Source organism: Phyllobacterium pellucidum (genome assembly GCF_013327855.1).
GTDB classification, from domain to species: domain Bacteria; phylum Pseudomonadota; class Alphaproteobacteria; order Rhizobiales; family Rhizobiaceae; genus Phyllobacterium; species Phyllobacterium pellucidum.
Map to the genome: position 1 here is coordinate 454,176 of NZ_JABUMX010000001.1, position 54,010 is coordinate 508,185.

63 protein-coding genes and 1 tRNA gene (2 of these 64 only partly in view) are annotated in these 54,010 nt (G+C 59.0%); 33 read left to right on the plus strand and 31 right to left on the minus strand.

From position 1 onward, the window contains the following. From HQ945_RS02205 to HQ945_RS02235, 7 genes are all read left to right on the plus strand, one after another. Positions 1-391: the 3' portion of an NUDIX hydrolase gene (locus tag HQ945_RS02205; RefSeq protein ID WP_113281954.1), read on the plus strand. The gene continues 41 nt to the left of window position 1, outside the view; 391 of the gene's 432 nt are visible here — the last part of the coding sequence; the start codon falls outside the window, past its left edge; it ends in the stop codon at positions 389-391. Positions 392-471: 80 nt separating this feature from the next. After that, a complete protein-coding gene (locus HQ945_RS02210) occupies positions 472-840 on the plus strand; it encodes a TIGR02301 family protein (RefSeq protein WP_081815825.1) in 369 nt (122 codons plus the stop codon). Between the two features lie 102 nt (positions 841-942). Then, complete coding sequence (locus tag HQ945_RS02215) at positions 943-1,200, plus strand: hypothetical protein (RefSeq protein ID WP_027229828.1); 258 nt, start codon at positions 943-945, stop codon at positions 1,198-1,200. 17 nt (positions 1,201-1,217) lie between these two features. Then, complete coding sequence (locus HQ945_RS02220; RefSeq protein ID WP_113281955.1) at positions 1,218-2,012, plus strand: hypothetical protein; 795 nt, start codon at positions 1,218-1,220, stop codon at positions 2,010-2,012. A 59-nt stretch (positions 2,013-2,071) separates the two neighbouring features. Next, positions 2,072-3,127, plus strand: a complete 1,056-nt coding sequence (locus HQ945_RS02225) for a D-alanine--D-alanine ligase family protein (RefSeq protein ID WP_113281956.1) — start codon at positions 2,072-2,074, stop codon at positions 3,125-3,127. Between the two features lie 316 nt (positions 3,128-3,443). Then, positions 3,444-3,902, plus strand: coding sequence for a carboxymuconolactone decarboxylase family protein (locus HQ945_RS02230; protein WP_027229831.1), 459 nt, complete (start codon positions 3,444-3,446; stop codon positions 3,900-3,902). Then, positions 3,886-4,779 (plus strand): sigma-70 family RNA polymerase sigma factor, encoded by an 894-nt coding sequence (locus HQ945_RS02235; protein ID WP_425500617.1) that lies wholly within the window; start codon positions 3,886-3,888, stop codon positions 4,777-4,779. The genes HQ945_RS02230 and HQ945_RS02235 overlap by 17 nt, the downstream gene beginning before the upstream one ends. A gap of 150 nt (positions 4,780-4,929) precedes the next feature. Here HQ945_RS02235 and HQ945_RS02240 read toward each other — a convergent pair whose 3' ends face one another. Next, complete coding sequence (locus tag HQ945_RS02240) at positions 4,930-6,261, minus strand: dihydroorotase (protein WP_174207617.1); 1,332 nt, start codon at positions 6,259-6,261, stop codon at positions 4,930-4,932. 76 nt (positions 6,262-6,337) lie between these two features. Here HQ945_RS02240 and ygfZ point away from each other — a divergent pair, with 76 nt between their 5' ends. From ygfZ to HQ945_RS02275, 7 genes are read left to right on the plus strand one after another with little or no spacing between them, the layout of a single operon-like run. Next, complete coding sequence (ygfZ, locus tag HQ945_RS02245) at positions 6,338-7,189, plus strand: CAF17-like 4Fe-4S cluster assembly/insertion protein YgfZ (RefSeq protein WP_113281958.1); 852 nt, start codon at positions 6,338-6,340, stop codon at positions 7,187-7,189. A gap of 13 nt (positions 7,190-7,202) precedes the next feature. After that, complete coding sequence (locus HQ945_RS02250; RefSeq protein ID WP_113281959.1) at positions 7,203-7,835, plus strand: YfbR-like 5'-deoxynucleotidase; 633 nt, start codon at positions 7,203-7,205, stop codon at positions 7,833-7,835. 4 nt (positions 7,836-7,839) lie between these two features. Continuing rightward, positions 7,840-8,361, plus strand: a complete 522-nt coding sequence (locus HQ945_RS02255; RefSeq protein ID WP_027229836.1) for a tyrosine phosphatase family protein — start codon at positions 7,840-7,842, stop codon at positions 8,359-8,361. After that, positions 8,358-9,317: an NUDIX hydrolase gene (locus HQ945_RS02260; protein WP_091919103.1), complete on the plus strand. Its 960-nt coding sequence runs from the start codon at positions 8,358-8,360 to the stop codon at positions 9,315-9,317. Before HQ945_RS02255 ends, HQ945_RS02260 begins: the two co-directional genes overlap by 4 nt. A gap of 10 nt (positions 9,318-9,327) precedes the next feature. Then, positions 9,328-9,840 (plus strand): cupin domain-containing protein, encoded by a 513-nt coding sequence (locus HQ945_RS02265; protein ID WP_113281960.1) that lies wholly within the window; start codon positions 9,328-9,330, stop codon positions 9,838-9,840. Between the two features lie 60 nt (positions 9,841-9,900). Beyond that, positions 9,901-10,176 (plus strand): type II toxin-antitoxin system RelE/ParE family toxin, encoded by a 276-nt coding sequence (locus HQ945_RS02270; protein WP_113281961.1) that lies wholly within the window; start codon positions 9,901-9,903, stop codon positions 10,174-10,176. A gap of 8 nt (positions 10,177-10,184) precedes the next feature. Next, a complete protein-coding gene (locus tag HQ945_RS02275; RefSeq protein WP_113281962.1) occupies positions 10,185-10,487 on the plus strand; it encodes a HigA family addiction module antitoxin in 303 nt (100 codons plus the stop codon). Here HQ945_RS02275 and panB read toward each other — a convergent pair whose 3' ends face one another. From panB to HQ945_RS02305, 6 genes are all read right to left on the minus strand, one after another. Beyond that, positions 10,488-11,303 (minus strand): 3-methyl-2-oxobutanoate hydroxymethyltransferase, encoded by an 816-nt coding sequence (gene panB, locus HQ945_RS02280; protein ID WP_113281963.1) that lies wholly within the window; start codon positions 11,301-11,303, stop codon positions 10,488-10,490. Positions 11,304-11,325: 22 nt separating this feature from the next. After that, positions 11,326-12,171, minus strand: a complete 846-nt coding sequence (panC, locus tag HQ945_RS02285) for a pantoate--beta-alanine ligase (RefSeq protein WP_113281964.1) — start codon at positions 12,169-12,171, stop codon at positions 11,326-11,328. Continuing rightward, positions 12,168-13,046: a carboxylating nicotinate-nucleotide diphosphorylase gene (nadC, locus tag HQ945_RS02290; protein ID WP_113281965.1), complete on the minus strand. Its 879-nt coding sequence runs from the start codon at positions 13,044-13,046 to the stop codon at positions 12,168-12,170. Before nadC ends, panC begins: the two co-directional genes overlap by 4 nt. Beyond that, positions 13,046-14,605: an L-aspartate oxidase gene (locus HQ945_RS02295; protein ID WP_113281966.1), complete on the minus strand. Its 1,560-nt coding sequence runs from the start codon at positions 14,603-14,605 to the stop codon at positions 13,046-13,048. The genes nadC and HQ945_RS02295 overlap by 1 nt, the downstream gene beginning before the upstream one ends. Positions 14,606-14,620: 15 nt before the next feature. Then, positions 14,621-15,694, minus strand: coding sequence for a quinolinate synthase NadA (nadA, locus tag HQ945_RS02300; protein ID WP_027229845.1), 1,074 nt, complete (start codon positions 15,692-15,694; stop codon positions 14,621-14,623). 162 nt (positions 15,695-15,856) lie between these two features. Next, positions 15,857-16,069: a hypothetical protein gene (locus HQ945_RS02305; RefSeq protein WP_091948875.1), complete on the minus strand. Its 213-nt coding sequence runs from the start codon at positions 16,067-16,069 to the stop codon at positions 15,857-15,859. Between the two features lie 141 nt (positions 16,070-16,210). On the opposite strand from HQ945_RS02305, the gene HQ945_RS02310 reads away from it, so the two are divergent. The 3 genes from HQ945_RS02310 (at position 16,211) to HQ945_RS02320 (ending at position 18,138) form a co-directional block, all read left to right on the plus strand. After that, complete coding sequence (locus HQ945_RS02310) at positions 16,211-17,449, plus strand: MFS transporter (RefSeq protein WP_091921344.1); 1,239 nt, start codon at positions 16,211-16,213, stop codon at positions 17,447-17,449. Positions 17,450-17,539: 90 nt separating this feature from the next. After that, a complete protein-coding gene (locus HQ945_RS02315) occupies positions 17,540-17,722 on the plus strand; it encodes a type II toxin-antitoxin system HicA family toxin (protein WP_113281967.1) in 183 nt (60 codons plus the stop codon). A gap of 23 nt (positions 17,723-17,745) precedes the next feature. Continuing rightward, positions 17,746-18,138 carry a type II toxin-antitoxin system HicB family antitoxin gene (locus HQ945_RS02320; protein ID WP_113281968.1) on the plus strand — a complete coding sequence of 131 codons (393 nt, stop codon included), beginning with the start codon at positions 17,746-17,748 and terminating at the stop codon, positions 18,136-18,138. 34 nt (positions 18,139-18,172) lie between these two features. Here HQ945_RS02320 and HQ945_RS02325 read toward each other — a convergent pair whose 3' ends face one another. The 13 genes from HQ945_RS02325 to rpoZ all read right to left on the minus strand — a co-directional run bounded on the left by HQ945_RS02325 (position 18,173) and on the right by rpoZ (position 28,828). Next, positions 18,173-18,460, minus strand: coding sequence for a PTS sugar transporter subunit IIB (locus HQ945_RS02325; protein ID WP_027229850.1), 288 nt, complete (start codon positions 18,458-18,460; stop codon positions 18,173-18,175). A 30-nt stretch (positions 18,461-18,490) separates the two neighbouring features. Continuing rightward, on the minus strand, positions 18,491-18,952 hold the full coding sequence (locus tag HQ945_RS02330) for a PTS sugar transporter subunit IIA (protein ID WP_027229851.1): 462 nt from the start codon (positions 18,950-18,952) through the stop codon (positions 18,491-18,493). Between the two features lie 18 nt (positions 18,953-18,970). Further along, entirely contained in the window at positions 18,971-20,374 is a 1,404-nt protein-coding gene (locus tag HQ945_RS02335; protein WP_027229852.1) for a PTS galactitol transporter subunit IIC, read from the minus strand. Between the two features lie 231 nt (positions 20,375-20,605). After that, positions 20,606-21,124 carry a PaaI family thioesterase gene (locus tag HQ945_RS02340; protein WP_091919117.1) on the minus strand — a complete coding sequence of 173 codons (519 nt, stop codon included), beginning with the start codon at positions 21,122-21,124 and terminating at the stop codon, positions 20,606-20,608. Then, positions 21,121-21,897, minus strand: a complete 777-nt coding sequence (recO, locus tag HQ945_RS02345) for a DNA repair protein RecO (protein WP_027229854.1) — start codon at positions 21,895-21,897, stop codon at positions 21,121-21,123. Before recO ends, HQ945_RS02340 begins: the two co-directional genes overlap by 4 nt. An 18-nt stretch (positions 21,898-21,915) precedes the next feature. Continuing rightward, entirely contained in the window at positions 21,916-22,836 is a 921-nt protein-coding gene (gene era / locus HQ945_RS02350; RefSeq protein WP_113281969.1) for a GTPase Era, read from the minus strand. Further along, positions 22,833-23,546: a ribonuclease III gene (gene rnc / locus HQ945_RS02355; RefSeq protein WP_027229856.1), complete on the minus strand. Its 714-nt coding sequence runs from the start codon at positions 23,544-23,546 to the stop codon at positions 22,833-22,835. Before rnc ends, era begins: the two co-directional genes overlap by 4 nt. Before the next feature lie 7 nt (positions 23,547-23,553). Then, entirely contained in the window at positions 23,554-24,327 is a 774-nt protein-coding gene (gene lepB / locus HQ945_RS02360; RefSeq protein ID WP_027229857.1) for a signal peptidase I, read from the minus strand. 87 nt (positions 24,328-24,414) lie between these two features. Continuing rightward, entirely contained in the window at positions 24,415-24,819 is a 405-nt protein-coding gene (gene acpS, locus HQ945_RS02365) for a holo-ACP synthase (RefSeq protein ID WP_091948858.1), read from the minus strand. After that, positions 24,816-25,379 (minus strand): DUF2062 domain-containing protein, encoded by a 564-nt coding sequence (locus HQ945_RS02370; RefSeq protein ID WP_113281970.1) that lies wholly within the window; start codon positions 25,377-25,379, stop codon positions 24,816-24,818. Before HQ945_RS02370 ends, acpS begins: the two co-directional genes overlap by 4 nt. A 70-nt stretch (positions 25,380-25,449) precedes the next feature. Further along, entirely contained in the window at positions 25,450-26,028 is a 579-nt protein-coding gene (gene pyrE / locus HQ945_RS02375; protein ID WP_113281971.1) for an orotate phosphoribosyltransferase, read from the minus strand. Positions 26,029-26,049: 21 nt separating this feature from the next. After that, on the minus strand, positions 26,050-28,266 hold the full coding sequence (locus tag HQ945_RS02380) for a RelA/SpoT family protein (RefSeq protein WP_091948855.1): 2,217 nt from the start codon (positions 28,264-28,266) through the stop codon (positions 26,050-26,052). Between the two features lie 157 nt (positions 28,267-28,423). Further along, a complete protein-coding gene (rpoZ, locus tag HQ945_RS02385; protein WP_027229862.1) occupies positions 28,424-28,828 on the minus strand; it encodes a DNA-directed RNA polymerase subunit omega in 405 nt (134 codons plus the stop codon). A gap of 299 nt (positions 28,829-29,127) precedes the next feature. Between rpoZ and HQ945_RS02390 the strand changes: the two genes are divergently transcribed. Together HQ945_RS02390 and HQ945_RS02395 are read left to right on the plus strand one after the other, a co-directional pair. Beyond that, on the plus strand, positions 29,128-29,700 hold the full coding sequence (locus HQ945_RS02390) for a LabA-like NYN domain-containing protein (RefSeq protein ID WP_027229863.1): 573 nt from the start codon (positions 29,128-29,130) through the stop codon (positions 29,698-29,700). Continuing rightward, a complete protein-coding gene (locus tag HQ945_RS02395) occupies positions 29,700-30,365 on the plus strand; it encodes a uracil-DNA glycosylase family protein (protein ID WP_113282073.1) in 666 nt (221 codons plus the stop codon). The genes HQ945_RS02390 and HQ945_RS02395 overlap by 1 nt, the downstream gene beginning before the upstream one ends. 13 nt (positions 30,366-30,378) lie before the next feature. Here HQ945_RS02395 and HQ945_RS02400 read toward each other — a convergent pair whose 3' ends face one another. Both HQ945_RS02400 and HQ945_RS02405 read right to left on the minus strand, forming a co-directional pair. Then, on the minus strand, positions 30,379-30,705 hold the full coding sequence (locus HQ945_RS02400; RefSeq protein WP_027229865.1) for a DUF1330 domain-containing protein: 327 nt from the start codon (positions 30,703-30,705) through the stop codon (positions 30,379-30,381). Between the two features lie 57 nt (positions 30,706-30,762). Beyond that, a complete protein-coding gene (locus HQ945_RS02405) occupies positions 30,763-31,530 on the minus strand; it encodes an SDR family NAD(P)-dependent oxidoreductase (RefSeq protein ID WP_027229866.1) in 768 nt (255 codons plus the stop codon). A 184-nt stretch (positions 31,531-31,714) separates the two neighbouring features. Here HQ945_RS02405 and purL point away from each other — a divergent pair, with 184 nt between their 5' ends. Both purL and HQ945_RS02415 read left to right on the plus strand, forming a co-directional pair. Further along, positions 31,715-33,946 (plus strand): phosphoribosylformylglycinamidine synthase subunit PurL, encoded by a 2,232-nt coding sequence (gene purL / locus HQ945_RS02410; RefSeq protein WP_113281972.1) that lies wholly within the window; start codon positions 31,715-31,717, stop codon positions 33,944-33,946. A gap of 12 nt (positions 33,947-33,958) precedes the next feature. Next, entirely contained in the window at positions 33,959-34,192 is a 234-nt protein-coding gene (locus HQ945_RS02415; RefSeq protein WP_027229868.1) for a BolA/IbaG family iron-sulfur metabolism protein, read from the plus strand. On the opposite strand, the gene HQ945_RS02420 is transcribed toward HQ945_RS02415, so the two are convergent. Continuing rightward, entirely contained in the window at positions 34,189-34,899 is a 711-nt protein-coding gene (locus tag HQ945_RS02420; RefSeq protein ID WP_174207618.1) for a phosphodiester glycosidase family protein, read from the minus strand. The genes HQ945_RS02415 and HQ945_RS02420 overlap by 4 nt on opposite strands. Before the next feature lie 218 nt (positions 34,900-35,117). On the opposite strand from HQ945_RS02420, the gene grxD reads away from it, so the two are divergent. Beyond that, a complete protein-coding gene (gene grxD, locus HQ945_RS02425; protein ID WP_027229870.1) occupies positions 35,118-35,450 on the plus strand; it encodes a Grx4 family monothiol glutaredoxin in 333 nt (110 codons plus the stop codon). Positions 35,451-35,596: 146 nt separating this feature from the next. Next, complete coding sequence (locus HQ945_RS02430; protein ID WP_091919137.1) at positions 35,597-36,802, plus strand: multidrug effflux MFS transporter; 1,206 nt, start codon at positions 35,597-35,599, stop codon at positions 36,800-36,802. Positions 36,803-37,134: 332 nt separating this feature from the next. Here HQ945_RS02430 and smpB read toward each other — a convergent pair whose 3' ends face one another. Both smpB and dapA read right to left on the minus strand, forming a co-directional pair. Further along, positions 37,135-37,623, minus strand: a complete 489-nt coding sequence (gene smpB, locus HQ945_RS02435; RefSeq protein WP_113281975.1) for an SsrA-binding protein SmpB — start codon at positions 37,621-37,623, stop codon at positions 37,135-37,137. A 31-nt stretch (positions 37,624-37,654) separates the two neighbouring features. Beyond that, positions 37,655-38,536 carry a 4-hydroxy-tetrahydrodipicolinate synthase gene (gene dapA / locus HQ945_RS02440; RefSeq protein WP_174207619.1) on the minus strand — a complete coding sequence of 294 codons (882 nt, stop codon included), beginning with the start codon at positions 38,534-38,536 and terminating at the stop codon, positions 37,655-37,657. A 278-nt stretch (positions 38,537-38,814) separates the two neighbouring features. Here dapA and HQ945_RS02445 point away from each other — a divergent pair, with 278 nt between their 5' ends. Beyond that, positions 38,815-40,923, plus strand: a complete 2,109-nt coding sequence (locus HQ945_RS02445) for a lytic transglycosylase domain-containing protein (RefSeq protein ID WP_113281976.1) — start codon at positions 38,815-38,817, stop codon at positions 40,921-40,923. Positions 40,924-40,925: 2 nt separating this feature from the next. Continuing rightward, positions 40,926-41,822, plus strand: a complete 897-nt coding sequence (locus tag HQ945_RS02450) for an alpha/beta fold hydrolase (RefSeq protein ID WP_081815737.1) — start codon at positions 40,926-40,928, stop codon at positions 41,820-41,822. A 5-nt stretch (positions 41,823-41,827) separates the two neighbouring features. Here the strand turns inward: HQ945_RS02450 and HQ945_RS02455 are convergent, their stop codons facing one another. From HQ945_RS02455 to HQ945_RS02465, 3 genes are all read right to left on the minus strand, one after another. Next, the gene (locus HQ945_RS02455) at positions 41,828-42,475 is read right to left on the minus strand and encodes a hypothetical protein (protein ID WP_174207620.1); all 648 of its coding nucleotides are present in this window, start codon (positions 42,473-42,475) and stop codon (positions 41,828-41,830) included. A gap of 120 nt (positions 42,476-42,595) precedes the next feature. Further along, the gene (locus HQ945_RS02460; RefSeq protein WP_027229876.1) at positions 42,596-43,261 is read right to left on the minus strand and encodes a BON domain-containing protein; all 666 of its coding nucleotides are present in this window, start codon (positions 43,259-43,261) and stop codon (positions 42,596-42,598) included. Between the two features lie 147 nt (positions 43,262-43,408). Continuing rightward, a complete protein-coding gene (locus HQ945_RS02465) occupies positions 43,409-44,527 on the minus strand; it encodes a porin (protein ID WP_027229877.1) in 1,119 nt (372 codons plus the stop codon). On the opposite strand from HQ945_RS02465, the gene HQ945_RS02470 reads away from it, so the two are divergent. From HQ945_RS02470 to HQ945_RS02485, 4 genes are all read left to right on the plus strand, one after another. Beyond that, positions 44,520-44,936, plus strand: a complete 417-nt coding sequence (locus tag HQ945_RS02470) for a hypothetical protein (protein WP_113281978.1) — start codon at positions 44,520-44,522, stop codon at positions 44,934-44,936. The two genes, HQ945_RS02465 and HQ945_RS02470, sit on opposite strands and share 8 nt — an antisense overlap. Continuing rightward, on the plus strand, positions 44,933-45,262 hold the full coding sequence (locus HQ945_RS02475; RefSeq protein WP_113281979.1) for a DMT family transporter: 330 nt from the start codon (positions 44,933-44,935) through the stop codon (positions 45,260-45,262). The genes HQ945_RS02470 and HQ945_RS02475 overlap by 4 nt, the downstream gene beginning before the upstream one ends. A 47-nt stretch (positions 45,263-45,309) precedes the next feature. Further along, positions 45,310-46,416 carry a porin gene (locus tag HQ945_RS02480; protein WP_113281980.1) on the plus strand — a complete coding sequence of 369 codons (1,107 nt, stop codon included), beginning with the start codon at positions 45,310-45,312 and terminating at the stop codon, positions 46,414-46,416. Positions 46,417-46,753: 337 nt separating this feature from the next. Further along, the gene (locus HQ945_RS02485; RefSeq protein WP_113282074.1) at positions 46,754-47,677 is read left to right on the plus strand and encodes a tyrosine-type recombinase/integrase; all 924 of its coding nucleotides are present in this window, start codon (positions 46,754-46,756) and stop codon (positions 47,675-47,677) included. A 237-nt stretch (positions 47,678-47,914) separates the two neighbouring features. Here the strand turns inward: HQ945_RS02485 and HQ945_RS02490 are convergent, their stop codons facing one another. After that, positions 47,915-49,093: a GAF domain-containing sensor histidine kinase gene (locus HQ945_RS02490; RefSeq protein WP_174207621.1), complete on the minus strand. Its 1,179-nt coding sequence runs from the start codon at positions 49,091-49,093 to the stop codon at positions 47,915-47,917. A 220-nt stretch (positions 49,094-49,313) separates the two neighbouring features. Here HQ945_RS02490 and HQ945_RS23010 point away from each other — a divergent pair, with 220 nt between their 5' ends. Continuing rightward, positions 49,314-49,436 carry a hypothetical protein gene (locus tag HQ945_RS23010; RefSeq protein ID WP_280140128.1) on the plus strand — a complete coding sequence of 41 codons (123 nt, stop codon included), beginning with the start codon at positions 49,314-49,316 and terminating at the stop codon, positions 49,434-49,436. A 644-nt stretch (positions 49,437-50,080) separates the two neighbouring features. Beyond that, positions 50,081-50,800 carry a class I SAM-dependent methyltransferase gene (locus HQ945_RS02495; RefSeq protein WP_027229883.1) on the plus strand — a complete coding sequence of 240 codons (720 nt, stop codon included), beginning with the start codon at positions 50,081-50,083 and terminating at the stop codon, positions 50,798-50,800. Between the two features lie 150 nt (positions 50,801-50,950). Here the strand turns inward: HQ945_RS02495 and HQ945_RS02500 are convergent, their stop codons facing one another. Further along, positions 50,951-52,486: a hypothetical protein gene (locus HQ945_RS02500; protein ID WP_207719698.1), complete on the minus strand. Its 1,536-nt coding sequence runs from the start codon at positions 52,484-52,486 to the stop codon at positions 50,951-50,953. 574 nt (positions 52,487-53,060) lie between these two features. Next, positions 53,061-53,151, minus strand: a tRNA-Ser gene (locus tag HQ945_RS02505). Positions 53,152-53,449: 298 nt separating this feature from the next. On the opposite strand from HQ945_RS02505, the gene HQ945_RS02510 reads away from it, so the two are divergent. Continuing rightward, the gene (locus HQ945_RS02510) at positions 53,450-53,839 is read left to right on the plus strand and encodes a DUF930 domain-containing protein (protein ID WP_174207623.1); all 390 of its coding nucleotides are present in this window, start codon (positions 53,450-53,452) and stop codon (positions 53,837-53,839) included. Positions 53,840-53,926: 87 nt separating this feature from the next. Next, on the plus strand, positions 53,927-54,010 hold the beginning of the coding sequence (locus HQ945_RS02515) for a hypothetical protein (RefSeq protein WP_174207624.1). The gene runs 261 nt beyond the window's last position; 84 of the gene's 345 nt are visible here — the first part of the coding sequence; its start codon is at positions 53,927-53,929; the stop codon falls past the right edge of the window.

A 54,010-nucleotide genomic window follows, 5' to 3' on the forward strand; every position in this document is an offset into this window, starting at 1 on the left:
CGCGGTCTGTATCCGCGACAACGCATTCCTGCTCGTCGAGCGCGGCCGCGAGCCCTCGAAAGGCTGGCTCGCCTTTCCGGGTGGACGGCGTGAGGACGGCGAGACGCCGCAGGAAGCTGCAATGCGCGAGCTCTTCGAAGAGACCGGCATCATCGCGCACGAGGTCACTTATCTGACCACCTATACCTTCGATTATTCGACACCTGAGTTTCCGTCGCCCAAGGCGTTCCGCCTCGCTGTATTCCTCGCGCATGACGCAACGGGAGACGCCGTCGCCGCCGACGATGCCGCGGCCGTGCATTGGCTGCGCGCCGACGAAATGGCCGCATTTGACGTGACCGAAAGCGTGCTCGAGGTCGTGCACTTCCTGGCGCGTTCCTTCGAAAGTTGAGGGTATCGCCGATCAACGCCTTGAAGGCGCCTTGCTTTCGGGCAACATGTCGCGAAGGGCGAACAGGCTTGGGGAATTTCGTGCGGCGAGCAGCATTGATCACAGCGTTTCTTGCGACACTCGCCAGCGCTGTCCCGGCATATGCTGTCGATCCGCTCTACGAGGCCAAGCTGCTGCGCCTCGCCGAGGTAATGGGATCGATCCATTCGCTGCGCAATCTGTGTGGCGAGAAGAGCAGCCAGTGGCGCGATCGCATGGATACGCTGCTTCTGGCGGAAAACCCCGACCCCGCACGGCGGGCGCGTCTCATCGCCAGCTTCAACCGCGGCTACCGCACTTTCAACGAGACTTACTCCACCTGCACCAGCCAGGCGATTGCGGCGATTGACCGCTACCAGGCCGAAGGAATGAGGCTTTCATCCGAGATCGTATCGGGCTATGGAAATTAACTGTGCTTTAACTGTTGAAGCCAATGGGCCGCATTTTAAACAAAACATATGATAGAGTTTAGCGGTAGTTTAAGAATTGGCTTCGGCCAAGGACGGTATGACATGAACATGACATCGACGGACCTCGATAGGTTGGTTGCAGAAGAAAAAAAACTGGTTGCGATCGAATATCAGAATGAAGTCTGGGCAGATGGCACGCTCGAGGGTATCGAACCTGAAATTATGGCCGAGGCAGCATTCGCAACCGCGCTGATCGAACTGATCCGCGACAATGGCGAAGCCTCCGCTCTTGCGTTGCTTGAAGTGTTGCGTGAACGTATTTCCGCAGGTGAATTTTCAACGAATCGCGTTCTCCAGTAACGCCCGGGTGATCCAGCATGCTTGAGAAGCACTTTTCCGCGCCCGCGATTGCCCGCGCAATTGTCATCGTGGCCGCGTCCTGTGCGTTCAGCCTTCCTGCTGCGGCCGCCAGCGGCAAACCGGTCCAGCTTGCCTTGAGCGAACTTAAGAAGGAAGAGCTTCCCAAGCCTGCAGAGCCTGCCAAGCCCGACGCAATGCAGAAGCCGGCAGGCGAGACGCCGCCCGCTGCGACCGAGCAACCGGCGGCCCCGAGCGACGGGGATGCGGACACGCCCGCCGCCAATGACGGCGCGGTCGTCCCCGACAGCAGCATTGCCATGCCGAACGCCAAGGAAGGCGCGGCGGCCGCGCAGGTCGAATACGATCTCAGCAAGCTGCCGTTTCCGGTGCGCAAGATGCACGAACTTATCCTGACGGCCGCCAAGTCCGGCAATATCGAGGCGCTGCGTCCTCTGATCGGCTCCGGCGACGATGTCACCATGCTCTCGCTCACCGAGATCGAGGGCGATCCCCTCGCCTATCTGAAGTCGTTGGCGGGCGATCCTGAAGGCATGGAAATTCTTGCAATCCTCGTCGATGTGCTTGAATCCGGTTACGTCCACCTCGATGCCGGCACACCAGACGAGCTTTATGTCTGGCCCTATTTCTTCGCTTATCCGCTCGACAAGCTCGACGCCAAGCAGAAGGTTGAACTCTTTCAGATCGTCACCGCCGGCGATTATGACGAGATGAAGCAATTCGGCACTTACGTCTTCTACCGCCTTGGCATCACGCCGAAGGGACGCTGGCGCTTCTTCGTCACGGGCGACTGAGCCGGCGCCAGGCGATCCATCTTGAATCCCCATCGCCGATCTTTCGGGAGAACTCCACCATGTCCAGAACGCGCGTCGCAATTCTCTTTGGTGGCAGATCTTCCGAACACGATGTCTCCGTCATGTCCGCGAGAAATGTCTTCGAGGCGATTGACCCGGAGGTTTACGAAACAGTTCTCGTTGCGGTGACCCGGCAGGGCGAGTGGCTGCTCGTCGACGGCGGCTTTCCGCAATCCGTACCGGGCGATGGTACGAAAATTACCTTGCTTCCGGGTGGCCGGGGCCGCGCGCTTGCTCTTCCCATATCCGGCCCGGCCTATGAGATCACGCCTATAGACGTGCTGCTGCCGGTTCTTCACGGACCCTTTGGCGAAGACGGCTCCGTGCAGGGTCTAGCGGAAGTCGCCAACATTCCCTATGTCGGAAGCGGTATTTTCGGATCCGCCGCCGCCATGGACAAGTATCAGGCGAAGTGCCTGCTGGCCCATGACGGCCTGCCCGTTGCGTCGGGCATCATGGTAAAACGCACCTCGGACATTGATCTCGACACCGTTGCGCGCTCCCTTTCGTGGCCCGTCTTCGTCAAGCCGGCACGACAGGGTTCATCGGTCGGCGTCAGCAAGGCGAGGACAGCCGAGGAATTACATCTGGCGGTTGAATCGGCATTGCAGTTCGACGACCATGTCCTCATCGAAGAGTTCATTGAAGGCCGGGAGATCGAACTCGGCGTGCTCGAAGCGGCGGATGGCACCGTGATTGTTTCGGTGCCCGGTGAAATCGCTCCGTCCAACACGCACGACTTCTATACCTACGAAGCAAAATACCTCGATGCGGATGGAGCGGACCTTACCGTGCCTGCCCGCATCAGCCCCGACGAGACCCAGGCTCTACAGGATATGGCAGAACAAGCTTTTCGTGCGCTTGGATGCGAGGGCATGGCGCGCGTTGATTTCTTCCTTCGCGCCGATGGCAGCGCCGTGATCAACGAAGTCAATACGATACCGGGATTCACCAATATCAGCATGTATCCCAAGGTACTTGGCGCGACCGGAATACCCTATCCGGAACTGATCCACCGGTTGATCCAGCACGGATTGAAGCGCGCCGTACGCTGATTCGCGGGCGCTTGACGGCCACCTCGGTCCTCCACCTTATACATCTCACCGGTTGCAACAATGACAATGACCTGATCGCCAGCGTCGGCGCGCTACGTTGACGTTATCATAGGCGGGCGATGCCCCTCCGACCATTGAGCCGACGCGCCCTACAGCAGCAGATTGAGGTTAGTCCGACCCAATGCGGGGCGTCAAGAATGGATCTCCGCTCAACAAACGCAGCCTGTCCCAAAAATAATCTTGGAGCGATGTCACATTAGAAAATGCTGTCTCGTCTTGTTTTCAGGCAACGCAATGCCGCACAAGGAGATCAATGATGAAACCGAGACTGAACCCCTACAACCACGACGCAATAAAGCCCATGATCGAGATGGAGAAGAGCGCCGTTTCCAGCGGGCTCGAGATGAGCCTTATCGAACTCGTCAAGATGCGCGCCTCGCAGATCAATGGCTGCGCCTTCTGCCTCGACATGCATTCGAAGGATGCGCGCAAGCGCGGCGAGACCGAACAGCGCCTCTATCTGCTCGACGCCTGGCGCGAGTCGCCGCTTTATAGCGAGCGCGAACGCGCAGCCCTCGCCTGGACTGAAGCATTGACGCTGATTGCCAAGACGCACGCACCGGATAATGTCTATGAGGAATTGAAGACGCAGTTCAGCGAAGAGGAGATCGTCAAACTGAGCATGCTCATTGTTACCATCAACGGTTGGAACCGGCTCGCCATCGGATTCCGGTCGGTGCATCCGGTGTCGAAAGATAGTGCCGCAGCAGCCTGAAGCCACGTCGAGTATATTCAATCGCCTCAGACCGCGACTGATCCGCATCGCCTATCGCATGCTCGGATCGGTCGCGGAGGCGGAGGATATTGTCCAGGAAGGTTTCATTCGCTGGCATCAGGCCGATCGTTCGGAGGTACGCAGCGAGGAAGCCTTCCTGGTTCGCATCGTCACGAGGCTCTGCCTCGACCACCTCAAATCCGCACGTGTTCGACGGGAGACCTATGTGGGAAGCTGGCTGCCTGAACCGATATTCGATCCGAGCGAAGAGGAGACGGATGCCGATATCACGCTGACGCTGATGATGGCGCTGGAGCGGCTGTCGCCGCTGGAACGGGCGGCGTTCCTGCTGCACGATGTTTTCGGCCAGGATTTCAATGAGGTGGCGCAGGCGATAGGCCGCGATCCGGCAAGCTGCCGCCAGCTGGCGAGCCGGGCCCGAACCCATGTCCAGCAAGCAAAGCCGCGCTTTCCCGTTTCCGACGAACAGGGCAGGAATATTGCGCAGGCCTTCTACAATGCGTCGCGCAGCGGCGACATGCAGGCACTGCAGGCGCTTCTCGCCGATGACGTCGTCATGTATGCCGATGGCGGCGGCAACCGCACATCCACGATCAATCCAATCTATTCGCGGGCAAAGGTCGGACGCTTCTTCGACGGCATAGGGCGGACCGCCGGCTATCGGTTCTCGCCGCTATTATATGAGGGCCTGGTCGACGGCCTTCCCGGCTTTGTGACCACCGAATTCGACGGACTGCCGCAAACGACTGCGCTCGAGATCGAGGACGGCAAGATCAAGGCGATCTATATTGTCCGCAATCCGGAGAAACTGCGCCACCTGCAGTTTGCGCAGGCAATTCCGGGCGGAAGTGCTTGAAGGCTGGACGAGGCGGTGCGTATTTTCCGCCTCCCCTCACTGCCGTCCTCCTCGGGTGCTTAGTCCCAGTGGCGTGGCAAAGAATGGATCCTCGGCTCGGGGCCCGAGGATGACGGAGAAGAATGGAGCCTCAGCACAATGCAACGCGCGTTACCGAGGCAGCGCCTCACCAAAAAGCACAGGTTCGCCCGTGGATGGCGTGACGATCTCGCCCTCCCACATCACCCTTTGGCCGCGAACGATTGTGCCTACCGGCCAGCCGGTGACGATCTTGCCATCATAGGGCGTCCAGCCCGCCTTGGAGCCGACGCCGGCATTGGTGATCGTCTCGCGCCGCTTCATGTCAACGATCGTCAGGTCTGCGTCATACCCGACCGCGATGCGGCCTTTACGCGCCATGCCGAACAACCGGTTCGGACCATGCGACGTCAGGTCGACGAAGCGCTCGATCGACATGCGGCCCTCGTTCACATGGTCGAGCATGATAGGTACGAGTGTCTGAACGCCCGTCATGCCCGACGGGGACGCCGGATAGGGCTTCGACTTTTCCTCAAGCGTGTGCGGCGCATGGTCGGAGCCGAGAACATCGACGATACCCTGCGTGATGCCTGACCAAACGCCATCGCGGTGCCGGGTATCGCGGACCGGCGGATTCATCTGCAGCAACGTGCCGAGCGTCGCGTACTGGCTTGCCTCAAGCGTCAAATGGTGCGGCGTCGCTTCGCAGCTTGCCACATCCTTGTGATCCTTGAGGAATTCGATCTCCTCGGCGGTCGATATATGCAGGACATGGATGCGCGCCCGGGTTTCCCTGGCAATGCGCACCAGCCGTTCGGTGCATTTGAGCGCTGCGATTTCGTCACGCCAAACGGGATGGGACGCTGGATCGCCGGCAATGCGCAGGCCCTCGCGTTCCCGCAGCCGAAACTCGTCCTCCGAATGGAAGGCGGCGCGGCGGCGGGTGTTCCTGAGGATCGACCGGACGCCTTCGTCATCCTCGACCAGAAGGTCGCCGGTGGACGAGCCCATGAAAACCTTGATGCCCGCAGCACCGGGAAGACGCTCCAGTTCGGTCACCTGATCGGCATTGTCGCGCGTGCCCCCCACCCAGAAGGCGAAGTCGCAATGCATGCGGTGGCGGCCGCGCCTGATCTTGTCTTCAAGCGTTTCGGCCGACGTCGTCAGGGGCTTGGTGTTCGGCATTTCGAAGACGGCGGTGACGCCGCCAAGGACAGCGGAGCGCGAACCGCTTTCCAGATCCTCCTTGTGCTCAAGGCCTGGTTCGCGGAAGTGCACCTGGCTGTCGACGACGCCGGGCAGGATATGCAGCCCGGTCGCATCGACGAGCTCGCCTGCCGAGGCGTGGCCGAGATTACCGATCGCGGCGATACGGCCATTGCTGACGCCGATATCGCGCAGGCCGACCCCATCCTGATTGACGACAAAACCGCTGCGGTAAATCGTGTCGAACGTCTGCACCATTTGCTTTCCCATCCAGCCTTGCGAACCTGCCTAGAGCGAATTAGGTAACAGGGACGATAAAGGCAAGGACAATGCTATGCCATCGGCAAGTTTAAGTGGACGCGCGCTCCTAGACGTCAAAGGCGACGACGCCGAAGATTTCCTCCAGAACATTATCACGACCGATCTCGATACGCTCGGCAAAGGTGAATTGAAGCCGGGCGCCCTGCTGACGCCGCAGGGAAAAATCCTGTTCGAATTCCTTGTTTCGCGCAACGGGGCCGGGCTGCGCCTTGATCTCAATGATTCATCTATAGACGATCTCGTGAAGCGCCTCACGCTCTACCGGCTTCGCGCCAAGGTTCAATTTGCCGTGGATAAAGAGTCGCTTGTCACGGTTTCCTGGAATGAAGATTCAAGTGCCTCGGAAACTGATTCAATCCTGACCGACCGCCGGTTTCCCGAAAGCCTGGGCGTCAGGCGCCGGTACGGCGAACCTGCCGATCCTGGCTCGGGCGTTGACGCCTGGAATGCGCTTCGCATCGCATACGGCGTTGCCGAAGCACCGGACGACTATGCGCTGGGCGAAGCGTTTCCCCACGACGTCAATTTCGACCAGACGGGAGGCGTTTCATTCAAGAAGGGCTGTTTCGTCGGCCAGGAGGTCGTATCAAGGATGCAGCATCGCGGCACCGCGCGGCGGCGGATATTGGTCGCAACGGGCGCCGCTGACCTGCCGGCGCAGGGTACACCCCTAACTGCGGGCGGCCGCGAAATTGGTACACTCGGCACAGTCGTTGCGAAAGACGCTCTCGCCCTTGTCCGCATCGACCGGGTCAAGGATGCGATGGATAGCGGCATGCCCATTATGGCAGGAGATGTCGCGGTTCACCTTGCCATTCCCCCCGAACACCGCTTTACATTTCCGGTGACGACGCAGGAAGCGTGATCGGGAATCGTTGATGCCGACGAAGCCGCAGACGGACAAGCGAACGGAACTCAGGGCCTGGCAGCGCATGCTGTCTGGCCGCAGGCTCGACCTGCTCGATCCATCGCCGCTCGACATCGAGATTGTCGACATCGCCCAAGGGCTCGCCCGTGTCGCGCGCTGGAACGGGCAGACCGTGGGCGACCACGCCTTTTCCGTTGCGCAACATTCGCTGCTCGTCGAAGAGATATTCGGCAGGATCGTGCCGGAGGCGACAACCGAACAGCGGCTGATCGCGCTGCTGCACGATGCACCGGAATATGTGATCGGCGACATGATTTCGCCGTTCAAGGCGGTGGTCGGCGGCGATTACAAGAGCGTGGAATTGCGCCTGCAGCATGCCATTCATGTCCGCTTCGCGCTTGCTCCTGTCATCCATCAGAACCTGCGCCTGTTGATCAAACGCGCCGATGCGGTGGCCGCCTATTTCGAAGCGACCCGACTTGCCGGATTCGCCGAAAAGGAAGCCGTGCAATTCTTCGGCCGCCCGCGCGGTATCAGCCCGCATGGCATCGACGTGACCGCGCTGCCGACACAGGATGTTCAAGACGCTTTTTTACAACGTTTTGCCGAACTTGACGGGCGACGTTCACAAGACCAAGGTTAGCTCCATGCCGCACATCGTCGTTTCTCCCCTATCCCGCATCGCCGAATCCGCAATCCGCTTCGGCGCTCGCGACATGATCACGCTCATCAACACCGGCACGCCGGTAATGCGGCCTGCCGAAATCGCCGAGGCACGGCACCTTTTCCTGGGGTTCAACGACATCATCGAGCCCGCCGAAGGCATGACCTTGCCGGCGGTAGACCATATCCACCAGCTTCTGATCTTCGGCCGGCGCTGGGACCGGCAGGCGCCGCTGCTCATCCATTGCTATGCCGGCATATCGCGCTCGACCGCGGCCGCCTATATCACGGCGCTCGCCCTCAATCCGGAGCTTGACGAAGCGGACCTGGCGCAGGCACTGCGCCGCAACGCGCCATCGGCCACGCCCAACAGCCGCCTCATAGCCCTTGCCGACGACATGCTCGGGCGAAGAGGCCGCATGGTCGATGCGGTCAAGGCGATCGGGCGAGGCGAAGAGGCCTTCGAGGGTACGCCGTTCATCCTGCCCCTGAGCATTTCCGTATGACGGGTACACCCAACGCGGTCGAGATCAATTTGAGCGCAGCCATTGCGGCTGTGGCCAACAACGACCCGTTGATCCTAACCACAGCTTCCAGTGACGACATCGAACGCGACGAGCTACCATTCGGTCCGTTCAATCCGCTGGAGCACCGCACCTTTGAGGCGGGCCTGCGCGAATGGGTCGCCGAGCAGACCCCCTTGCGGCTTGGTTATGTCGAACAACTCTATACGTTCGGTGATCGTGGGCGGCACAAGACTGCGGAAGATCGCGATCTTCACATCGTTTCGGTAGGTTATCTCGCCCTCACCCGAATTACCGACGACAACAAGGAGTCCCTGCGCAAATCAGGCGCGCGCTGGCGCAGCTGGTATTCGTTTCTTCCCTGGGAGGATTGGCGCGGCGGCAAGCCCGCATTGATCGACGAGACGGTTCGTCCTGCCCTGCGCAGCTGGGCGGAAAGTGGCGGTGTTCCTGCGCGTCTCAGCCGCTTGCGGCTCGCATTCGGGGAGGATGGCATCGCTTGGGACGAAGAGCGCGTGCTTGAGCGGTACGAATTGCTGTATGAGGCTGGCCTTATCGAGGAAGCCGTGCGCGACGGGCGGACCAACGATACGGCTCTGTCGCGCCAGCTCGGCGTTTCGATGAGCTTCGATCACCGGCGCATCCTTGCTACCGCGATTGCCCGGCTGCGCGCCAAGCTGAAGTACCGGCCCGTCGTCTTTGAGCTCATGCCGTCCACCTTCACATTGACCGCCCTGCAGGAGACGGTGGAGGCGATTTCCGGCCGCCACCTGCACAAGCAGAACTTTCGTCGCCTGGTTGAGACCACGGAACTGGTGGAGCCCACTGGCGCCGAGCAATCGCAACCGCGCGGGCGGCCCGCAGCTCTCTATCGCTTCCGGCATAATGTGCTCGAAGAGCGCAGCGTCGCGGGCCTCAGGGTTGGCGGGCGGACCTAGGGAGGAACCCATGAGCACGAAACCTGTATCGATCAATGCCGACGGCATTTCCGAGCCCTTTGCGGCAGAAAACGTTCCGTGGGAGGAATGGTCGGAAGGCAGCCGCTATGGAACGCGCTTCCGCTACCTTTCCGGTCACGGCGGCGCAACCCATGTGGGCGTGGCGCTCGAAGAGCTGGCGCCCGGAATGGAGTCGAGCCTCAACCACTATCATATGCTCGAAGAAGAGCAGGCGTTCGTGCTTGCGGGCGAGATGACACTGCGGCTTGGCGATAAGACCTATCGCATGAAAACCGGCGACCACGTGTGCTTTCCGGCCGGCCAGAAGGCAGGACATTCCTTCTTCAACCACAGCGATGCGCCCTGCCGCTTCATCATCATCGGCGAGAAGAACCCGAACGATGTGATCTTTTACCCCGAGACGGGACGCGTCGGCGTGCGCCTCATGGGTGAAGGCTACGACCGCTCGGCCAAAATGGACTATTGGCAAAACGCCGATACGCAGCAAAAGCCACAGAAATAGATTGGATTTCCGACTATCGTCGAATTGACGAGACTTGTGGAATGTAAGCAGATCGCTTACATGATCAGGACGTTTAAGAGCAAGGCGTTGGCGACCCTGTGGCGAACGGGGAAGTCAACGATAGAACCCCGGATGCACAAGCGCATTCTTGTGCGACTCGATACTCTGGATAAAGCAGTGATGGCAGAGGAACTGAATTTACCAGGCTACAACTTCCACGCATTGCGCGGGTTGAATCCTAAGCGCTACACCATTCATGTGAATCGGCCGTGGTGCATCACCTTTGAATTTAAGGATGGCGATGCGCAAGCAGTCGATTTCGAGCAATATCACTAGGAAAGACCATGCATAAAGCCATCCGCGACGCCAACAGATGTCCGTCCCATCCGGGTGCCGCACTGAATGATATCATTCCTGCGACCGGCAAGAACAAGACGGAGATCGCAAAGCTTCTTGGGATTTCGCGGCAGCACCTCTATGACATTATCGGTGAGCGTAAGCCAGTATCCCCCGAGGTCGCCGCACGACTTGGCAAGGGCTTCGGCAATGGCGCAGAGATTTGGCTGCGCATGCAGGCAAGTTACGATGCCTGGCACGCTGAGCGCGACGTCGACGTCAGCAACATTCCGATCATCCGCGCCGCTTAGCTACTTCAACGGGTACACATTCTCGTCGCCGGGAAAAGTCCGCGAGCGCACATCGTCCGCATAGGATCTGACTGCTGCGTCGATGGCATTTCCGACCTCGCCATAGACCTTCACGAAACGTGGCGGCTTCGGATTATATCCGAGCATGTCCTCGAGGACGAGGATCTGGCCGTCGCACTCCCGTGACCCGCCGATGCCGATGGTGGGAATGCTGCTTTCGCGCGAAATTTCCGCCGCAAGCGGTTCAACGATGCCTTCGAGCACAACCGCGAATGCTCCCGCCGAGGCGACGGCTTGTGCATCCGCCTTGATGAGGGGCCATAGCGCCGTGTCCCGGCCTTGCGTCTTGAAACCGCCAAGCGTGTTGATCGATTGCGGGGTCAGGCCGACATGCGCCATGACCGGGATGCCGCGCTCGGTGAGAAAACGGATCGTATCGGCCATGCGCACGCCGCCCTCGAGCTTGACCGCGCCGCAGCCGGTCTCCGCCATGATCCGCGCGGCATTGCGAAATGCGACTGCCGGACTTTCCTCGTAGGAGCCGAATGGCATGTCGACAACGACGAGCCCGCGCTTCGACCCGCGCACCACTGCGCGGCCATGGGCAATCATCAGATCGAGCGGAACGCCAAGCGTTGAATCCATGGCATAGAGCACCATGCCGAGACTATCGCCGACGAGGAGAATGTCGGCATGATTATCGACGATCCGCGCGGTGTTGGCGTGATAGGCTGTTAGCGCGACAATGGGCTCGCCGCCCTTGCGGCCGAAGATTTCCGGAGCGGTGATCCGGCGCGTTACGATTTCCTGGCTCATAAGGGTCTCCTCCCCTGCTACGTCAGCCGATGACACGCTGGTCGATCAGGCGCACCTTGCCGAAGCGCACGATGAGTAGAATGACCACCGGCTGCCGGAACTTGCCTGAAACGGGATCGAGCGTCTTGGCGTCGCGGATATCGACGGACTCGATCGTACCGCGTTTCTCCGATTCAAGTATGCCGCGCACCGCATTGCGGATAGCGGGAACCGAGCGCTGGCCCTGCGCAACCATTTCCTCCGCTTTGGCCAGCGACCTTGACAGAATGACTGCGGCCTTGCGATCCGCTGCCGTGAGCATGGCATTGCGCGACGAGCAAGCCAATCCATCCGCTTCGCGAACCGTCGGGACACCTATAATATCGATTGGCATGTTCAGATCATCCACCATGCGGCGAATGATCGTCAGCTGCTGGTAGTCCTTCTCGCCGAAGAACGCCTGGTCCGGCTGGACGATATTGAAGAGCTTGGTGACGACGGTGGTCACACCGCGGAAATGGCCGGGGCGGATCTTGCCGATGAGGATGCGCGAAAGCACCAGATTATCGACGATCGTGTGCGCGCCAGGCCGATAGATTTCCGCGACTTCCGGCGTAAAGACATAATCGACGCCTTCGGCCTTCAGCTTGGCAAGGTCACCGTCCATGTCGCGCGGATAAGTCGACAGGTCTTCGTTGGGGCCGAATTGCGTCGGGTTGACGAATATGGAAACGACCGCGACGTCGGTCGCGCTTTTGGCCCGGCGGACCAACTCCATATGACCGATATGCAGATAGCCCATGGTCGGGACGAGGCCGATCGCCTTGCCCTTCTGGCGTTCAGCCTTGAGCGTCGCGCGCAGTTCGGCAACCGTAGCGATGACTTTCATGCGATTTCAATGTCCAGTCCGATATCGAGCGTTGGCGCAGCCATAGTGATTTTTGATGTCGAAATATAGTCCACGCCTGTTTGCGCAACAGCTTTAATTGTATCGAAGCTTATCCCGCCAGACGCTTCGAGGACGGCGCGGCCGCCATTGATTCCAACCGCCTTTTCAAGGAGCTCCGGGCCCATATTATCAAGCAGAATCACATCGGCTCCGGCTGCCAGCGCCTCTTCGAATTGCTCCAGACCATCGACTTCGACCTCGATTTTCACAAGGTGACCAGCATAGGCGCGGGCGGCCTCTATCGCCCTCGTCACCCCGCCGGCAACGGCGACGTGATTGTCCTTGATGAGTATTGCGTCGTCGAGCCCGAACCGGTGATTGGCGCCGCCGCCGCACTTCACGGCATATTTGGCAAAGGCGCGCATGCCGGGGATGGTTTTGCGGGTATCGCAGACGCGAGCGCCGGTATCCTTGATAAGATCGACGAATTTGGCGGTATAGGTCGCGATTCCGCTGAGGTGCATCAGGTAGTTGAGGGCGACGCGCTCGGACGAAAGAATGGCCCGTGCATTGCCCGAGACCCGCGCAATATCCTGGCCGGGCGAGATGGTCTCGCCATCTTTCGCGAACGCCTCGAATTCGACCCTCGGATCTATCAGCGCGAACGCCGTCCGCGCAAAGCCCATGCCGCAAAGGGTGCCAGCCTCGCGGCTTGAGAGCACGGCGGTCGCAGTGGCTTCCTCGGAAAGTGTGGCGTTCGTCGTTATATCACCGGCACGCCCGAGGTCCTCGCGCAAGGCGCCGCGTACGGCCTCCTCGATCAGGAGCTGCGGGAGCGAAGGCGGAAACGCAGAACCAGGGGGCCGGCGCGCCATCACGCGACCTCACGCATGTCTTCGACTGAGCCGTCGGCATCTGCCAAGGTCAGGAAGGTGCGGTGCTGCCACTCCGGACGCACCTCGGGGAAATCCGTGCGGAAGTGGCCGCCACGGCTCTCCTCGCGGCGCAAGGCGCTCACCGCGACCAGTTTGGCCGTTGCAAGCACATTGCGGAATGCCGTGTCGCGATTGCCGGTCTCAAGTTCGAGGATTGTCTTCAGACCTTCCAGCATGTCCGTCCGGTTGCGAATGACGCCGAAGCTCGCACTCATTGTCGTGCGCAAACGCGTCATTGCCGGCGTATCCGCCTCCGCGGTGAGGTCGTCCCGATCGACCGATCCCTTCGACCAGTCGCCGGCGAAAGCCTCGCCTTCATTGCCGATCCTCGCAGCAATTCTTGCTGAAAATACAACAGCTTCGAGCAAGGAGTTGGATGCAAGGCGGTTTGCGCCATGGGCGCCGGTGGACGTGCACTCGCCGCAGGCCCACAGGCCGTCGATCGAGGTGCGGCCATCAGCATCAGTCAGGATGCCACCCATGAAATAATGCGCGGCGGGCACAACCGGGATCGGCTGGACGACCGGGTCGATCCCGGCATCGCGGCAATATTTGTAGACGGTCGGAAACTCTTCGGCGAATGAGGCCCCTACAGCCTCGGTGCAATCGAGCCAGGCACCCCGCCCGCTCTTAACTTCGGCATAGATGCCGCGCGCGACCACGTCGCGCGGCGCAAGCTCGGCATCGGCATCGATCTTCAGCATGAAGCGTTCGCCGGCGTCGTTGATCAATGTCGCACCATGGCCACGTAGGGCCTCCGTCGCGAGCGGCGCCGGGTCCTTGTCGACGTTGATCGCCGTCGGGTGAAACTGGACGAATTCCATGTCCGCCATCATCGCGCCGGCGCGAGCGGCCATGCCTATGCCCTCGCCCCGTGCCTCGGGCGGATTGGTCGTGACCGCATAAAGATGACCGATGCCGCCGGTCGCAATGACCACGTTGGAAGAGGCGAGCCGAACCTGGGATCCGCGACCAGCCTCGCTGCGGGCGACCACGCCTTTTACCGAACCTTGCGCGGTAACGATGTCCTCGACAACGTAACCTTCCATCACCCGGATCGAAGGCGTCGTTTCGACCGTCTTGACCAGCGCCTGCATGATGGCGCGGCCAGCCATGTCGCCGCGCACGCGGACAATGCGGCTTTCCGAATGGGCCGCCTCACGCGATACCTGGAGCCTGCCTTCGAGGTCGCGGTCGAAAGGTACACCATAGCCAAGAAGATCGTGCACCCGCGCCGCCGCCTCGCTTGCCATCAGCCGGGCGATGGTCTCGTCAACGATGCCATCGCCTGCGGCGACAGTATCGGAAACATGCTTCTCAATGGTGTCACCTTCCGAGACAGCGGCTGCGATACCGGCCTGCGCCCACGCGGACGAGGCTCCGCGCCCGATAGGAGCGGCGGCGAGCACCGTCACAGGCCGTGGAGCAAGTTTCAGGGCGCAGAACAGCCCTGCAAGACCACCACCGATGATAATTACCGGTTCCGTTTGATTGGACATCGGGCCAGCCTCCGATCAGTTCCTGAGGTTCACCATGCGCTCGACCGCAAGCCGCGCGCGCTCGGCGACGAGCGGATCCACGTGAATTTCGTCGCGCATATAGACGAGGCTTTCCAATATCTTGGGCAGCGTGATGCGCTTCATGTGGGGGCAAAGATTGCACGGCTTGATGAATTTCACGCCAGGAACCTCGGACTCGATGTTCGATGCCATCGAGCATTCGGTGACAAGCAGCACCTTGGCGGGGCGATTGTCCTTCACATAACCGATCATTCCGCTGGTCGAACCGGTAAAGTCGGCGACGGCAACGACCTCCGGCGGGCATTCCGGATGGGCGATGATCTGGATGTCCGGATCAGCGGCCTTATAGGCCAGCAATTCCTCGGCCGTGAAACGCTCGTGCACTTCGCAGTGACCTTTCCAGGTCAAGATCTTCACCTTGGTTTGCGCGGCGACGTTCTGGGCGAGAAACTCATCGGGAATGCACAAGACCCGGTCGACGCCGAAGCTCTCCACCACCTCAACCGCATTGGCCGAGGTGCAGCAGATATCGCTCTCGGCCTTCACTTCGGCCGAGGTGTTGACGTAGGTGACGATCGGAACGCCAGGATAGGTCTCGCGCAGCAGGCGCACGTCGGCGCCGGTAATCGATTCGGCAAGGGAGCAGCCGGCCTTCATATCCGGGATCAACACAGTCTTTTGCGGATTGAGCAGCTTCGAGGTCTCGGCCATGAAATGCACGCCGCATTGGACGATGATCTCCGCATCGACCTTTGTCGCTTCCTTGGCAAGCTGGAGCGAGTCGCCGACGATATCGGCAACGCAGTGGAATATTTCCGGCGTCTGGTAGTTGTGCGCTAGAATGACGGCATTGCGCTGCTTCTTCAGCCGGTTGATCGCAGCCACATAGGGCGCGTAGACCGGCCATTCGAGCCGCGGAATGTGGTGCGAGACGCGCTGGTAGAGGTGTTCAGTCTCGGCCGCGACCTCGGGCGTATATGACAGATCGGGCATATCGACGACGCCAAAGCGATCCGCCGCGGTCCTCACCGTGGAACGCTCTGCCGAAATGCGGGCGGGGTTGGTCATATTCCATTTCCTCCTGAACACGCCTCCCATTTATACTCAAATTGAGCATATTTATGGGCAAAAGAAAAACGGCAAGGCCGTGGGCAGTTACATAGGAGATTATTTTGCTGGCTTCAAGCGGTGTTCGAAAGAAAAGGCACTCTCTTTCCGTCGAAGCAATCATCAGCGATGGCGGTAGTTATCGTTGTAGTAGCGATACTGCTGATCGCGTTTGAACGGACTGTCCCCGCCGAGGCGCGGCGTGCAGTCGGTAAAAATCCTCGCGTTAAAATCAGTCGGACGATCGCAGAACACCAGCGGGCTGACATCACCCGAACTTGCGCATCCGGCGAGAAAAAGCAGGCTTATCGACAAAAGCGCTAGCGAAGGTTGCATATGCCAAATCTCTCATTTTGCTTGATTTTACCGAGCAAGGACGCCCAACCCATCAAACTCATTTAAGCAACAATCAACTCAATTCAATTGATTGCATGGAAGAAAGCGCTAATGCTCAGCGCTCTCAAAGGAGCGCATACCATGTCCCAAGCCCAAGCATCGACCGCCAAGCAGCCGGGCGTGCCCTGGCTCATCATCATTGCCGGCTGCCTGATCGCCCTCCTTACCTTCGGCCCGCGTTCGGCCATGGGCTTCTTCCAGTTGCCGCTTCTTTCCGAAAAAGGCTGGGACCGCACAACCTTCGGCATGGCGATGGCGTTGCAGAACCTGTTCTGGGGTGCCGGCCAACCGATCTTTGGCGCGATCGCCGACAAATTCGGAACGTGGCGTGTCCTGCTTCTTTCGGCGCTTCTTTATTGCAGCGGTCTTCTCGTCATGGCCTGGGCGACGTCACCCGGCCTGCTTTATCTCGGCGGCGGTGTGCTGGTCGGGCTTGGCGTCGCGGCCGGTTCCTTCGGCATCATCCTTTCGGCCTTTGCCCGCAATGTCACGCCGGCCAACCGTACGCTGGTATTCGGCATCGGGACTGCGGCGGGTTCGGCAGGCATGTTTGTCTTCGCGCCAATCAGCCAAGGGCTGATCGAAAGTTTCGGCTGGTCTGACGCGCTCGTCTATCTCGGCCTTGCCATGCTGATCATCCCGGTCCTTGCCATTCCGCTGCGGGGCAATTCCTCGAGCGGCAGGGTCAGCGAAAGCCATTACAAGCAATCGATCGGCGAAGCATTGCGCGAGGCATTCGGGCACAAGAGTTATATCCTCCTGACGACCGGCTTCTTTGTCTGCGGATTTCAGGTCGCGTTCATCACCGCGCATTTCCCGGCCTATATCGGCGATATCGGCATCGATGCGAAATACGCCGTCCTTGCCCTCGCCCTGATCGGTTTCTTCAACATCATCGGCTCGCTCGCATCCGGCATCATCAGCCAGCGCTATTCGAAGCCGAAGTTCCTTTCCTTCCTCTACCTCGGTCGTTCGGCGCTCGTCACGGCCTTCCTGCTCCTGCCGCAGACCGGCACGTCGGTGATCATCTTCTCGATCCTGATGGGCCTGATGTGGCTTTCGACCGTGGCCCCGACGAATTCGCTCGTTGCCATCATGTTTGGAACAAAGCACCTTGGAATGCTCGGCGGCATCGTGTTCCTGTCACACCAGATCGGCTCGTTCCTCGGCGTATGGCTCGGCGGCTACCTCTACGATCATTTCGGCAGCTATAATCCCGTCTGGTGGCTCGGCGTGGCGCTCGGCATTTTTGCGGCCATCGTGCACTGGCCGATCGAGGAAACGCCCGCAGTTCGCCCTGCGCTGCAGCCGGCGGAGTAACTGTTCTGGTAGTGCGCATTTCGATGCGCACCAAACTTGACGAACTTGCGCAACAATGCGTATATAGATGCGCATTGTTGAAGTTTGCGTGTGGAACGCGAGAGCAAAAAGATCATCAAACGCCTCAAGGACGAAGGGTTTGAACTCGTCTCGGTTCGCGGTTCCCACCACAAATTTCGCAAAGGCGAAATTACCCTCATCATCCCGCATCCCAGAAAGGACCTGCCGCTTGGAACGGCACGTTCCATCGCAAAGGACGCGGGATGGATTTGATGACAAGACAAGGAGCAATATCCATGCGCCACTATTTTGCCCTCGTCCAACACGACGACGATAGTGCCTACGGCATCCAGTTTCCGGATATAGCCGGCGTGTACTCGGCCTCTGACGATGTTGACAATATCGTGCCAAACGCAGTCGACGCGCTGCGACTTTACGCGGAAGACATGGAGCTTCCCGCTCCTTCAGGTCACGCTGAAATCATCGCGAGGGAAAGCATTCGCGAGGAACTTGCGAATGGCGCTTTTCTCATATCTGTGCCGCTCATCGACAACGATACCGGCGTGGTGCGGGCCAATGTCACTTTCGAACGCGGCTTGCTGCGGGCGATCGATGAAACAGCAAGGGCGCGCGGATTGACGCGCGCCGCCTTTTTGGCAAGTGCCGCGCGGCAAGCGATAGAAGCCTGATGCCGCGCTACTTCGCTTGAAAAAACTCTTCCGCTCAGTCGCGCAGAGCGGCTTCGATCTTGTCGAGGGCATCGGCCTTGCCGATCCCGGTCAGGAACGCCAGCGTCGTGATGACCGGCTTGCCGAGGTCCTTCGGCAACTGGGTGGTCGATACGACGAGATCGACATCATCGATCTGTCCGGCCACTTCCGTCGCCTTGCACTGGCGGGTGTTGATGCGGATGCCGCGATCCTTGAGCGCCTCTTCGACCGCGTGTGCGACGACGGTCGAGGTGGCAATGCCGGTTCCGCAGGCAAATAGCACTGTCTTCTGCTTGGCCATCTGTTCTTTTTCCTCCTTGAAATATCCAACCTAGCCGAGAAGTCCCAGCACGTCTTCCGCGGATTTTGCGGCGATGAGCGCAGCGATGATTTCCGGCGACTGGATTGTTCCGGCTATCTCCTGCAGCATTTCGACCTGCTTGTCCTTGTCGTTGAGCGCCATGACGAAAACGACGCTGACCGGAAGCTTCTCGTCGGGGTCCTCCATGTTCGAGAACAGCACCGGCTCGGCAAGCGTTGCAAGCGCAAGGCCGGGCTTGATGACATGGTGCGGATCGGTATGGGGCACCGCAACATTGTTTGCGCCGCCGAGCGGCAGTCCCGTCGGCAGCGCGGCTTCGCGCGCCACGACGGCATCGGCGTAACTCGGCTTCACATATCCGAGCCCTTCGAGGCGCGCCGCGAGAATGCGGATTACCTCTTCGTCGCTCGATGCCTTGACCCCGAGGACGATTGCCCCGGGATCAAGCGTATTCAACAAGGCCTCAGCCATTCATTCACTCCACTTGGTTCAGGCGTTCTGGTCTACAGCGTCGTCGGCACCCGCGGCGCGTTCCCATGCGGCCGTGTTGCGGCGATAGGCCCAGAATGCGGCGGCGATGATGGCCGCAAGCACGACGAGACCAATGACGCCGAGGTTCTGGATCAACGCGATGACGACATAGGGTATCCACAGGAAGCCGTCGACCACGCTGGTAATCTGCACCGCATTGGCAGGCATCTGGAAGCCCGACGATTGGGCAGCGGCCGTGAATAGCGGTGCAAGCGCGTTCGCAACATAGAAGCCAACCGCAAGCGTTATCGTGCCGACGATGACCATGCGGAACACATTGCCCTTGAGGAGCGGCGCCGTCATGGCAACGATGAACGGAATGACCGCAAGGTCGGCGAAGAGAATGACGCGGTTGCCCGGAAGGATTACCGACAGAATGATCGCGATCGGCACCAGGATGAGCGACGACGAGATTGCCGCCGGATGACCAATGAGGATCGCCGAGTCGAGGCCGACGAGAAGTTCGCGGTCGCCGGTGCGCTTGCGCACGAACTCCTGTGCGGCGTCGGAAACCGGCAGCAGACCTTCCATCAGGATCTTGACCATGCGCGGCAAAAGCAGCATCACGGCGGCGAGCGTCATGCCCGTCTGCAGGATCTTCGTCAGCGCCGTACCGAAATCGCCGGCATTGTAATAGGCGATGGCGCCGAGGACGAGACCGATGATGAGGCCGAGGATGACCGGCTCGCCGAACACGCCGAAACGGCGCTCGAAGGTCTCGGTATTGAGTTCGATGCGGTTGATGCCCGGAATACGATCGATGATCCAGTTGATCACGATCGCGATCGGCAGGATCTGCGCCGAGGCGAGATGCGGCACCGAAATGCCCGGAATGCCGTAGAACTGCTGCACTGCCCGCGCCGACCAATCAGCAAAGAGCAGGCAAAGCGCAACCATGAGCGCGGCAACGACGAGGCCATAGGCAAGGCTGTCGGTCGCGGCTACGGCAAGCGATCCGATGAAGGCAAAATGCCAGAAATTCCACACGTCGACGTTGAGCGTACGGGTCAGGCGCGTCACCAGGAGAATGATGTTGATGACGATGGCAATCGGGATCACCCAAAGGCCGACGGAGGAGCCGAAAGCGATCGCCGCGGCTGACGGCCAACCGACATCGACGATATCGCGCTGAATGCCCGTATTGGTAACGATGGCCTTCGCGACATCGCCAATCGACGTCAGCATCAGGCCAAGAACGAGATTGATGCCGATGAAGGCGACGCCGATGGTGACAGCGGCGCGAAACGCCCTGCCCGGCTTCGCGCCGAGCACCAGCGCAATGATAAAGATTACGATCGGCAAGAGGACCGTCGGTCCCATTGCGTCGACAGCGGCCTTGAGGCCCGCCAAAAAACTATCCATGTTTTCCTCCCCGGCAGTCGCGCGGACTGCGTTCACCCAACAGAACTTTTGTATTCTGCCCAATATCAATGTTTATCAATGCAAAATTTCAGCCGTCAACGTGCGACAAACGCTCAAGTCGCGACAGAAGCGAAAAACAAAGGTTTTCAACAAAATTTATGGAAAGTGTGACTTACTTGCCGCGCATTTGCGGCACCCGTCACAATCTGGCTGCCTGTTTCACAGAAGGCTCTATTTGCTGCGCACGAAACTCTCGAGCGGAAAAATCGCGCAAGTTTCAGTGCCGTGCGCTAGCAGCTTGCCGTTCTTGTCCCTGAGGAACGCCTCGGATGTTGCAAGCGTGCGGCCACGATGAATGAGCCTCCCCTCGCACAGAACGAGGCCCATATCGGCGGTCAACGGCCGCACGAGGTTCACCTTGAATTCTGCAGTCGTATAGGCTTCGCCCGGCTTGAGAGTGGTCATGATGCAGCAGGCAAGAGCCGAGTCCATCAGCGTCGCAACCCAGCCGCCATGGATTCCGCCCAGCGGATTGCGATGCTCGGGCCGCGGCAAGCCCTTGAAGACGACGCGGTCCTGTTCAACTTCATGCAAGGTAAAGGACAGCGTCTGGGCCATGGGCGGCGCGGGATAGTCGCCGCGCAACATCGCCTGCAGGATGTCGAGGCCGCCGCGTGTGGCGAGGTCGGCGAGCGGAAGCAGGCCGACACCGCCTGGGAACTCGACCGGAGACACGTCGTCATAGCTCATGGAAGGATCGACCTTTCCTGCACTGGCGCCGTTGCCCCGGCTGCATTTGACAATGAACGCCCGAGCGCGGCGAGAAAACCGTCGCGGGCTTCCGGCGATCGCTGCGCCCGCGGCTCCCAGATATGGCGGTTGAAAAAGTAGCCGGTCAAGCGAAAGGCGCTGATGACTTCGTTCAGCGACGCGGCGCGCACCGTGGGGCTCGACATGAAGGGCGGCATTTCAAGAAGCTTTTCAGCCCATGGTGCGCCGGCATCGCGCGACACCGCCCGTCCCGATTTCGGCGAAACATAGGCAAGGTTCTCATGGCCACCCGTAGCGGCGCAGGACTTCAAGTCGAGGCCGAAGCCAAGTTCTTCGAGCATTGTCAGTTCGAAGCGGAGGAGCAACTCACCGGCGATCAGCGAATTGTCGCAATGCTCGACAATGACATTGAGAATTTCAAAGAGGTTCTGATGCGGATCCCGCTCGGGCAGAAGGCGCAAATGGGCAGCTGCAAGCTGGAGGCCGTAGAGCGCGACCGGCTGTTCGATCAGCCGCGCTGCCGCGAATGCCACCGGCTCGACCTGCATCATGCCGAGGTGCTCGTCCATGCGCGCGCGCCAGATCACGTCGACGCGGTTGCCTGCCTGAAGCATCGGCTGCATGCGCCGGGAACGACCGCCGCGCACCAGGCCGAGGTGCCGGCCATGGTCACACGTCATCAGTTCGAGGATGGCGCTGGTTTCGCCATGCCGCCTCGTCCCGAGAATTATCCCTTCATCACGCCATTCCATGGGAAGATGGTCGCGCTATCAGTGCGGGAATTCAAGGCCCATTTCGCGGTAGCGCTCGGGGTCGTTCCCCCAATTGTTGCGCACCTTGACGAAGAGGAACAGATGAACCTTCTGCTCGAGGATCTCCATCAGCTCCTTGCGCGCCGCCTGGCCGATCGACTTGATCGCCTCGCCCTTGTGACCGAGAACGATCTTCTTCTGGCTGTCGCGCTCGACATAGATCACCTGGCTGATACGGACGGAGCCGTCCGGCTTCTCCTCCCAGCTTTCGGTCTCGATGGTCGAGGAATAGGGAAGCTCGTTGTGAAGGCGCAGGTAGAGCTTTTCGCGGGTGATTTCGGCCGCGAGCATGCGCATCGGCATGTCGGAGATTTGGTCCTCCGGATAATACCACGGCCCCTCAGGGAGATTGTCGGCGAGATACTGCACGAGGTCCTTGCAGCCATAGCCCTTCAGCGCAGAGATCATGAAGGTCTTGTCGAACTTTACCTTGTCATTGGCCGCCTGTGCGAGTTCGAGCAGCTTCGGCGGTTCGATCCTGTCGACCTTGTTGAGAACGAGTATGACCTTGCGCTTCTTTTCGTGGAGGCTGTCGAGGATCGCCTCGGCCTCTTCATTGATGCCAAGTTCGGCGTCGATGAGAACGAGGATCAAATCCGCGTCCTTGGCGCCGCCCCAGGCGGTCGTGACCATGGCGCGGTCGAGCCGCCGCTTCGGCTTGAAGATGCCGGGCGTATCTACGAGCACCATCTGAGTCGGCCCGTGAATGACGATGCCGCGCACAAGCGCCCGTGTCGTCTGCACCTTGTGGGTGACGATCGATACCTTGCTGCCGACCAGCTGGTTGACCAGCGTCGATTTACCGGCATTCGGCGCGCCGATGAGCGCCACAAAGCCTGATCGCGTCGGTACGCCGGTTTCCTGTTGATGTTCGGTCATTTCTCTTCTTCTTCCTGCGTCTTCTGACGTACACCTTCGCGATAGAGCAGTTCCACGGCAGCGTTCTGCTCGGCGATACGTTTCGAGCGGCCGGTGCCCGTGGCGGACGCAAAGCCCTTAACGTCGACCTTGACCGTGAACAGGGGGTCATGATCGGGGCCTGTCCGGTCAACGACGCTGTAAATCGGCTGCGCGCCATCCTGCTGATGCGCCCACTCCTGCAATTCAGTCTTCGGGTCGCGCTGGGCCGAATTAATTTCACGCGACCGCGCGTTCCAATAACGTTCGATGAAAGGTTGCGCTGCTTCAAGACCGCCGTCCAGATAAATTGTGGCAATCAGCGATTCGACCACGTCGGCCCGCAGGCTCTTCAAGCGCTTGTCGGCCAGTCCCTTCACGTCCGAGCCCGTACGAATGAACTCGTGGAGCCCGATCTCGTCGGCGACGGCCGCGCAGGTATCGGCATTGACGAGCGAGTTCAGGCGCAGCGAAAGCTCGCCCTCGCTCGCCGTCGGATAGGCGCGAAACAGAAGCTCGGCGATTACCAGCCCGAGCACGCGATCACCAAGGAATTCGAGACGCTCATAATCGGAACCGGCGGAGGGTCGAGCGCTCGCATGGGTCAGCGCACGCTCAAGCCGGCCGAGATCGCGAAAAGTGTGCCTCGTTTTTTCTTCCAGTCTGCGAACGGCGTCGGCGGACAGGTTCATCGGCTCATCAATTGGTTTTCACGGTGTTTGGCGCGCTGTTTACGCTGTGCAACAGGCGATCGAAGCGGAGTTCCGACGGCCAGCGCCAGATTTCGAGCGGGCTCGCCTTCCCGGCAATCGAGAAGAAGATAATATTGGCGCGGCCGATGAAGTTTTCGAGCGGCACATAGCCAACATCGAAGCGGCTATCGCTCGAATTGTCGCGGTTGTCGCCCATCATGAAGTAGTGACCGGCCGGGACGACGAATTCGCGCGTGTCGTCACCGATGCCATTCGGCGTCAGGTCGAGCGTGTCATAGGTGATGCCATTCGGCAGGGTCTCGCGATAGACGTCGACAGGCCGATTGACCTCGGTGACGTCCGGATTGTCGATCTGGCCGACCTTCTCGCGCGGAACGGCAACATCATTGATATAGAGCACGCCCTGGCGCACCTGAATTCTGTCGCCCGGAAGGCCGATTACGCGCTTGATGAAATCGAGCGAGGTATCGTTCGGCTTGCGGAAGACAGCGATATCGCCGCGCTTCGGCTCGCCGCTCCAGATGCGGCCGGAAAACAGGTCCGGAGCAAACGGAATCGAATATTTGGAATAGCCGTAGGAGAATTTCGAAACGAAGAGATAGTCGCCTTCAAGCAGCGTCGGGCGCATCGAGCCGGACGGAATGTTGAACGGTTGGAACAGCAACGTCCGGATGACAAGTGCGAGCAGCAACGCCTGCACGATGACGCTGATCGTCTCGCCAAGACCACCAGATTTCTTCACAACAGCTTTGTCACTCACGCTCGTGGTATCTCCGTAAACTCAATGTGACCCCTCTTAGCCGCTCGAAGCGCACGGGGCAATGCAGCCAATGGCTTTTGAATAAGGCTATTCTTCGATTTTCAACGCTTCAATAATCACGAATGCTTGTGCAAGCGGAAAGTCGTCGGTGATCGTGAGATGAACGCGCGCGGTGTGGCCTTTTGGAACTATCGCCTCGAGCCGTTTGGCGGCGCCATTGGTCAGATGCATCGTCGGCGCGCCGCTCGGCAGGTTGACGACGCCCATGTCTCGCCAGAAAACGCCTTGCGCCAGGCCTGTGCCGAGAGCCTTGGCGCAGGCTTCCTTCGCCGCAAACCGCTTCGCATAGGATGCGGCGCGCTGTTTACGCCGTTCAGATTTTGCCCGCTCGATCGGCGTGAAAACCCGGGATATAAAACGCTCCCCATGGCGCTCCAGCGTTTTTTCAACGCGGGTAATATCGATGAGATCGCTGCCGATGCCGATGATCATGTTGGCTCAGCAACCCGGTGATGGTGCCGATGGAGGTGCCTGCGGCGATGCTGAAAGCCGGCGACGGCCCAGCGCACGGGAAAATAGACGATCACGGCCGCAAGGAGCCCGAGCGGTACAGCGCCGATCAGCATCGGCTCGATCACCGGACCCCACAGTACCGAAATATCGAGATGCCTCAGCATATGGCCGAGATGTGGTGGCATGGGCTCGCCTTGCAGCGAACCAGTCATGACGAACCTGCCCACCTCCAGCGTCGCCGCCCAGATGAAGGGCAGGACCAGCGGATTTCCGAGCGTCGTTCCGATGACGGCTGCAGCAACATTGCCGCCGATCAGCCAGGCAATGGCAAGCGCCACCGCAATGTGCACGCCGAGAATGGGGATGAAAGCGGCGAAGATGCCGCAAGCAAAGCCGGACGCGATCGCGTGCGGGGTCGCCCGAAGCCGAAGCACCCGCTTGCCGAAATAGCGCAGCGACCGCCCGACCGAACGACGCGGCCATAGCGCCAGGCGCAGCCGCTCGCGAAAATCAGGTTTGTTGCGCCTCTTGAAAAGCATTCTCGTTCATATCCTCGATATGCCGCGCCGCCGGCAATAAGCCGCGTCGTCGCCTCTGCCAAATAAGGGATCAGATGTTGCGACTACCCGGTTTAACGGGCGGAATTGCGGCAAGTTCCGGCGGAAGTTTATCCGCGGGATAGGCAGGCACTTCATACTCGGCCAAAGCAACCAGCGGCACGCCGACATCGCTCTTGCCGGCGGAACGGTCGATGATGCAGGCCGCCGCCAACACGTCTGCACCGAGCTCCTTCAGGCACGACACCGTCTCGCGGATCGAAAGCCCTGTCGTTACGATGTCCTCCACGATAACCACCCGCGCGCCTTTGGCGATGTCGAACCGGCGCAGCTTGAATATGCCGTTTTCGCGCTCGACCCAGATCGCCGGAACACCGAGATGGCGGGAGGTTTCGTAGGCCGGGATGATACCACCAATGGCCGGCCCGACCACATAGTCAATTTGGCCAAGCCCTGCCGCCTTGATCTTCTCGGCGAGGGCACTACAGACGCGCTCGGTCTTGTCCGCATGCATGAAAACCCGCGCCTTCTGCAGGAAGATCGGACTGCGCAGGCCCGACGTCAAAATGAAATGACCTTCGAGTATCGCGCCCGCATCACGGAATACATCCAGAACTTCGCTCGTGTTCATCTTTCCCTCAATCAATTCCTGCTAGCCATTGACGCGCTGCGCATCGCTGACACATTTGCTCTCTTTAAGTTTCGACAATATCCGGTTCAAATGCTTGAGGTTCCACACTTCAAGATCGACGATCATCTGGGTAAAGTCGGGCGCGGTGCGAACCATCGAGAGATTGTGAATATTGGTCTCGTTCTCGGCGATAATCTGCGCGATCTCGGCGAGCGAGCCGGGTGCATTGATGGCCGATATGCTGATACGGGCCGGAAACCGATCGCGGCTGTTATCGTCGATGTCCCAACGGACGTCGATCCAGCGCTCCGGCTGATCGTCATAGGCCATCAGCGCCGAAGACTGGATCGGGTAGATGGTCATGCCCGCGCCAGGTTGCAGGATGCCGACGATGCGGTCGCCCGGCACTGCGCCCTCCGGCGAGAAGTGCACCGGCATGTCCGGGCTTGCGCCGCGGATCGGCAATGCATTGGGACCGCCGGGCGTCATGCCCTCGGCTTCCGCGCCCTCCGGCATTTTGAAGATCATGCCGGACGTATTGCGGAAATTGACCCAGCCCTCCTCGCGTTCGGCAGCGGGTTTCGGCTTGGAGTCCTGATATTCGGGATAGACCGCCTTCATCACATCCGACGACGGCAGTTCGCCGCGCCCGACGGCGGCAAGCACATCGTCGAGTTCCTTGCGTGCGAGGCGTTGCAGCCCCTTCTTCAGTTCGTCGCGCGAATAGACCTTCCCTGCCCGCTCGAAGGCGCGCTCGAGGATCTGCGTGCCGAGGCCAGAATATTGTTTGCGGACGGCGATGCGCGTGGCGCGGCGGATGGCCGCCCGCGCCTTGCCGGTAACGACGATCGATTCCCAGGCGGCCGGCGGCGTCTGCGCCTTGGAGCGTATGATCTCCACTTCGTCGCCATTGTGGAGTTCGGTCATGAGCGGCATGATGCGACCGTTCACCTTTGCCCCGACGCAACTGTCACCGATATTGGTGTGGACCGCATAGGCAAAGTCGATGGGGGTCGCGCCGCGCGGCAAGGCAATCAGCCGGCCCTTCGGCGTGAAGCAGAAGACCTGATCCTGGAAAAGCTCGAGCTTGGTGTGTTCGAGAAATTCTTCAGGATTGTCACCCTCGGCAAGCGCCTCGATGGTCTGGCGCAGCCAGGCATAGGCGTTTGTCTCGGTCGAAATCACATGCGGGTTCTGGGCGCTGCCGCGATCCTTGTAGATCGAGTGCGCCGCAACGCCATATTCGGCGATGTCGTTCATCTCGCGGGTGCGTATCTGCAATTCGACACGCTGGCGCGAGGGCCCGACGATGGTGGTATGGATCGAGCGGTAGTCGTTCTGCTTCGGGGTCGAGATGTAATCCTTGAAGCGGCCAGGCACCATCGACCAGGTGGTGTGGATTATGCCAAGCGCGTTGTAGCAATCGGCGACGGTATCGACGACGACGCGAAAGCCGAAGATATCCGACAGTTGCTCGAAAGACAGGCCCTTGCTTTCCATCTTGCGAAACACAGACCACGCCTTCTTCTGGCGGCTTTTGACGCTGGCCTTGATGCCATGCTTGGCAAAGAGGTTGGAGAGGTCGGTCTCGATCTGCTTCAACGTCGCGCGGTTCTTCTCCATAAGTTCCGCGAGCCGGTTGGTGACGGCGTTGAAGGCCTCGGGATTGATGTAGCGGAAGGCGAGCTGCTCCAGCTCCTCGCGCATATCCTGCATGCCCATGCGACCGGCGAGCGGCGCATAGATATCCATCGTCTCCTCGGAAATGCGCAGCCGCTTGTCTTCCGGCACGTGATGCAGCGTGCGCATATTGTGCAGGCGATCAGCGAGCTTGACGAGGAGGACGCGCACGTCGTCGGAGATCGCAAGGAGAAGCTTGCGCAGGTTCTCCGCCTGCACCGCCTTTTTCGAGACAAGATCGAGTTTCTTGAGCTTGGTCAGTCCTTCGACGAGCTTGCCTATATCCGGACCGAACAGCGTGTCGATCTCCTGGCGGGTCGCGGACGTATCTTCGATCGTGTCGTGCAGCAGGGCGATGGCGATCGTCGCCTCGTCGAGATGCATGTCGGTGAGAATCGCCGCGACTTCCAGGGGATGCGAGAAATAGGGATCGCCCGACGCGCGCTTCTGGTGGCCGTGCTTCTGCATGGCGTAGACATAAGCTTTGTTCAGAAGCGCTTCATTGACGTCAGGCTTGTAACGCTGGACACGCTCGACAAGCTCATACTGACGCATCATGGACGAAGACCTCACACACAGAATTGGCCGAACACGAAATTGTTATGGCGACTATATGGTATTGCACCACGGGAGCCGCAAAAATAATGCGCCGCAGAAAGCTGCGACGCATCAAAAGCCTTGCCGGCCGCTACCGCGCCGGGGCGCGACATTTGACTTAGTAGTCGTCGCTCTTTTCCGGGGCCACGAGACCCTCGATTCCGGCCAGCAGTTCCTCTTCCGACATGGAGTCGAAGGATACATTGTCTTCGGCTTCGCTGTCGGCATCGACATCGGCTGCCACATTGTCGCCGGCAGTCACCTGCGGTACCGCAACCGCTTCGGGCTCGTCCACTTCGACATGCTTTTGCAGGGAATGGATCAGATCTTCCTTCAGATCGCCCGGCGAAAGGGTCTCATCGGCGATTTCACGCAGGGCTACCACGGGATTCTTATCGTTGTCGCGATCGATCGTGATCGCTGCGCCCTGGGAAATCAGGCGCGCGCGGTGACTGGCGAGGAGAACGAGTTCGAACCGGTTCTCAACCTTGTCAACGCAATCTTCAACAGTGACACGGGCCATAAACTGCCCCTTTCATTTTTCTCTGAATTAGCGGATTGCTCCGCACATAACGCGGATGAACGCAAAAAACAAGCAAAAGCCACCGATGCATATTGACGCTTTCGCGCAATTTACAGCTTCGCGCCGTGGGCCAATCACCGCATATCGGCGGAAACCTCGACAAAATATCAACGAACCTATTGGCTTTTGCCTCGACCCGACGTACTAAATATCCTACTTTCGTATTAAGTTCAGATCGGGCTCTATTATAAGCAAGCTGATTTGAAGTTAAGCTTAGATTTTTGAAATGGAACGTTATTATGTTTGATCCACGAGAAAAGATCGTCTTGTTCATTGACGGTGCAAATCTCTACGCGGCTTCCAAGGTACTCGGCTTCGATATAGATTATCGCAAGCTGCTCGCTGCTTTCCACAAGCGCGGCTACCTGCTTCGTGCGTATTACTACACTGCACTGGTTGAGGATCAGGAATATTCTTCGATCCGTCCGCTGATCGATTGGCTCGACTACAACGGATATAAGGTTGTAACCAAGCCGGCGAAGGAATTCACCGACTCTGCGGGCCGCCGCAAGATCAAGGGCAATATGGACATCGAACTTGCCGTCGATGCCATGCAGCTGACGGACACGGTAGACCATTTCGTCATCTTCTCCGGCGATGGCGACTTCCGCTCGCTCGTCGAAGCGCTGCAGCGCAAGGGCCGCAAGGTCAGCGTCGTATCGACGCTCTCGACGCAGCCGCCGATGATCTCCGACGAACTGCGCCGCCAGGCCGATCACTTCATCGACCTCGTGTCGCTGCGTGCAGAAATCGGCCGCGAGCCTTCCGAACGGACACCACGCCGCGTCGAAGAAGAACAGGTCGATTATTGATCGCAGAATTGACGGGTCCGGAGCCTTCTCCGGACTGCCCTATTTGCACGCGTCTGCATGATTTCATCGCCGCTTGGCGGGACAAGGAACCGGGGTGGCACAACGCGCCCGTTCCGACGTTCCTGCCGGCCGGTGGTGCTCAATCCGTTCGTCTGCTTATCATCGGCCTGGCGCCTGGCCTGCGCGGCGCCAATCGTACCGGCCGGCCGTTCACGGGCGACTATGCCGGTGATCTTCTTTATGGAACGCTGAGCGAGTTCGGTTTTTCCCGCGGCACCTTTGCGGCGCGGCCGGACGATGGATTGCAGCTGATCGATACCGCCATCACCAATGCGGTGCGATGCGTTCCGCCGGAGAACAAGCCCGTCGGCGGCGAGATCAGCAATTGCCGCCGCTTCCTGACACCGACCATCGAACAATTTGCCGGTCTGCGCGCCATAGTGACGCTCGGCACCATTGCGCACCAATCGACAATTCGTGCGCTGAAGCAGCCGGTATCTGCCTATCCATTCAGCCATGGCGGCAGAGCCGAGATTGGCAATGTCCGGATTTTCTCGAGCTATCATTGCTCGCGCTACAACACCAACACCGGCCGCCTGACCGAAGCCATGTTCAAGAGCGTGTTCGCCGAGGTGCGAAAACACCTCGACGCCATCGCTGCCTAGCCTGATTGGGGAATCACCCCTTCGGCAGGTAGGGGATGCTCCCGGCAAGATCCGTATCGTCGATGATGCGGAAGCGGCTCTCGCTGCCTGACTGCCGCGCACTCGCATAGGGCGCATATTCCGGATCGCTGGCGAAGGCTTCGGCCGCCTCGGTCGAAGGAAACTCGATGATAGCAATCAACGTCGTGTCGAGCGGCTTTCCCTCCAGCAAGGTAATATTGCCGCTGCGCGACAGATACTTGCCGCCGTGCTTGTGCGCTATGTCATGCACCGCCGCCGCGTATTTCGGTATCCATTTATCGTCCGTCACCTTCACGTCAGCAATCAGGTAAGCCGTCATCCTCCGTCTCCCTAGAGTCGGCTGTTAAGGTGCCCGTGGCAAGCTTAGCACAGTCGACTAGATCGCTGTAAATCCATTGTCGACGAAGAGATGCGTACCGGTGATGAAGGAGGATTCGTCGCTGGCAAGAAACAGCGCCGCGCGCGCCACCTCCTCCGGCTCGCCGATCCGGCCCTGCGCCGCCTGCATGGCCGCGTCCGATACATCGACGCCGCGCTTTTGCAATTCATCCACCTCGCGCAAGCCGTGCGGGGTGCGGATGAAACCGGGGCAAACCGCATTGCAGCGGATGTTGCGGTCGCGAAACTCGACGGCGATCGCGCGAGCGAACATGTGGCACGCGCCCTTGGTGGTGTCGTAGAGCACTTCCATCGGGGTTGCGGCAACCGCCGAAATCGACGAGGTGCAGACGATCGAGCCGCCGCCGGCCTCGATCATGTGAGGGATTACTGCCCTCGTCATCAGATACATCGAGCGCACGTTGACCGCATGCAGCCAATCCCATTCCTCGAGCGTCGTTTCGAGGAACGGCTTGATGACGATTGTGCCGGCGTGATTGAACAATACGGTAACCGGGCCGAAGTGCTCGAACGTGGCTTCAACGGCCCTGTTTACCTGAGCCTCATCCGAGACATCGGCAACGAAGTAGGCGGCCTCGCCGCCCGCCGCACTGATCTCGGCAACGGTTGCAGCAGCTGCCGCCTCGTTGCGGTCGACGATGGCCACTTTTGCGCCCTCGGCGGCGAAGAGCTTCGACGCCGCTCCCCCCATTCCCGTGGCGCCGCCGGATATGATCGCCACCTTGTCCTGAAGCCTGCACGTCATGCCTGTCTCCCCCATGAAATGATCCGACATGACGTTACGCGCGCCCCCTCTCCCGAACAAGAGCAGGTCGTTTCGGGCATGCCGGGGCTTTGTCGATTTGGGCTATTTTCCTGTCGCGCGACCGCACTACATAGGTTAAAGAGTGGCCGAAAGCCGCCCCCTCGCCAAGGATGCTCCAGAACCCATGACAAATCCCGATACCCGCCCGATTACACCGGAACTCGTTGCCTCGCACGGGCTGAAGCCGGATGAATACCAGCGTATTCTCGATCTGATCGGACGCGAGCCGACATTTACGGAGCTCGGCATCTTTTCCGCCATGTGGAACGAGCACTGCTCGTACAAGTCTTCCAAGAAGTGGCTGCGCACCCTGCCGACCACCGGACCGCAGGTCATCCAGGGCCCTGGCGAAAACGCCGGCGTGGTCGATATCGGCGACGGCGAATGCGTGGTCTTCAAGATGGAGAGCCACAATCACCCCTCCTATATCGAGCCCTACCAGGGCGCTGCGACCGGCGTCGGCGGCATATTGCGCGACGTGTTCACCATGGGCGCCCGGCCGATTGCGGCGATGAATGCGCTGCGCTTCGGCGACCCGGCCCATCCGAAGACCCGCCACCTCGTTTCCGGCGTCGTCGAGGGTGTCGGCGGCTACGGCAATTCGTTCGGCGTTCCGACGGTCGGGGGCGAGGTCAATTTCGACGCTCGCTATAATGGCAATATCCTCGTCAACGCCTTTGCGGCCGGCCTCGCCAGGACCGATGCGATTTTCTATTCGAAGGCAGAGGGCGTCGGCCTGCCCGTCGTCTATCTCGGCGCCAAGACGGGCCGCGACGGCGTCGGCGGCGCGACCATGGCCTCGGCGGAATTCGATGAATCGATCGACGAAAAGCGCCCGACCGTTCAGGTGGGCGATCCGTTTACGGAAAAGTGCCTTCTCGAAGCATCGCTTGAACTGATGGCCTCCGGCGCCGTCATCGCAATCCAGGATATGGGCGCGGCCGGTCTGACCTGCTCGGCTGTTGAAATGGGCGCCAAGGGCGATCTCGGCATCGAGCTCAATCTCGACAGCGTTCCCGTGCGCGAAGAGCGCATGACCGCCTATGAGATGATGCTCTCCGAAAGCCAGGAGCGCATGCTCATGGTGCTGCGCCCGGAAAAGGAAGAGGAAGCCGAAGCGATCTTCCGCAAATGGGGCCTCGACTTTGCCATTGTCGGTTACACAACGGACGATCTGCGGTTCCGTGTGCTGCATGGCGGACATGAAGTCGCCAACCTTCCGATCAAGGACCTTGGCGACCAGGCGCCGGAATATGACCGCCCGTGGATGGAACCCGGCAAGCATGCACCGCTGCCAGCCGCCAATGTGCCGGAAGTCGCAGACTATGGCGCAGCGCTGCTGCAGTTGGTCGGCTCCCCCGATCTTTCGTCGCGGCGCTGGGTCTACGAGCAATATGATACGCTGATTCAGGGTAATTCCCTGCAGGTTCCCGGCGGCGATGCCGGCGTTGTCCGTGTCGATGGCAATAGAAGCAAGGCGCTCGCTTTTTCTTCCGACGTGACGCCCCGCTATGTGGAGGCCGATCCTTACGAGGGCGGCAAGCAGGCAGTGGCCGAATGCTGGCGCAATCTCACCGCTGTCGGTGCCGAACCCCTGGCCGCCACCGACAACCTCAATTTCGGCAATCCGGAGCGGCCGGAGATCATGGGCCAGCTGGTCAAGGCGATCGGCGGTATCGGCGAGGCCTGCCGGGCCCTCTCCTTCCCGATCGTTTCAGGCAATGTCTCGCTCTATAATGAAACCAACGGCCAGGGCATCCTGCCGACGCCGACCATAGCCGGCGTAGGGCTCATTCCAGATTGGACCAAGACCACCAAGGTCGGCGGCATGAAGGATGGCGACGTGCTGATCCTGCTCGGCGTCGACGGCACGCATCTCGGACAATCGATCTACCTGCGCGATCTGCATGGCCGCGCCGACGGTCCGGCGCCAGCAGTCGATCTCGGCGTCGAAAAGCGCAACGGCAATTTCGTCCGCTCGGCGATCCGCAACGGCCAGTTAACCGCTTGCCACGATCTGTCGGACGGCGGGCTTGCCATCGCATTGGCTGAAATGTGCATGGCCTCCGGCAAGGGTGCGACGGTCGAGATCGGCGAAGGCGCGCCGCATGCCTTGCTGTTCGGCGAAGATCAGTCCCGTTACGTCGTTGCAGTGGCCCCGGATGCGGCAAACATGATCACGCTCAACGCCGAGGGTTCCGGTCTCCCGTTCCGCAAGCTTGGGACAGTTGGCGGCAACGCATTGACGATCGGCGGTCTGCTCTCCATATCTGTGTCAGACCTGACACAAGCACACGAATCGTGGTTCCCTGACTATATGAGCGGTCACGTGGACGATAAGAATCAGGCCGCTTGAGGAGAGAACAGCATGGCAATGGATGCACGCGACATCGAGAAAATGATTCGAGACGCCATTCCGGATGCAAAAGTGACGATCCGCGATCTCGCGGGTGACGGCGATCACTATGCTGCCGAGGTTGTCGCGGAAAGTTTTCGCGGCAAGTCGCGCGTGCAGCAGCACCAGATGGTTTACGACGCATTGAAAGGCAATATGGGGGGCGTACTGCACGCCCTCGCCCTGCAGACGAGCGCCCCGGACTAAGACTTTTCGTACACTGCCAGAATCGGTCCCACCGGATCGGTTCCTCCAAGCAACACCTTCCGGTCGTTTGACAGGGCAGAAATCATCCCGTCGAAGAACAGAGCGTTGGCGCAGCCAAGCTCATCCCTGAAAAGGCGCGCGAAGCGGCCGAGACTGACCGGTTCCGTGGAAATAGCCAGTACGATCGTATTCGGATCGCGGACACCGACGCCATTGCGGACATAGCGCGACGTGCCGTTCGGTTCGAAGCGCGGGTGCACCTTCCCGTCGATGACGAGCATGGGCCCTGATTGCGTGGCAATGCGAACATCAGGGGCTGCCTTCCCGTAGGCTTCGGTCGAAACAACGCCGGCCGTGCCATCTTTTGCGACGAAGAACACGCCGTTGGGTTTCATGTAGAAATTGCCTGGAGCCTCTCCAGTGTTGAGAGGCGCAATCGCTTTCCCTTCCTCGACGTAAAGGCCAACCGGCCTCATGTCGGGCTCGTACATCCCGGCATTCATTGAGAGAACGAGCTTCGCCGCGGCCGGTTGTCCCGCCATGAATGATGCGAGCGAGCCATAGGGCTTGCCATCCGCACCATCGAGGCCACGCCGGACCTCGTAGGAGCGCAGATCAACTTCGCAGACGATGTTGCCGCTGCCCTCGAAGTCGACAGTGCGGCAAGGGGCCGGCAGGTCCTTGCGGTCAAAAGGAAGCGAAACCATAGTACCTCCTGACGCTCCGGTCGCCGGCCGCAATTGCCCAAGTTGGGCAAATAATCCCGCCGCGATTGCGGCAAGAAGCACGCCGGCAGCGATGATGATACGATATGACACCCTCACCAGCCTTGTTTTGACTAAATTGAAGCGCTATCTGTAAACAACGAAAACAATTGAACCATGAAATGACGATTCGTCACATCTTGGGGTGAAAGGTTGCCGAAATGAGCGGTATCAATGAATTCATCGACAGTGAGGTCAAGAGCAACGATGTCGTTCTCTTCATGAAGGGCACGCCCGGCTTTCCGCAATGCGGCTTTTCCGGCCAGGTCGTGCAGATTCTCGACTATATCGGCGTCGACTATAAGGGTGTGAATGTTCTTTCATCCAACGAACTGCGCCAAGGCATCAAGGACTATTCCAACTGGCCGACCATTCCGCAGCTTTATGTGAAGGGTGAATTTGTCGGCGGTTGCGACATCATCCGCGAAATGTTCCAGGCAGGCGAGTTGCAAAACCTCCTCAGCGAAAAGGGCGTCGCTACCAAGGCCGCCTGATTACGCAATAGTTCCAATCGGTTCCGGGATTGCCCGGTACCTTGTTTCGAAAGGCGTCGGCCGCTCCGACGCCTTTGTCTTTGTTGATATTTGCAGGTTTGATCATGGACAGTTCGACGACCACTTCCGCCGCCCGCCTGAGGGGAATGGGGAAAGCGGAATTCATCGCGATGATGGCGATGCTGATGGCGATCAATGCGCTTGCCATAGACATCATGCTTCCCGGCCTGCAGCAGATTGGGGCGAGCCTCGGCGTTGCCAGCGAAAATCATCGGCAATATGTCATCTCGGCCTATCTGATGGGTTTTGCCGTTTCGCAATTGTTCTATGGCCCGATCTCCGACCGCTTCGGCCGCCGCGTCCCGATGTTCGTCGGCCTCGTCGTCTATATCGGCTCGGCGCTCGCCTGCGTGTTCGTGCCGACTTTCACGTCGCTTCTATTGTTCCGTTTGCTGCAGGGCATTGGTTCGGCAGCAACGCGCGTCATTACCATTTCGATCGTGCGCGACGTTTATGGCGGCCGCAGCATGGCGGAGGTCATGTCGCTCATCATGATGGTGTTCATGATCGTCCCGGTCATCGCGCCGGGAACCGGCCAGACAGTCATGCTGTTCGGCAACTGGCACCTCATCTTCATCTTCATGGCTGCGATCGCGAGCGCGGTTCTGGTTTGGGTCTACCTGCGCCTGCCGGAAACGCTCGATCCGGCCGATGTTCGCCCCTTTACCCTGAAGTCGGTGTTGCAAGGCTTCAGGATCGTGCTCACCAATCGCGTCGCGCTTTGCTACACGCTGGCGAATTCATTCATCTTCGGCGCGCTGTTCGGCTTCATCAATTCGGCCCAGCAGATCTATGTCGGCATCTATGATCTTGGCGTGTGGTTCCCGGTGGCGTTTTCAGCGGTCGCCGTGACCATGGCCGTGTCGTCCTTCCTGAATTCGCGCCTTGTCGGCCGGTTCGGCATGCGCCGCCTGTCCCATGGCGCTCTCCTCTCGTTCCTTGCCGTCAATGGATTCTGGCTGCTGTTGACGATCCTTGGGCCAAATCCGACGCCGTTCCCGATTTACCTGCTGCTATTTGCACTGGCGATGTTCCAGTTCGGCTGGATCGGCTCGAATTTCAACGCGCTGGCGATGGAACCGCTGGGACACGTGGCGGGCACGGCCTCGTCGGTCCTCGGCTTCATGAGTACGGCCGGCGGCGGCGTTGTCGGAGCAGTGATCGGCCAGGCCTTTAACGGCACGACGCTGCCGCTTGTGGCCGGCTTCTTCGTCCTGTCGCTGATCGGATTGGTGTTTGTGCTTATCGCCGAACGCGGACGGCTATTCCAGCCGCACAACAGGCCGGTTTAGATTTGGCGCGCCGCACGTTCATGGGTCTAGGGATCAGTTGCCCCGGACTTCATTGCGGTGCCCGTAAGGAAGTTGGGTCCTCGAGACGAGCCCGAGTATGACGGCCGCGGGGAACGGAGGATGTCTCCACCCACCTGCGCCGGGCGGAGATTTGCCCGTCGTGAGCCTTCGCCCGACGCTCCAACGTCTCCGTTACCCCGGCAAACGGCACAACCCTCTCCGTCGCTGTAGCCCGCCGCCGATGCCTCTCAGGACTTCGATCGCTGCACGCACCCCCCCGTCATCCTCGGGCCCTTGTCCCGAGGATCCATCTTCGACCGCTCATGCAGGTATCAGCCGCGATCGCGCAGGAGCCGGGACTTCTCGCGGTTCCAGTCGCGCTGTTTCTCGGTCTCGCGCTTATCGTGCAGTTTCTTACCGCGCGCGACGGCGATCTCGAGCTTCGCGCGGCCGCGGTCATTGAAATAGAGCTTCAGGGGAACGATCGTCATGCCCTCGCGGTCGACAGACTGCGCCAGCCGCGACATTTCCCGCTTGTTTATCAGCAGCTTGCGGTGACGGCGGGGCTCATGGTTGAAGCGGTTAGCCTCGAGATACTCCGGTATATAGCTGTTGATCAGCCAGAACTCGCCGTTCTCGAAGCTGGCATAGCTTTCGGCAATGTTCGACTGGTTACGGCGCAGCGACTTGACCTCCGTACCCGCAAGCACGAGGCCAGCCTCGAGCGTATCGAGAATCTCGAAGTTGAAGCGCGCTTTACGGTTCTCGGCAATGATCTTGCGAGCCGTCGTGGGTTTTGACGCAGATTTCGGCTTGTTCATGCAGGCTATATAGTGCGTTTCAACTGATTTGTCAGTTGATCAAACCGGCATGTTGCATGGCCCTGTCGATCCGCTCGGCGGTTGCAGCCTCGACGGCGACGAGCGGCGAGCGCAATGCGTTCTTGATCTTGCCGAGCTTGGCGAGCGCATATTTCGGGCCGGACGGATTTGGCTCCAGGAACAGAGCCTTGTGCAGCGGCAGGAGCCGGTCCTGCAATTCGACTGCCTTGCCGTAGTCGCCGGCAAGTGTCGCCGCCTGGAATTCGGCACAGAGGCGCGGCGCGACATTGGACGTCACCGAGATGCAACCGACGCCACCATGTGCGTTGAAGCCGAGCGCGGTCGCATCCTCGCCGGAAAGCTGGATGAATTCCTTGCCGCAGGTCAGGCGTTGCTCGGAAACGCGCTCGATCTTGCCGGTCGCATCCTTCACACCCTTGATGTTCTTGAAGTCGTGTGCGAGCTGACCCATCGTCTCCGGCGTCATGTCGATGATCGAGCGGCCCGGAATGTTATAGATGATGATCGGCAGCGTTACAGCCTCGGCAATCGCCTTGTAATGTGCGTAAAGCCCGCGCTGGTTCGGCTTGTTGTAATAGGGCGTCACCACAAGAATGGCGTTTGCCCCCGCCTTCTGCGAAAACTCTGCGAGTTCAATGGCTTCGCGGGTGTTGTTGGAGCCGGCGCCGGCGATCACCGGCACCTTGCCTGCAGCTTCCTCGATGCAGACCTCGACCACGCGCTTATGTTCGCTGTGCGACAGCGTCGGCGATTCACCGGTGGTGCCAACCGGGACGAGGCCGTTGGTGCCCTCGGCGATCTGCCAGGAAACGAAGCTGCGAAAGGCTTTCTCGTCGAACGAACCATCCTCGAGGAAGGGCGTTACGAGAGCGGTGATTGAGCCTTTCAGCATTGCGAAACTCCGGTATGGCAGTTGGTCGCCCCCGTCCACGCGGGGGCTAAAGGTGGCGCACCATAATCGCGCAGATCGTCTGGAGCAAGTTCATTTGCCTGATGAAACACATCAAGTTGATGCATATCTCCGCTAGCATGAGTTGCAATAGGTTTAATGCAACGGGCTCGGATAACCCTTTGTTAAGAGTGCTTTCATACGTCCGCCACTATTATCGTCTTCATTGTCTCCACGGATCCGGGGGACCCTCTGATCCGCTCCAAAAAACTGGTAGTTGTATGCTGAGAACTTCTGTTTTGCGTCACGTTCTTCTCGCGTCCACGCTTGCGTTGGTGGCGACGGCTTCCCATGCCCAAACACCCGTACCTTCGGCCGCCGTCCCGGTTCCCGGATTGAAGCCGTTCGCGTCGACGCAAACGCGCGTCAGCCCGGCAACGCAGGTACTGGCCCGGCCCGATCCGGTCACCACCGCCGGCATCACCCAACCATCGAAGCCCTCGGCGATTGCCGGCAGTCTCAAGAGCGGGCTTGACGCCCTCTCCGCCGGCGACGCGCAGCGTGCGCTCGGCATTCGCAACGGCCTGCCCGTTGACGCGCTCGACCGCCATATCCTAACCTGGGCGATCGGTCTTTCCAACGCGCCGGGCATACCGAGTTCGGAGATTGCCCATGCCGCGCAGGAACTGCCCGGCTGGCCCGGCATGGCGACCTTCCGCAACAATTCGGAGCGGGCGCTCTATAAGGAAAATCCCGCGCCTTCGATCGTCATCAACGCCTTTGGCAATACTGCACCGCAGACGACAGAGGGCGTCGTTATCCTCGCCCGCGCCTATGTGGCGAGCGGCAATGCTCCGCGCGCGCGGCAAATCCTCGGCGCGTTCTGGCGGACCAAGAAGCTCGAGGACACGCAGGAGACAATGATCCTCAAGGAGTTTTCGCAGGTCATTTCCCGCGACGACCATCTGACGCGCATGCTGACGATGCTTTACGAGGGCAAGGTAAAGTCGGCCGGGCGTGTCGCCAAGCTGGCCAACGCAGAATCCTTGTTCCAGGCATTCGCAGCCGTCCTGCAAAAATCACCGGATGCCGGCCAGAAGCTTGCCGCCGTTCATGGCGCATGGGCGTCAAATGCGGCCTATATCTTCGCCAAGGCGCAATATTTGCGCCGCCAGGAAAAATTCCGTGAGGCAGCCGATGTAATGGCGACCGCGCCGCGTGATGCCGCAGCGCTGGTAGACCCCGATGCCTGGTGGACGGAACGGCGCGTTCTTTCACGCGAGCTTCTCGATCAGGGCGACGTCAAGCGCGCCTATCGCGTGGCGGCAATGCACAGCGCCGAAACACCTTCGGTTGCCGCCGAAGCGGAGTTCCACGCCGGCTGGTACGCATTGCGCGGACTCAATGATCCCAACACGGCACAGCGCCATTTCACGCGCATCGCCGAGATTTCCTCGCGCCCGATGTCGGCCTCGCGCGCCTATTACTGGCTGGGCCGTGCCGCGGAGGCGGGCGCAGCAGGCAGCGCGCGCGATTATTATGCACGCGCATCGCGCTATGGCACGACATTTTACGGGCAGCTTGCAGCAGCAAAGCTCGGGCAATCCGGGCTGCAACTACCCTATCCCAAGCCGTCTGATGCAGAACGTTCACGATTTGCCCAGCGCGAAGCCGTCCGAGCCATACAGAGGCTGGAAGACACCGGCTATGATTCCCGGGCGGCAATTCTTTATTCCAGCCTGGCACAGGAGCTCGACAGCCCCGGCGAATTGGCTCTCCTCGCCGTGATGGCCGAACGCAAGGGCAACCATTACGTGGCGCTGCGCGTCGGCAAGACCGCGGCGCAACGCGGCATCGACGTCGGTGCACTGTCACATCCGGTCGGCGCCATCCCGGGCAATGCCAATATTTCGGGTTCCGGTGCCGCCCTCGCCTATGCAATCGCCCGCCAGGAAAGCGAGTTCAACCCGACTGCCGTATCGAGCGCCGGAGCACGCGGCCTGCTGCAGTTGCTGCCGGGCACCGCAAAGGGCGTCGCCCAGCGCGCTGGCATGACCTACTCCAAGGACCGTTTGACCGGTGATGCTGCCTATAATGCAACGCTCGGCGCCAAATTCCTCGGCGAGCAGATCGCCAAGTTCGATGGTTCGTATGTGCTTACCTTTGCCGGCTACAATGCCGGCCCGAGCCGCGCCAGCGAGTGGGTGGCGCGGTATGGCGATCCGCGTGGCAAGCCTGTGGATGAGGTGGTCGACTGGATCGAGCGCATTCCCTACACGGAAACGCGCAACTACGTGCAGCGGGTCATGGAGAACTATGAAGTCTACAAGGCGCGGTTGACCGGCAAGGCGCAGATAGAGAGCGATCTCACCGCCGGACGGCGGGGTTGAATTTGGCCGAGGCCTATCGCGAGATCAGCTTCGATGCACCCGATGGACTGAAGCTCCATGGCAGGGTTTACGGATTGGAGCGCGCCGGGGCGGTGCCGCTCGTGTGCCTTGCCGGCCTCACCCGCAACAGCCGCGACTTTCACGAAGTCGCAGCACTTCTGTCGCAGCATCCCGACACGCCGCGCCAGGTCATAACATTCGACTATCGCGGTCGCGGACTGTCCGCATATGATCGCGACTGGTCCCACTACAATATTGGCGTCGAAGCCAATGACATTATTGCAGGTCTTGGTTCGCTCGGCATCGACCGTGCAATCTTTCTCGGAACCTCGCGCGGGGGATTGATAACCCACATCCTGGCATCGGTGGCGCCGACGTTGCTGGCCGGTGTCATTCTCAATGATATCGGGCCGGAAATCGCCCCTGAAGGCTTGCGCCAGATCACGCAATATCTGCGCAAGTCGCGCAATCCGCGCACCTGGCCGGAGGCGATCGAGCGCCAGCGCAATCTGCACGGACCGGCCTTTCCGGCGCTGACCGAAGCGGACTGGATGCGCTTCGCGCGCGCGATCTATCGCAGGCAGCGCGGAACCATTCGCCCGGACTACGATCTCAACCTCCTGAAAACCATGGCGAATATTGATTTCGACAAGAAATTGCCCGACCTTTGGGAGCAGTTCGACCTGTTTGAAAAGCTGGCGCTCTTGGTCATTCGCGGCGAAAACAGCAGCCTGCTGACACCTGAAACAGTGCTGGAAATGTCGCGCCGGCATCGCGCAATGCAGGTCATCAATGTTGCGGGTCAAGGCCATGCGCCTTTGCTCGAAACCGGACGCTTGCCTGAACTTATCGCAGCCTTTGCCGCTGGAATCGACCTTCGCGAAACCGCGCTTGCCTGAACGGTCTATGAGGGCTTGGTCGTTCCAGCCTTGCGCCGCGCTGTTGGTTTCGGCTTCGCCAGTTGATCTGCCGCAGGCATCTTTACCCTTGCCGCAGCCTGTCTGATCCACCCTTCCCTCTGCACGCGGCCGGGAAATCCTATTTCCTCGCCCACCCACGCAGCTTCCTCAATCGACCAGCCAGCAATCTGGTCGAAATGAAACAGCCCCAGATCGAAAAGCCGCGATTGTATGGCGGTGCCAATACCGTCGATATCAGTGAGTTTGTCGGGTTTGCCGCGCCGCGCCGCCTTGAGCATAACGGGCCGGTGGCTGTCGTCCTGCCGCGGATTGGACCTGCGTTCGACAGCCGTCTTCGCAGCCACCCGCTTTGCGGCTGTCCTGCGCGCCGGCTTGCCGCTCGCGGAGACTTCCGCCGGCGGCACGGGTTCCGCTGGCGGTATCATTGCGGCAGCCTCCCGGGCCGACTGCCTCACATCGTCATTCGCCGGAAGAATGGGGCTTGCTGCCAGGCGCGCATCGGCAGCGCGTGTGGATACTTCAGAAACCGATTCGCGTTTCGGTGACATCCGCTTGAAAAGATTGCCTAAAATCGCGCCGATGACAAAGGCTGCAGCAATGAGAAACAATGACTGGAGAAGAAATACAACCATTGTCTATCCCCTGGTTTGCATCATTGGCCCCGGTCGTATGTAGACCAACCGACATAGAACCCGACAAGAGCAGCAATCAACAGGAAGAGCCAGAGCTGACCGATCATGAACCACATGTTTCTAGCCTCCGCTGGTATTGACCGCGGCCTCGAGCTTGATCTCGCCCGGCTTGCCATTACCGGGAATGGGAGCGCGCAAGGCGGCGTTGATTGCATCGTAATCGGCGGCATTGGCCGCGGTGCCGCTGATACTATAGGTCTTGCCCGAGATTTCCACCTCTCCGTTGGTCAGTTGCGCCGCCTGACTCAATGCGAAGTCGACAAGATCGAGAAAACCTTCCGGCGCGCCGCGCGCAACGGCCAATTCGTCGAGGATTTCGATGCCCGGCATGGCGTTTTCGGCAGACGCGAGAATTCGCGCGCGCGAATCGCCGAATGGGACGTTCCCTGACAGCAATATGCCGTCGTCGGATTTGGTGATGACGAAGGAAAACGGTTCGGCCAGGGGCAAAAGCGTCGCCTGATTATCTATGGTTCTCACGCCGGGCGTGCTTGCGGCGATCCCAAGAGCGGCAGCAAGCGCCTCTTCGGATGGAGCGACACCCTTCAAGGTAAGATCGCGGCCGTCAATATCGGCGCTCGCCCAGGAATTATCGGCACTCAGCGCAGCATTGGCCGCATCCGTGAGTTGCTGGTCGATTGGATCAGTGAGGAACCAGCCGGCAAGAACCGTCAGAAGTGCGACGGTGATGACACCGGGCCAGAACCAGCTCCTGATGGTACGCATATTCCTAAGGCTTTCTCTCAGTCTCGGTGGGCTGGAGCTATGTCTTGCCCCATGTTCATGGCCATTTCAACACGACTACCGACCCATGAACAAAGAAAACCCGGCAGCTTGCGCCGCCGGGTCTTTATCAACCAATCCAGTAAAGGATTAGAAGTTACGCTGGAAGCGGATGATACCGCCGAATGCGTCGTCGTTACCGTTGTCGAACTCAGCAACGTCCTTACGAACGCCGTCGAACTTGGTGTAGTTGATTTCCGGCGTGATCGTGAAGCCAGGAACCAGTTCGTAGGCTACGTTAAGAGCGAAAGCGTAGGTGCCTTCTTCTTCGTATGCGCCCTGGCCGTTAAGAGTTGCCTTGTCGGAGAGCTTAGCCGAGAAGCCTGCCCAAGCAGCCCAATCGCCTTCCCAGGTGCCGAACCAGTTCTGGTTGCCGCCGGTTACAACGCCAGTCGTCGTGTCGAAGTCCGGTGCGCTGTAGTCAGACTGATAACCGCCCATTGCGAAGAGCGAGATGGTGTCGGTGACTTTGAGGTCCAAACGCAGCTTTACAGCAACGTCTTCGACAACCGAGTCATAACCAACAACACCGGAGATGCCGCCCCAGCCCTGCTCCCACTTCGCACCAGCAAGAACGTGCGGCATGTAGTCGTCGATGACGTAGTCAAAGCCGAAGTTACCGAAGTCGTTCTGGCCCTGTTCAGCAGCGATGATGGCCGAGAAGCCGTTGCCGCCTGCGAAGGTGTAGCTAACCTGGTTGGTCGTGCCCGACTGGTAGTTGATCACATCGTCGTTGATGATGTTGCCAGCATAACCGGTCCACGAACCGAAGATTTCGTCGGCGACACCGATGCGGAAACCACCGAGTTCGATGAATGCCTGCGGAAGCGAAGCACCGTTGTCACTGCCGTTGGTGAACTGGAAACGGGTCTGAGCGTAGGAACGCAGAGTGCCGAGTTCAGTTTCCGAACGTGCGTCGAAACGGACTTCAGCGCGAGTGCGCTTGTACCAGGTTTCGTTGTCGTTGGCGCCAACGTTCGAACCATTGTACGGATCGTCGCCACCAGCAGCGTCGTAACGCAGATAACCGCTGATCTTCAAGCAGGTCTCGGTCCCCGGAATGTAGAAGAAGCCTGCGCCGTAAGCGTCGCAAACGCGAACGTATTCGACGGGCTCTGGTTCGGCAACGACGACTGCATCAGCAGCACGCGCGCCGGTTACTGCGACGAGGGCCGCAGCGGAGCCGAGTAGAAGGCTCTTAATGTTCATTTCTGACCTCCAGTCAAAGTTAAAAATGGGTCTGGGCATTCCAATTTGGCTGAAGGACAACCTGTCCCCATCCCCTAAGTCCAAGAAGAAATGCGATGAACGCCCTTCCTCCCGACTGACCATACTCGCCAGCGCTGGCGTTTCAACCATGAAAGTCTCGCCGGAAGGGTTCCACAGCGTCTATGCAAGATCGCTGTTGCACAAATGCCACGAAATCGCCGCGCACCCTCCAATATCTTTACCACTCCTTAATAGAGGTAACTGGTTTTTTAATGAAATCTTGCCCTTGAATGCCGGTATTGGGACGTTACCTGGCTTGAGAATCGCCCATGAACCGGTGGTTTTCTTGGCGTTCCTCGATTCGAATCGGCAATCCGCCCGCTCCTTCCGCAATGGTGATTTGACATGACATATCTCTACCTCGTTGTTGCCATAGTCTGTGAAGTGGTCGCCACATCCGCACTGAAACAGGCAGACGGATTTACCCGGCTATGGCCCTCGCTCGTGTGTATCGTCGGCTACAGCCTCGCCTTTTACCTGCTGTCGATTCCGATCAAGACGATTCCGGTTGGCATTGTTTATGCGATCTGGTCCGGCGCGGGCATCGTTCTCATCGCAGCTGTCGGTTGGTTCTGGTACCGCCAGGCCCTCGATATGCCTGCAATCATTGGTCTTTCCCTCATCATTGCCGGCGTTCTCATCGTCAATCTGTTTTCGAATACAGTCGGCCACTAACGACCGTTTTCCGCCGATCTCCAGCGAATCTTGACTGGAGGTCAGAAATGAACATCAAGAGCCTTCTACTCGGCTCCGCTGCGGCCCTCGTCGCAGTAACCGGCGCGCGTGCTGCCGATGCAATCGTCGTCGCCGAACCAGAGCCCGTCGAATACGTTCGCGTTTGCGACGCTTACGGCGCAGGCTTCTTCTACATTCCGGGAACCGAAACCTGCCTGAAGATCGGCGGCTACGTTCGTTATGACGCCAAGGGCGGCGATGATCCGTATACCGGTCATGAGCGTGGTACTTGGGACAAAAAGGCCCGTGCCGACATTCGCTTCGACGCGCGTAGCGAAACCGAACTCGGTACATTGAAGTCTTTCGTCGAAACCCGCTTCAACTTCAAGAACGGCGCCGATGCAGAGACGGTTGACCTAAATCAGGCTTATATCGAACTCGGCGGTTTCCGGGTTGGCGCGGTCGATTCCCAGTTCACCTCCTGGACCGGTTATCTCGGTGACATCATCTCCGACGACGTAATTGCCGAAGGTCCATACAACACCAACCAGGTGAGCTATACGTTCGCTGGCGGTAACGGTTTCTCGGCCATGGTTGGCCTTGAACAGGGTGCGGACAGCTACGACTCCATCGACTATGACACCGATGTAGTTACAACCAGTTCATACGTCATCGACGATTATGTCCCGCATATCGTGGCAGGTGTGAAGTTTGCGCAGGGCTGGGGTTCCATCTCGGCTGTTGGCGGCTACGATTCAATTGTTGAAGAGTTCGCCGGGAAAGTCCGCCTGGACGTCAAAGTCAACGACACGATCGCTGCCTGGGTGATGGGTGGCTATCAGTCCGGCTGGGGCGATTCTCATTATGATGAGGATGGAAACATCGTAGGGGAGCGTAACTACTACGGTACATGGAATGGCGACTATGCCGTCTGGGGCGGTGTAGCAGTGAAGGCAACCGACAAGGCGACCATCAACGCGCAGGTTGGCTACGAAGACGAGGGTCGCATAGCTGCTGCCCTGAACGTTGGCTACGAACTCGTCCCTGGCTTCAAGATTACGCCAGAAGTCAACTACACACACTTTGACGATAACTACTCCGCTGAGAAAGAGGATGCCGTCCAGGGCATTATCCGCTTCCAGCGCAATTTCTAATCGTCTTACCTGAATACTTCCGACGCCGGTTTTTCCGGCGTCGGCTTTTTCCAATTGAACCAACAATTCTAAGCAACAGCAATTTTCAGCGTTCGCATTCTTCGGCGCACAGCAATTTTCAGAGAAAGGATTTCTGATCGGTCGCGGACCGAGGAGACGTGGAAATGCTCGAACTGCAGCCCGTTGGGTTGAGAACTGATAAAGCCTGTCGCTTTATCATACGGAAGTCTATTAGCCTAAATGGGCAGACGTTCCGGGATTGCGTTTTTCGGATTGGCGGCTACAACTTGCCGCATATTTTTCCGATGCTTCTAAATTGTTTCAGAGCGCAATCATTATGCTAGTCGCCCCTTTGGACACGCAGCAGGACGCCCGTTTTTCGGTCCAGTTCGAATATGATCTGCACTACTCCTCAAGTGCTCAGCAGACGCGACGACTGGTTCGGGATCACACGCTCGCGGAATTGACCGCGCAATATATCGGCATTCTCTGGGATGAAGGATCGCATAAGGTCAATGTCCGATCGTTTCTTGGCGAGATCGCCGAGATTGTGGGCGGCGAGCGATTCAGTGTGTTTAGCCAGGAGATGCTCGATTTCGTAATTGGAACCTTGCGCGAACGCGGAAACAGCAATGCCACCATCAATCGCAAGATGGCGGCCTTGAGCAAATTGCTGCGGAAAGCGTGCAAGATGGGCGATATCTACAACCTGCCGGAATTTCGCCGCCAGAAAGAACGGCAAGGGCGGATTCGGTTCCTCGAATTCGAAGAAGAACAGCGCCTGTTTTCGGCAATTCGGGCACGTTGCGAAGACAGTTACCGCCTCAGCGTGTTTCTGGTCGATACCGGGTGCCGTCTCGGCGAGGCGATCGGCCTTTCATGGAACGATCTGCAGGATAACCGCTCGACTTTCTGGCTGACAAAATCCGGGCGTAGCCGGACCGTTCCCCTCACCTCCAGGGCTCGCGAAGCGACGCTGATACCCCGCGGGCGCCTGAAGGGTCCCTTCTCCATGCACAGCCAGGTACGGTTTCGCGCGATCTGGAATGAGGCAAAAGCCGAGGTCGGACTCGGTCGCGACGATCAGGTCGTCCCGCACATATTGCGCCATACCTGCGCTTCGAGGCTGGTTCGTGGCGGCATCGACATCCGGCGCGTGCAGATGTGGCTTGGACATCAGACCCTGCAGATGACCATGCGCTACGCCCACCTCGCCACCAATGATCTTGATTCCTGCGTTGCTGTGTTGGAGCACCATTGAGCCTCTGCCGTATTGGAGCACCATTGAGCGGAATCAGGCGCCGCTGACCGGTTGAGTAAAACCGTGACGCGGCGCCAGCAAACTTCACTCAAGCCCGGATACCGGCGTATTTCGAATGAGGCGCGGGCGCACGGAGCCCCTCGGCGTCGCTGCTTTGCGACGCTCCCCGCAAGCGGGAGGGCAAGGCGTCCTCACCTTAACCCTGCCCTGTTACTTAGCATCGCCTCGCTGCCGGCCCTACGCTTCGAGCGGCATGCGGAACGTGAAGCGCGTTTTCCCGTCGTTCGAATCGACCTCGATGACGCCGCCATGCAGCTTGGCGATTTCGGACGCGATGTAGAGTCCGAGGCCAAGCCCCTGCTGGCCGGTCTTGGCGCCATGGCGGAAGAAGGGCAGAAACAGCTGGTCGACCGATTCCGCAGGTATAGGCTCGCCGCGATTGGTAACCGACAGTTCAAATGCGTCATCGGTGGTTCGGGCATCCACGATAATCGCCCCGTCTTCGGAACCGTGGGCCAAGGCGTTGCCAAGAAGATTTGACAGAAGCTGGCCGACCCGCAGAGGGTCGCAGCGGATCGGATCATCGAATTCGAAGCTGGTCTCGATGACGCGATCGGGGCGGACCGACCCGAGTTCATCGACGACCTGCGTCAACGTGGGCTTTAATTCGGCATTGCGCTTGATCTCGACCATGACGCCGCTGCCGAGGCGAGCCCGCGCCAGGTCCATAACGTTGTCGATAAGGCCAGACATGCGCACAACGCTGCCGCGGATCAACTTGACGATGGCTTCCGCCTTTTCGTCGAGTGGCGTACGCAGAAGCAGGCGCGTGCCCGAATCGATCGAGGCAACAGGATTGCGCAGGTCGTGACCGAGCACGGCGACAAATTGTTCGCGAAATTCCGAGATCGTCCGTTCGTCGACCAGGGCAGCCTCGGTTTTGGCAAGGCGGTCATTGGCGTCGAGATGAAAAGCAATCAAATCGGCGAAGAGCTTGAACATGCCAACCACTTGCGGATTCTTCAAACGCGCCGGCGCGGGATCGATGGCGCAAAGCGTGCCGAAAAAAGTGCCGTCCGGCAGTGTTATCGGCATCGAGATGTAGCTTTGAAAGCCATAAATCTGCGGCGTGTGGTGGGTCGAATAAACCAAATCCTGCGACACTTCGTCAATAACGACGGCTTGGCCACTGCCGCGAATTTCATCGCAGATCGTGGTCTTGACCTCAAGTTCGCCCCCGGGCTTCAAGCCAAACGCAATATTGTCGAGCACCTGACAGGCGATCCAGCGATCTTCGGTCACCCGTGCGACAGCCGCGAATCCCATGCCTGTCGTCCGGCAGACGACATCGAGTATGGTTGGAACTGCATCGATGCGAGCAATGGCATCAATATCAGCTTGAAAATCGTGTGGCATGAAGTTTCCCGAATCTGAGGTGCAAGCCAATATAGGGGTTTTGGCGGATTGCACCATGCACGGGAACATTCTGCGCCGACACCGCGTTGATTATAAGGCGGGAGGGACTAGTCGACCATCATACCTCAACGATCGAGCGGCTTCAGATTAATGCATTAACTTGACATCCAGGCTTCACATTGCACTGATAGGGACGGCTGAAATGGGAGAAAGGCCGGAAATGTTCGAAGACGAAGAAGACGAAATCTATTCGCACTACACCACCCCGATGTGGCGTCATCTTCTCATTTTCGCTTTTGCGGTTTCAGTCGCGGTCGTTATTTCGCAGATGCTCCCGGGTTGAACGAGAACCTTTATCCCCTCCTCCTTATTTTCCAACGAGGTGACCGGCGCTGGATGCTGTTTCCGGGCTTAGCAAGATTCTCGCGGAGCGGCGGCATCGCCGCCAGTCCCTTAACGTTTCCAGACACTCAACGATCTTGTCGTCCCCAACGCGCATGATGTTACGCTGCGAATTCGGCTTCTTGTCCAGTGGATTGGCTGTCGAAAGGGATAATCTGCTCGACCCGGAACGATCGAAGCTGAGACACGTTAAACGGGTATGAAAGCCTATGACGAATATAACGAGAAACGACCAGCTCCCAAGTTCCGAACATCCTTGATGTACGGGGCGTTGTTTTTCGTCGGCGTAGCCTTGGCTGTCGGGCTTACCTACCTTTTGTGAATAACCCCGCAAGCCAATCAGGCAAATAAGCATCAAGCATTAGTACGGGCTCAAAGTTGCGCTCCCGCGATCTCCAGCCCGGCTGTGCTTCACTCCGGTACACCGGTGCCCATCGGAAAGCGTGGGTACTCCTCGCCCTCCAGCGGTCGCAAACCAGTTGGGTGTAATGCATTTAGATGAAACGAAAAGGCCGTGTATCAATACATGGAGTTACCTCCTTGTATTACATTGCGCCACCATAGAGAGCTTGCAATCCTTCGTTTATGGAACAGAGCGACGAACTACAACGCACGTTTTGGAATAAGTGGAACTCCGAAAATCGTCAGCACGATGTAGGGGAAATTTCCCGCCGGCAATCCCAGGTTATCGAGGAATGGCTTGTCGAGTTGGGACGACGCGATCTCAACATCCTCGAAGTTGGCTGCGGTAACGGCTGGTTCTGCCCAACGCTGGCAAAGTTTGGCAACGTCACCGGAACGGACATTTCCGACGAGGTTTTATCGGCATCGCGAACGCGCTGGCCCCAAATAAAGTTCGTCGCCGGCGACTTCGCCAAACTCGATTTTGCACCCATGTCTTTCGACGTGCTGGTCAGCCTGGAAGTGCTATCTCACGTTGCTGACCAGAACAAATTTTTCACGCGTCTCTCGGAACTGCTCAAGCCCGGCGGGCACCTCTTCCTTGCGACGCAAAATCGTCCCGTTCTGCAAAATTATTGCAGGGTGCCGACCCAGCAACCCGGCCAGCTCAGGAAGTGGGTGGACCGCACGGAATTGGCTTCGCTGGCAAGCAAGCATTTTGAAATAGAATCATTGTTCTCGATTACGCCAATCGCTCACAAACACTTCAGAAGACTGCTGACATCCAACAAAGTAAATCGGCTTACCGCACCATTGCTTGGTCATGGGCTCCGTGACTTCATGGAGAAAAGAGATTGGGGATGGACGCTAATGCTCAAGGCAAAAAAGAGGGATGGTCACTGAACTTGCGAAAGCTCTATAAATGACAATCCAACGCACCATCCTTTCTCGCAACACATAAACTGACAATTCGGAATCGCGGCACAGTCCGTGGAGATCGTGATATTACGACCGGCCCTGTTCGGTTGTACCGTCCCGTTGTCTTATCCAAAACTAAGGTGCATCTATCATCCGCTTAATGGCAAATGCGCCGCCAATCAGAAGATCGCCATCCTCGAGGATTGTCGTGATGCCACCCAGCGCATTCCACTTTCGGCTGTCGTCGGGAAAGAGCCACGTTTGCTTGGTCTCGCCAGTCGTCCAGTCCAGCCCGACATAGGCATAATTCCCGCTGATTTTGGTCGCGCAGTAGATGAGGTTGGTGGCCGCGGAGACGACGGGCACCATAATATCGGTGTTGTCGACCTCCATATTGACCCACGCTTTTTCGAACTTCTTCTCTTTCGGGTCCCAGGTGAATTTCTGAACGCCAAGCGGGGCTTTGCGCGTAACCCCGGCGGTGAACTGGTTGGGCGGCCCGGGCTCCGGAAACGGTTCGGGGTAGCTGCCATTGATGACGGCAACCCCGTAACCCAGTACGTTGGGGGAAGGTTCGATTGTAAGGCTGGATATGTCGATCTTGATCTGGTCGGCAATTCGTCGGGACGGAGTGCCGGGTTTCTGCTGAAAGCCATCCGGGATCGCGTCGCGCCAGAACGCGACCAGATTGGTCCCGGCCTCCGCGGCATCGGCAATAACGATGAGTTTGTCGGGATCGTCACCAAACCCCATCAGCGTCGGCGTCGTGCCCGACCCGCGCGAGATTGCGCCAAGCGCCATGGCTTTTTTGGGGTCCATCGACTCGTAAGGCGACTCCCATGCACCGTCTGCGGTGTCGGTTGATAGCTTCTCACCTGTCCAGGCGAGACGCAGCATGCGCTTGCTGGTGACGACATAGACCCCGCCCTTGTCATCGATGCAGATGGAGTTGTCGACTGCTTCGTCACCAAATCCGACATAGGACTTCACATTGAGATCGCGATCGAGGATCAGCGCTGCGCCGGGGGCAGCCGCAGCAAGATAGCCATCATAGGTCATGGCCAGCCCGATGATCCGTGACACGGATTTGGCGATGTCGGCCGGAAGGTCCTCCACCAGATTTTTGGAGGCTACGATGCGAACGTCTGCCTCGGGATCGTTGTTATCGAATGACTTGAGCACTTTGGTCCCGCCATAAACGCAGTAGTGATAGCCATCCTTGTCAAAGAGGTTGTAGACCCCGTTGATGCCAGTCTGATTGTTGAGGCCCATGGAACCCATTGTAGCAAGCGCGGCGACAATCTGGCTTTCGTCGCGAGCGCGAGATGCCGCATCAAGCTTGTCGAGGACAGCGTGGATGCTTTCGTTGGATGCCATTTCCGCATCCGCCTCGAAGCCGGGATACGGCACGAAATTGCCGGCCTCCATCGTCTTCCCCGTCAGGCGAAGCTTCTGAACGCCCACCGCTCCACTGGCAAAAGCGATCGTCTGATCGCCCACCTTCTTGAGCGTGGGATTGGAGGTGATGACCGTCGGAACGGTCTTGACCTCTTCGGTCTTAAGTTTGCGACCATGCACGGGACCGGCGAACAGCACCGAATCCGTCGCGCCGGGATTGAAATGCGAGGTCGGATAGACGCTCTCGGCAAGCCAGGGATTGCGCGGCGGCATAGTCGGCAAGTCCTGAGCGCTCGCTGCATACAGAACAGGTCGCAAGCATGTCGAGCACGCCAGTAAAGAACCAAGACCAATCAGAACGTCGCGGCGGTTGCTCATAGCATGCCTCTTCCATCTTGCTAGAAGTGAGCGTGTGGGCGTTTCAAAACAGGTTAAATAGCTGTAACGCCGAAGTTTCGTTCCCTCAACATTGTCGCTAAGTGGCGCGTGTTATCCGTCCGCCACTGCTCAGACAGTGGAAAGATCATCGGGACACAAATGTTCCCTTACGTGGATCGCTTTTATAATGAGGCGTCTCGAAATCCCTCCTACGTTCGAGGCTGGAATTTCTCCCGAGCCGCGCTCCTAGAGTTTTAACTCACTGAAGACCCAGCGTGTTCGTTTTTTCGATTTCGAGCACGACCGATACGCTGAGCATTTTCGAATTGGCAGATATGTAAGTGACAGCGGGATTTTTTGAGATTGCAGGCGCAGTTCACGGTATGTTCCGTGAATATCCGTACAGGCCATTTCACAAGCCACGGCCACCGCTGGAAGGCAGTAAAATTATCTAACAATTTCAAAACAATGGCGGAGAAGAAGGGATTCGAACCCTCGAGAGCCTTTTGAGCCCTACTCCCTTAGCAGGGGAGCGCCTTCGACCACTCGGCCACCTCTCCGAGGACGCTGACTAAAGATGAAACCCCTTGTTTGCAAGGGCTTTGTTGGCTTTTCCGTAAAAAATGCCGCAGGCGAGCCGGCGCGTGATCCTGGCAAATCCATCGTCGATAATATTCATGCTATGTGACCAAGTTCTGACAATTTCCCGGCCTAGCCGCTATGCACGGGGCCATTGTTGCTGATCGTGCCCGCGTCGAATCAAACCTGTGGGTTGTGTGATTTCGGGGACTTGGCGAGCAACTCCCCCTTCTCGTAGTCTCGCATCGCTCGCACCGCAGAAAATTGGATGGGTCTCGTATGAAAACAGTTCTTGTTGCGGTCGCGCTTGCCGTTGTGACATCCCAGGCGGTCTTCGCCATGGATGCGCGCGAAGAGACAGGCCTGCGCAAACTCGATCCGCAAACCCGGCTCGAACAACGTTGCGACGTCGAAGCGATGGAGCGCATTCGCAAAGACGAAGGCAAATTCAACCCGGACAAGGTCCTGGCCTATGCCTTTGCCGAGCCGCGCATGCAGGCGCACGGCATCCAGACCCGCGGCGCAGCTTTTCGCAGCGGCGGTGCGTGGTACCACCTCAAATACAAGTGCGAGACGAGCGCCGACAACATGCAGATCGTCGCGTTCAAATATAAGATCGGCGATCTCGTGCCCGAAAAAGATTGGACCACGCATTTCCTCGTTCCCTGATGCTCGACACCAGGGCGCTGGTTGACTAGCCTTCATTCGAGAAATGGGGGAGTTTGCATGCAACTCAGATCATTAGGCTGCTGCACGTTGGCCGTATTCGTGGCGGCATGCACGACAACCAACAGCAAGACCGCAGGCACGGATCAAGTCGTGGCAGATGCAAGGACCCTG

What these genes read in the sequence shown, in the direction of transcription:
- purL (WP_113281972.1), top strand. Translation starts at nt 31,715, where the DNA reads ATGACAAATCCCGATACCCGCCCGATTACACCGGAACTCGTTGCCTCG.
- HQ945_RS02415 (WP_027229868.1), top strand. Translation starts at nt 33,959, where the DNA reads ATGGCAATGGATGCACGCGACATCGAGAAAATGATTCGAGACGCCATT.
- HQ945_RS02445 (WP_113281976.1), top strand. Translation starts at nt 38,815, where the DNA reads ATGCTGAGAACTTCTGTTTTGCGTCACGTTCTTCTCGCGTCCACGCTT.
- HQ945_RS02510 (WP_174207623.1), top strand. Translation starts at nt 53,450, where the DNA reads ATGAAAACAGTTCTTGTTGCGGTCGCGCTTGCCGTTGTGACATCCCAG.
- HQ945_RS02230 (WP_027229831.1), top strand. Translation starts at nt 3,444, where the DNA reads ATGAAACCGAGACTGAACCCCTACAACCACGACGCAATAAAGCCCATG.
- HQ945_RS02390 (WP_027229863.1), top strand. Translation starts at nt 29,128, where the DNA reads ATGTTTGATCCACGAGAAAAGATCGTCTTGTTCATTGACGGTGCAAAT.
- HQ945_RS02455 (WP_174207620.1), bottom strand. Translation starts at nt 42,475, where the DNA reads ATGGTTGTATTTCTTCTCCAGTCATTGTTTCTCATTGCTGCAGCCTTT.
- HQ945_RS02225 (WP_113281956.1), top strand. Translation starts at nt 2,072, where the DNA reads ATGTCCAGAACGCGCGTCGCAATTCTCTTTGGTGGCAGATCTTCCGAA.
- grxD (WP_027229870.1), top strand. Translation starts at nt 35,118, where the DNA reads ATGAGCGGTATCAATGAATTCATCGACAGTGAGGTCAAGAGCAACGAT.
- rnc (WP_027229856.1), bottom strand. Translation starts at nt 23,546, where the DNA reads ATGAACCTGTCCGCCGACGCCGTTCGCAGACTGGAAGAAAAAACGAGG.
- HQ945_RS02220 (WP_113281955.1), top strand. Translation starts at nt 1,218, where the DNA reads ATGCTTGAGAAGCACTTTTCCGCGCCCGCGATTGCCCGCGCAATTGTC.
- HQ945_RS02460 (WP_027229876.1), bottom strand. Translation starts at nt 43,261, where the DNA reads ATGCGTACCATCAGGAGCTGGTTCTGGCCCGGTGTCATCACCGTCGCA.
- HQ945_RS02430 (WP_091919137.1), top strand. Translation starts at nt 35,597, where the DNA reads ATGGGGAAAGCGGAATTCATCGCGATGATGGCGATGCTGATGGCGATC.
- recO (WP_027229854.1), bottom strand. Translation starts at nt 21,897, where the DNA reads ATGGAATGGCGTGATGAAGGGATAATTCTCGGGACGAGGCGGCATGGC.
- HQ945_RS02330 (WP_027229851.1), bottom strand. Translation starts at nt 18,952, where the DNA reads ATGGCTGAGGCCTTGTTGAATACGCTTGATCCCGGGGCAATCGTCCTC.
- HQ945_RS02275 (WP_113281962.1), top strand. Translation starts at nt 10,185, where the DNA reads ATGCATAAAGCCATCCGCGACGCCAACAGATGTCCGTCCCATCCGGGT.
- HQ945_RS23010 (WP_280140128.1), top strand. Translation starts at nt 49,314, where the DNA reads ATGTTCGAAGACGAAGAAGACGAAATCTATTCGCACTACACCACCCCG.
- HQ945_RS02320 (WP_113281968.1), top strand. Translation starts at nt 17,746, where the DNA reads ATGCGCCACTATTTTGCCCTCGTCCAACACGACGACGATAGTGCCTAC.
- ygfZ (WP_113281958.1), top strand. Translation starts at nt 6,338, where the DNA reads ATGCCATCGGCAAGTTTAAGTGGACGCGCGCTCCTAGACGTCAAAGGC.
- era (WP_113281969.1), bottom strand. Translation starts at nt 22,836, where the DNA reads ATGACCGAACATCAACAGGAAACCGGCGTACCGACGCGATCAGGCTTT.
- HQ945_RS02490 (WP_174207621.1), bottom strand. Translation starts at nt 49,093, where the DNA reads ATGCCACACGATTTTCAAGCTGATATTGATGCCATTGCTCGCATCGAT.
- HQ945_RS02500 (WP_207719698.1), bottom strand. Translation starts at nt 52,486, where the DNA reads ATGCCGCCGCGCAATCCCTGGCTTGCCGAGAGCGTCTATCCGACCTCG.
- HQ945_RS02420 (WP_174207618.1), bottom strand. Translation starts at nt 34,899, where the DNA reads ATGGTTTCGCTTCCTTTTGACCGCAAGGACCTGCCGGCCCCTTGCCGC.
- HQ945_RS02485 (WP_113282074.1), top strand. Translation starts at nt 46,754, where the DNA reads ATGCTAGTCGCCCCTTTGGACACGCAGCAGGACGCCCGTTTTTCGGTC.
- HQ945_RS02255 (WP_027229836.1), top strand. Translation starts at nt 7,840, where the DNA reads ATGCCGCACATCGTCGTTTCTCCCCTATCCCGCATCGCCGAATCCGCA.
- HQ945_RS02265 (WP_113281960.1), top strand. Translation starts at nt 9,328, where the DNA reads ATGAGCACGAAACCTGTATCGATCAATGCCGACGGCATTTCCGAGCCC.
- HQ945_RS02250 (WP_113281959.1), top strand. Translation starts at nt 7,203, where the DNA reads ATGCCGACGAAGCCGCAGACGGACAAGCGAACGGAACTCAGGGCCTGG.
- HQ945_RS02215 (WP_027229828.1), top strand. Translation starts at nt 943, where the DNA reads ATGAACATGACATCGACGGACCTCGATAGGTTGGTTGCAGAAGAAAAA.
- nadA (WP_027229845.1), bottom strand. Translation starts at nt 15,694, where the DNA reads ATGACCAACCCCGCCCGCATTTCGGCAGAGCGTTCCACGGTGAGGACC.
- HQ945_RS02270 (WP_113281961.1), top strand. Translation starts at nt 9,901, where the DNA reads ATGATCAGGACGTTTAAGAGCAAGGCGTTGGCGACCCTGTGGCGAACG.
- HQ945_RS02405 (WP_027229866.1), bottom strand. Translation starts at nt 31,530, where the DNA reads ATGACGTGCAGGCTTCAGGACAAGGTGGCGATCATATCCGGCGGCGCC.
- HQ945_RS02495 (WP_027229883.1), top strand. Translation starts at nt 50,081, where the DNA reads ATGGAACAGAGCGACGAACTACAACGCACGTTTTGGAATAAGTGGAAC.
- HQ945_RS02305 (WP_091948875.1), bottom strand. Translation starts at nt 16,069, where the DNA reads ATGCAACCTTCGCTAGCGCTTTTGTCGATAAGCCTGCTTTTTCTCGCC.
- HQ945_RS02340 (WP_091919117.1), bottom strand. Translation starts at nt 21,124, where the DNA reads ATGAGCTATGACGACGTGTCTCCGGTCGAGTTCCCAGGCGGTGTCGGC.
- HQ945_RS02475 (WP_113281979.1), top strand. Translation starts at nt 44,933, where the DNA reads ATGACATATCTCTACCTCGTTGTTGCCATAGTCTGTGAAGTGGTCGCC.
- HQ945_RS02470 (WP_113281978.1), top strand. Translation starts at nt 44,520, where the DNA reads ATGTTCATTTCTGACCTCCAGTCAAAGTTAAAAATGGGTCTGGGCATT.
- acpS (WP_091948858.1), bottom strand. Translation starts at nt 24,819, where the DNA reads ATGATCATCGGCATCGGCAGCGATCTCATCGATATTACCCGCGTTGAA.
- dapA (WP_174207619.1), bottom strand. Translation starts at nt 38,536, where the DNA reads ATGCTGAAAGGCTCAATCACCGCTCTCGTAACGCCCTTCCTCGAGGAT.
- HQ945_RS02295 (WP_113281966.1), bottom strand. Translation starts at nt 14,605, where the DNA reads ATGTCCAATCAAACGGAACCGGTAATTATCATCGGTGGTGGTCTTGCA.
- rpoZ (WP_027229862.1), bottom strand. Translation starts at nt 28,828, where the DNA reads ATGGCCCGTGTCACTGTTGAAGATTGCGTTGACAAGGTTGAGAACCGG.
- panB (WP_113281963.1), bottom strand. Translation starts at nt 11,303, where the DNA reads ATGAGCCAGGAAATCGTAACGCGCCGGATCACCGCTCCGGAAATCTTC.
- HQ945_RS02335 (WP_027229852.1), bottom strand. Translation starts at nt 20,374, where the DNA reads ATGGATAGTTTTTTGGCGGGCCTCAAGGCCGCTGTCGACGCAATGGGA.
- HQ945_RS02465 (WP_027229877.1), bottom strand. Translation starts at nt 44,527, where the DNA reads ATGAACATTAAGAGCCTTCTACTCGGCTCCGCTGCGGCCCTCGTCGCA.
- HQ945_RS02310 (WP_091921344.1), top strand. Translation starts at nt 16,211, where the DNA reads ATGTCCCAAGCCCAAGCATCGACCGCCAAGCAGCCGGGCGTGCCCTGG.
- HQ945_RS02325 (WP_027229850.1), bottom strand. Translation starts at nt 18,460, where the DNA reads ATGGCCAAGCAGAAGACAGTGCTATTTGCCTGCGGAACCGGCATTGCC.
- HQ945_RS02370 (WP_113281970.1), bottom strand. Translation starts at nt 25,379, where the DNA reads ATGCTTTTCAAGAGGCGCAACAAACCTGATTTTCGCGAGCGGCTGCGC.
- panC (WP_113281964.1), bottom strand. Translation starts at nt 12,171, where the DNA reads ATGAAAGTCATCGCTACGGTTGCCGAACTGCGCGCGACGCTCAAGGCT.
- HQ945_RS02380 (WP_091948855.1), bottom strand. Translation starts at nt 28,266, where the DNA reads ATGATGCGTCAGTATGAGCTTGTCGAGCGTGTCCAGCGTTACAAGCCT.
- HQ945_RS02240 (WP_174207617.1), bottom strand. Translation starts at nt 6,261, where the DNA reads ATGGTGCAGACGTTCGACACGATTTACCGCAGCGGTTTTGTCGTCAAT.
- smpB (WP_113281975.1), bottom strand. Translation starts at nt 37,623, where the DNA reads ATGAACAAGCCGAAATCTGCGTCAAAACCCACGACGGCTCGCAAGATC.
- HQ945_RS02480 (WP_113281980.1), top strand. Translation starts at nt 45,310, where the DNA reads ATGAACATCAAGAGCCTTCTACTCGGCTCCGCTGCGGCCCTCGTCGCA.
- nadC (WP_113281965.1), bottom strand. Translation starts at nt 13,046, where the DNA reads ATGGCGCGCCGGCCCCCTGGTTCTGCGTTTCCGCCTTCGCTCCCGCAG.
- pyrE (WP_113281971.1), bottom strand. Translation starts at nt 26,028, where the DNA reads ATGAACACGAGCGAAGTTCTGGATGTATTCCGTGATGCGGGCGCGATA.
- HQ945_RS02260 (WP_091919103.1), top strand. Translation starts at nt 8,358, where the DNA reads ATGACGGGTACACCCAACGCGGTCGAGATCAATTTGAGCGCAGCCATT.
- HQ945_RS02400 (WP_027229865.1), bottom strand. Translation starts at nt 30,705, where the DNA reads ATGACGGCTTACCTGATTGCTGACGTGAAGGTGACGGACGATAAATGG.